The organism is Ruegeria sp. AF5, from assembly GCF_056541905.1.
In genome coordinates, this window is sequence record NZ_JBQFYZ010000005.1 from 1 (window position 1) to 57,202 (window position 57,202).

Here is a 57,202-nt window from a genome sequence, read left to right on the forward strand (position 1 = left end):
GCTTCGGCTTCGGCTTCGGCTTCGGCTTCGGCTTCGGCTTCGGCTTCGGCTTCGGCTTCGGCTTCGGCTTCGGCTTCGGCTTCGGCTTCGGCTTCGGCTTCGGCTTCGGACAGGTCTTCTTCTACAGGTTCAGCCGGGTCAACAGGCGTATCGTCCTGCCGCAGATCAGTTTCGACTGCATCATCCGCTAGGAGGGGTTCCACCGGCTTTTGATCGGATTTCTTCTTACCAGCCACCGCAATATTCCCCTTATCGAATCCAAATTCAGATGAATAACAGCCCAGGTTAAGTTAATCGGGGACCTCGCCACCCTCAACCCGCAACACATGTTTCACAAGCTTTTTAACAGCTTTACGCATTTTCTTCGGTGTCGGATGTTTTGCAATCTTCAGGTGCTCATAGTCCAAAGAATAAAGGGGGTCAGCCGTAGCCTGGCTGATCGCAACCAGCCAAAGGGGGGCTGATCCGGCCCAAATATCGGCAAAATGTCGCGCCGTGCGCGGCGAGAAAAGCGGAGCAATTATCGGCAGATTTCCTTCGGCGGCCTCGGTGGCCTCGGGTGTTAGCGGCAACAACCGCTGCTGATAGACTGGCTGTTCCCGAACGGTCAGACCAGATTCGGTCAGGCTGCCAGCGACATTGCCCCGTGTATGCTCACCCCGCAGGTGCAAAAGGGGGCTTTTGGGCCGATGCTTGAGCAGATGCCCGACCAATTCTTCTGCCGTGGTTCCAACCATCTTGGCCTGCCACCCATGCCCTTTCGCGGTACCGGTTGTTGCGGGTCCCACGCAATAGGCCGGCAGAGTGCGGTCAACACCTTTCGAGACCGCCGCATTTACCGCATTGGCTGAAGTAAAGATCAACCCCTTTACACCTTTGGTATCCACCGCAACTGGCAGAGGCCGGATTTCCATGATCGGCGAATAGAGGACCTGAACCCGGGATCTGACGCGGGTTGGCAGCTGCTCGACAAACCTTTCCGAGGCGGAGCGGGGGCGGGTCATCAACAAAAACAACGTGTGGCGCCTTGACCCTTCAGGATTGTTTGCATCCGCGCAGGGTGATACCCCGCCGTATATACATGATGCAACGGATCAGGGTGATGGTGCAAACACTTACCGTATTGGGTTTGGAAAGCAGCTGTGACGACACAGCCGCAGCTGTCGTGCGCCAGACCGAAGGTGCCAAAGCCGAGATCCTGTCTTCTGTGGTGCACGGTCAAACCGATCTGCACAGCGCCTTTGGCGGTGTCGTACCCGAGATTGCGGCCCGTGCGCATGCCGAAAAGCTGGATGTCTGTGTCATGCAGGCGCTGGAGGCCGCCGGTCTGTCACTTCGCGACATGGACGCTATTGCCGTCACCTCCGGGCCCGGTCTGATCGGAGGGGTCATGTCCGGTGTCATGTGCGCCAAAGGGCTGAGCGTCGCCACGGGCTTGCCGCTGATTGGCGTCAATCATCTTGCCGGTCACGCCTTGACACCCCGCCTGACGGACGGCATCGCCTTCCCTTACCTCATGCTTCTGGTGTCGGGCGGCCATTGCCAATACCTGATCGCCCATAGTCCCGAGCAGTTTGCCCGCCTGGGCGGTACAATCGACGACGCACCTGGGGAAGCCTTTGACAAGACCGCTCGCCTGCTGGGCCTGTCGCAACCCGGCGGCCCGTCTGTCGAGGCTGAGTCCCGTGATGGTAATCCCCAGCGGTTCCGCTTTCCCAGGCCACTGCTCGACCGGCCCGGCTGTGACCTGTCTTTTTCGGGGCTGAAAACAGCGTTGATGCGGATGCGCGACCAGATCGTGGCCGACAAGGGTGGGTTGACCCGTCGGGACCGTGCTGATCTGTGCGCAGGATTCCAGCAGGCCATAGTGGACACATTGGCCGAGAAAACCCGCCGCGCGATTGATCTGTATCTTGATCACAACCCTGCTGATCCCGTTGTCGCGGTCGCAGGTGGGGTGGCAGCGAATTCGGCCATTCGGACAGCGTTAGAGTCTGTTTGCGCCCAGCAAGGCGCTCGGTTTACGGCACCTCCGCTGGCTTTGTGCACGGACAATGCCGCGATGATTGCCTATGCGGGTCTTGAACGCTTTCGCACCGGCGCGCGCGACGGTCTGGACCTGATTGCCCGCCCCCGCTGGCCGCTGGATCAACGCAGCCCGGCCATGCTGGGCAGCGGTAAGAAAGGGGCCAAGGCATGAACATATCTGTCCTGGGATCCGGCGCGTTTGGTACCGCTTTGGCGATCTCGCTATCAGGCAACGGGCCAGTAACGCTGTGGTCCAGAAACGCCGATCAGGCGCGGCAGATGTACGAGACGCGCGAAAACTCCACCCGGCTGCCTGGGGTTTCCTTACCCACGAACATCGCCGTAACCGCAAATATCGCTGAGGCGTCGAAGGCTGACATTCTGCTTTTGGCCGTTCCCATGCAGCAATTGCGAAGCGCCTTGCAGGATCACGCCCCGGTGCTGCGCGGCAAGACACTGGTCGCTTGCTGTAAGGGGATAGAGTTGGATTCTGGCCTCGGGCCCGTTGCGGTCATCAGGGATGTTGTCCCCGACGCCCCGATCGCTTTGCTGACAGGGCCCAGTTTTGCTGATGACATAGCGCGCGGTTTGCCCACTGCGTTAACGCTGGCTTGCGGTCATACGAATCTTGGCAAAGCATTGCAGACCAAACTGGCCACTGCAAACCTGCGCCTCTATCGGACCACTGACACCATAGGTGCTGAACTTGGTGGGGCGCTGAAGAACATCATGGCCATCGGTTGCGGCGCAGCAATCGGCGCGGGGATGGGGGACAGCGCCCGGGCCGCGTTGATGACTCGCGGTTTTGCGGAAATGCAGCGCTTTGCCACCCTGCGTGGCGCGCGCTCTGACACCCTGATGGGTTTGTCCGGGCTTGGGGATCTGGTGTTGACCTGCTCCTCAGAACTGTCCCGAAACTACCGTTTTGGCCTTAGTTTGGGTCTGAGCCAACCATTTGACCAACATACTACCGTCGAAGGCGTCGCCACCGCGCGCGCCATGTCAGAGATTGCCGTCAAGGAAGGGCTGGACATGCCCATCAGTACAACTGTGGCGGATCTGAGCCATGGTGCCTACAGTGTGACCGAGGCCATCCAAAACCTGCTCAATCGCCCACTCAAGGAGGAATAACATGCTGATCGCACTCATCGCCCGTGACAAAGCCGGGGCACTGCAGACCCGGTTGGACAATCGCGCGGCCCATCTGGCCTATATCGAAGAAACGGGTGTTGTATCGCAGGCAGGGCCGCTGTTGGATGGCGACGCCATGATCGGTTCGCTGGTTGTGCTCGACGTCGAAGATCTGGCTGCTGCGCAAAACTGGGCAGATAATGACCCCTATGCGAAGGCTGGATTGTTCCAGTCGGTTGAACTGATTCCCTGGAAAAAGGTGATCGGCTGATGGCATATTGGCTTTTCAAGTCCGAACCTTCGACCTGGAGCTGGGAACAGCAAATGGCCAAGGGGGACACGGGCGAGGAATGGGACGGTGTGCGCAACTATCAGGCGCGCAATTTCATGCGTCAGATGGCCATTGGGGATTGGGGGTTCTTCTACCACTCTCAAAAGGACAAATCGGTTGTGGGTATTGTCGAAGTATGCGCCGAGGCACATCCCGACAGTTCCACCGATGATGAGCGCTGGGAATGCGTGGATATCAAGGCCGTCCGACCCTTTTCCAAACCCGTGACACTGGACCAGATCAAGGCCGACGAACGGCTTTCCGACATGGCGCTGGTGAAAAACTCTCGTTTGTCGGTTCAGCCGGTAACAGACGATCAATGGAAAGTGGTTTGCGCCTTGGGTGAAACGCAGCCGGATTAACCTGCCGTCCTGTATCAGGTGCAAAACTTCTCAAACGTCCGGCAAGGTGTTATGTTTCCAAGGGCTACGCCGGGTAGGGATCTGAAGGTTATGATTGCTCTGGTCGTAACCGCTTGGTGTTGTTCGGATAAATTCGATATGTTTTGAAAGTTTGAACCCCGTGTCTGACACTGAAAACGGCAACGGGACACTCGATAACACCGTTGCTGCGAAAAGCACGAAAACCTGGGAAGCGCGCCTGAAAGAGGCGCGGGAAAAGCGCGCGTCGGTGCTTGCGAAGGCGCAAGAAGAGACGTCGGAAGAACCTGTTTCGACATCTGTCCAGACAGACGAACCACCCCCGCCGGATGATACAGATACAGAGCAGATCGTTACCGAGCGGGTCCGCTCGCTAAATCTGGACAAACCGCGCGTCAGAAAAAAACGGAAAACTTGGGTCGCGTTAGTACTGTTTGCCCTTTTGTGTGGGGCGGCCTTGCAATGGGTCGCTGCAAATCTTTTAAATGACTGGCCATCCGCAGACGCAGAAGACCAGGCCGTTCTGAATGTGCTTTCTGAAGCCTTCTTGGTCCCCGAAGAACCGCCTGAGGCTGCAACCACCAGCCTGCCGGACCCGAAAGACACCCCTACGCCAGAGGATCTGTTGGTTTCAGGGCCCCCTGAGCCTGAGCCTCTCTCAATACCCGCTGACGTCAGCAAACCCTTGGACGAGCCAAATAGCCGGTCAGTCGATCCGGTTATTTTGGATCAATCCAGTGCAACCCCTTCCCAGGAACCGGAAAACGCTGTCTTGCCGGAAAGCGAGTTTGCAACCGGCCCGAATCCTGAAGCGGCAACAGCGAAGCCGGAGGTTTCCTTAACGCCGCCCAAGATTTTCATTCCTGCCCAGATGGAACCCATGTTGGCCGTCGCAACTGCTTCAGACATTCAAGCCGCGATTCCAGCCTGGTATGATCCACGATTTCGCAATCTCAATCCGCTGAACAAGGACGGGTTATCGCAAATGTCGCAGATAGCCCATAATCCCGTTCCGCAAGAGATCGACACACCCGCCAATCGACCCTACACCGAGGTGAAACCGCTTCTTTTGGCGCCAGCCATTGGTCTGGAGGTCTCGCTTTTTGTACCGTCGAGAGTTTCGCAAGAGACCAGCAACCGGGCATTGGAACTGCTTGCCCGAGGTCAGGCAACGGTGGTGGCAACAGCTCGGGTGGGATACCGGGTCCGAGAAACCCAGGTCCGGTTTTACCATCCCGATGACGCCGAAAACGCCGCGATGGCCGCCGATGCCCTTGGGGGTATCGCACGGGACTTCACAAGCTCGGGCAGCAAGACGCGCCCGGGGCGGATCGAGGTTTATCTGGAAGGCAGCGGCGGAAATGCGGACGACAATTCAACCGTTCAGCCTGACAGCGCAGAAAACCTTATCGCGCGTATCCTAAAAGAGTTCAGATGAATAATGAGGGAAGGTTCTGACGATACAGAACCTTCCCTACCCCCGCGTGCTCCCTACTCACCACACGCGTATGGAAATGTCTGGTTCTGACCGTCCTGGTCACGGTTTGACCTTAGCCCAACCGCACCCGGCGTTTCAAACGCCAAGTCCTTAAAAAACAATTCAAATACAAAACGCCTGCCGGGTAGACGACAGGCGTTTCAGGAATGCGCGGTTAGATCAGCCGTAAACGGCTTCTTTTCCGAAATGCTTGGTCAGCATGTAATAAACCACGGCGCGGTATTTGTTGCGCTCGGACATGCCATAGGTTTCCATGGCTTTGTTGATCGCTGCCATCAGCTCGGGACCATCTGACAGGCCCAGTTTCTTGATCAGGAAGTTATTCTTGACGGTTTCCAACTCGGACTCCTGGCTGGCTGCAACAGTTGCCGCATCTGCGTCATAAATCGCCGGGCCGCAACCGATTGTGACCTTGGTCAGCAGGTCCATATCGGGGTTCATCCCACACTTGTTTTTCAGATCTTCAGCGTATTTGGCGATCAGCTCGTCGCGCTTGCCCATGTCCCAATCTCCTTTATCCGTTAATCCGGCACCAATCACCGATAGCCGAGATTAGACGTGTCACAGGTCTGCCAAAAAGGATAAAAAACTGCGTTTCCTCCCCCTTAACGGGGGCTGGAAGGCACAGAATGCAAGACCTATCTGCAGTACCCCCAGCCATTACCTTGCAGGTGGAAATGATCCGCGTGCAAGCGATTGAAGTCCGGGCCCAGAACCACACGAAACCAGTCGCACGCGCCCCGCCAGATCTGTCGCAGGAACGCGGGTTCGGCGCCAGAGCCCTGCCAGTCATTTAACAGGGTCAGCACGCGGCCATCGCTCGTCTCTACACCGATGATATCGATCGAGTCCGCACGGGCATGGCTGCTCCATCCGTTGTTTTCACCCTTCAGGGTGCGCATACGCCTGCAGTTGTAACTTCCAACATGGCGCAATCGGGCAATACCGGTTCCAAGCAGTTCGTGCGCGGCCGGCAGCACGACATGGTGTTCCCACATCGCCAGCCGCAATGTTGTGGCGCAACTGGTTTCAACGGCTTCGATATGCGAGGTGGCCAGGCGGGTCAGAAGGCCGCGTGCGGCAATGCCACAGTTCTGATCAACGACCAGATCCTCCATCGCCTCGAAATGAACGCCCGCTTCGGCCAACGTAGCCCGACACTGGATTTCATCCGCCACGGCGCGGTTCAGTTGATATCGGGTGACCGGCGTGACCGGTGCGCTGACCTTCAGGTCGCGCAACGGGTTCCAGTGCGATGGCACAGGTGTCTTTGGATGCGCCAACAGCACCCAGCCGCCGCAGCCCAGCACGATCATCACAACCAAAATCCTGAAAACGAAGAACGCCGCCAAGTAAAGAAACCGGCGGCGTCCGTTATTCTGTGTCATCGTCAGACGACAATCAGTAGCGATAGTGTTCCGGCTTGTACGGACCTTCTGGCTTGACGCCAATATAAGCGGCCTGATCCGCATCCATCTGGGTCAGCTTCACACCGATGCGATCCAGATGCAGGCGAGCTACTTTTTCGTCCAGATGCTTGGGCAGGATGTAGACCTTGTTCTCGTACTGGTCACCTTTGGTGAACAGTTCAATCTGTGCCAGAACCTGGTTGGTGAACGAAGCCGACATCACGAAAGACGGGTGACCTGTGGCATTGCCAAGGTTCAGCAGACGGCCTTCGGACAGCAGGATCAGACGGTTGCCCGAAGGCATCTCGATCATGTCCACCTGCTCCTTGATGTTGGTCCACTTGTGGTTCTTCAGGCTAGCCACCTGAATCTCGTTGTCGAAGTGACCGATATTGCCAACGATGGCCATGTCCTTCATCTCGCGCATATGCTCGATGCGGATCACGTCCTTGTTGCCGGTGGTGGTGATGAAGATATCCGCGCTGGCAACTTCGTCTTCCAGCAAGGTCACTTCGAACCCATCCATCGCAGCCTGCAGCGCGCAAATCGGGTCAACTTCGGTCACCTTCACGCGCGCACCCGCGCCGCGCAGGCTGGCGGCCGAGCCCTTGCCCACGTCGCCATAGCCGCAAACCACGGCAACCTTACCGGCCATCATGGTGTCGGTGGCGCGGCGAATACCGTCAACCAGCGATTCCTTGCATCCGTATTTATTGTCGAATTTCGATTTTGTGACCGAGTCATTCACGTTGATCGCCGGGAACGGCAGATGGCCGTCTTTCACCAGCTGATACAGACGGTTCACGCCGGTGGTGGTTTCCTCGGACACGCCTTGGATCTGGTCGCGCATCTTGGTGAACCAACCGGGACTGGCCGCCATGCGCTTGGCGATCTGCTTCTTGATCACCTCTTCCTCTTCCGAACCCGGAACTGGGATGATGTCTTCGCCCGCTTCGGCACGTGCGCCCAGCAGGATGTACAGGGTCGCGTCGCCACCATCGTCGAGGATCATGTTCGGACCGTCTTCAAACAGGAAGGATTTATCCAGATAGTCCCAATGCTCTTCCAGCGTCTGACCCTTGATGGCGAAGACGGGAATGCCCGCCTCGGCAATCGCGGCGGCGGCATGGTCCTGAGTCGAGAAGATGTTGCACGACGCCCAGCGCACATCCGCACCCAGCGCAACCAGCGTTTCAATCAGAACGCCGGTCTGGATGGTCATGTGCAGCGACCCAACGATACGCGCACCTGTCAGAGGCTTGCTGTCCCCATATTCCGCACGCAGGGACATCAGCCCCGGCATCTCGGTTTCGGCAATGTCCAATTCCTTGCGGCCGAACCCGGCCAGCGAAATGTCTTTAACGATATAGTCCACGGCCATCAGGCGCTCCATTTTCGGTAAATCACAGTCCCGGCTGCCCCTAGCACTCCTTGGGGCAGGTGGCAACTTTGAAGACTGTTACCGGAAGCCTGCTGGCCGCTTTCAGCTTGGCGTGCCTTCGATTTTTATCTTTGGTATCGCTTCAAAAAAATCGGTGCCAACGGCAACAATACAACTGATCCCGTTCGCATTGGTTACCAAAACGGTATAACTGCCCGTTTCCTTCGAGGCCCAGACCTCCATCACAGATTGCGCGTCGCGCGTCTTTTGCAAACCGCCAAAGGCCAATTCCTCGGCGTAGTTTTCCTGCAATTTGGCGACAATATCGTCGCGATCTGCGCAACTTCGGGCAAAAGCTGGTGGGGCGGTCGCGGCCATTCCAAAGGTCAGGGCAATGGCGAATAAACGCTTGAACATGACAAACTCCTATCGTTTCGCGTTTCACGGTCGAGAGGAGCACACCGGGAGAAGCATGTGCCCCCCTCGGTTTTGATGTCGGGATCATGGCGCGCCGTTTCAAAGCACAAATGCTCAAGAAACTGTTGGCAGCAAGTGATCCAGACAGGTACATCATAACACAAAAATATGGCGCAATCGCGTCCGGTCAGGCGAGGCATAGCAAAATGGCAACACAACCCAGAGCATGGCAGCGCATGTTGTCGGGGCGTCGGCTGGACCTCCTGGACCCGACCCCGGTGGATATCGAGATAGAAGATATCGCCCATGGGCTTGCTTTTGTGGCGCGCTGGAACGGGCAGACACGCGGCGATTTCGCCTATTCCGTGGCCGAACACTCCCTGTTGGTTGAGGAACTCTTCGGAAGAATAGCCCCCAAGGCACCCGTCAAGTGGCGGTTGGCAGCCCTGTTACATGACGCGCCGGAATACGTGATCGGCGACATGATTTCGCCGGTCAAATCCGCTGTGGGCCCCGGTTACGGCGCCTTGGACGACCGGCTGGCGGCGGCGATCCACATTCGGTTCGGCCTGCCCGCTGAGGTGCCAAAAGCGGTGAAACGGCAGATCAAGAAGGCCGACAAGATCAGCGCCTGGATGGAGGCCACCCAAATCGCAGGGTTTTCTGACGCTGAGGCAACGAAATTCTTTGGTCGCCCGGATAAAGCGGTGATGGAGGGATTGGAGATTACGCTGAGACCACCGGTCGAAGTAAGGAAAGCCTACACAGATCGGCACACAGTGCTTCTCGCGCTACTTTAGCGACGTGCAACCTGAACAGCTAAAGGTAATGGTGAAATGAGCGCGAAACGACCGATTGGGAACCGGATCTTGCTTGCAACAAATTTGGTGCTGATCCTGGCGCTAGCAGCCGTGTTGATCAGAACTGGGTATCTGGCGAAGACAGTACGCAAGCTTACCGGAGCGCATACTCCCGTCACAGAAACTAAACACTATCAGACAATGGTGTGGCTGCACAAACGACCGATTTCCCAAGCTCTAGCGTCACCGAATATTCAAATCGCATTTATTGGTGATTCCATCATCGAGGGATGGCTAACCAGCAACATCGTTTCAAACGCATTGAATCTGGGAATCAGTCGGGACACAACCCAAGGCTTAATAGCAAGGGTACACCCGGAGCTCATCACTCATGTTCCGGTCTGGTACTTGGGTGTTGGGGTTAATGACGCCCTGAACGACACACCTCTGGAGGAGGTTCCGAAATATGTTAAGCAGTTAGCGGATGTGTTCACCTCCGTAGACAGATTGATCTGGCGTGCCGTTCTGCCTGTCGCAAGCGAAACTTGGACTATCGAAAACGAAACGTTTCGAACCACCTACAACATTGCAGCACAACAAGCTTGCTTGGAGATGGGAAACTGCACGTTTCTCAACTCCCCTCCCGGGTATAGTGATAACATCGACAAGTGGACATCGGACGGCCTACACCCCAATCCAATCGGTTATCGTCACCTGACACAGCAGCTTTGCGCTGAAATAAAGTGTTCCCTTCAGTGACGCTGAGTGGGGTTTTTTGCGGTGATTAGGTTATAGTCTCAACGCGGACTGCGCTTCGCCAGTATCCGCTGCAAGGTCCGGCGGTGCATGTTCAACCGCCGTGCGGTTTCGCTGACATTCCGGTCGCACAGCTCATAAACCCGCTGGATGTGCTCCCAACGCACGCGGTCCGCGCTCATGGGGTTTTCCGGCGGCGGGGGCAGTTCGTCGCCCTTGGCCAGCAGCGCATTGGTGATGTCGGTGGCGTCGGCGGGTTTCGACAGATAATCGGTTGCGCCGATTTTTACCGCGGCGACTGCGGTCGCAATCGCCCCGTACCCGGTCAGAACCACAACCCGGCTGTCAGGGCGCTTTTCGCGCAGAACCTCAACCACATCCAGACCGTTGCCATCCTCCAGTCGCAAGTCAACAACTGCGTAAGCCGGTGGGCGGGCGGTGGAAATTGCGCGACCTGCGGCGACGGATCCTGCGGTTTCAACCTCGAACCCACGCTTTTCCATGGCCTTGGCCAAACGTCTCAGGAACGGCTCGTCATCATCCACCAAAAGCAAGGATTTGTCAGGGCCGATATCAAGCTGAGAACTGTCTGCCATATGTTAGGTCTTTCCGCTATTTCATGCCTTTGGCTTAAACATGAGTAATAGCAGCGCAGAAACAAAGGTCAAACAACCTTGTTAAGGCGCGGCCTGGTCCAGAAAGCACCCGACCTTGTCCGCCATCTGTTCGGCGGTGTCATCGCGCTTGAAGAATTCAAGGAAACCATGTTCGGGCGTCACCAGATAGGTGAAGGTGGAATGGTCAACAAGGTAGAATTCGTCGCTTTTATCCTGTGCCTTGTAATAGGTCTTGTAAGCCTTGCTCGCCGCCCTGACCTGTTCGGGCGAACCGGTCAACGCAATCGTCTTGCCGCCAAGATTGAAGGCATAATCATCCACAACCTCGGGCGTGTCCCGTTCGGGATCGATCGAGATGAACAGCGCCGTTGCCGACTGCCCGCGCTGGTTCAGGATATCCACGGCCTCAACATTGCGGGACATGTCAAACGGGCAGACATCGGGGCAGAATGTATAGCCGAAATAGACAAGTGTGGGTTCGGTGATCACGTCTTTGTCGGTCACCGTCTCACCCTTGCCATTCACCAGTTCAAATGGCCCGCCGATAGCAGCGGTCCCCCCGGCGATCTGCCCGGATCGGCACTGTGCAAACTGGTCACCGGAACCGCCCCCACGCGTCAAAAGCCACATCGCACCTAGGCCAATAGCCAGAACGAGAGTTGCAAGAATTGCGTATAGGCGGGTCATTTCGGTTTTCCGGTCGCAAGGAGTTGTTGATCGTTCCGGCCGGGACACCTAACAAGATGACCAGCCTTTGCAACAGGACATAAGCGACCGATGGCAGATTCCAATCAGACTTTTTGGCGCGGCCAGGAACGCAGCAGCTGGATCCGCCTGCGTACCCTGATCCTGTTGCGATGGGTTGCCATTTTTGGTCAGATCACCGCCATCACCGTGGCCCAGCAATACTATCACGTGCAGCTGGAACTGGGCCTGTGCTATCTGGCCATCGGGATCTCGGTCATGGGTAACCTGACTGCCATTCTGTTGTTTCCACAGAACAAGCGGATGTCCGAGTTCGAAAACTTCCTGATGGTTCTGTTCGATCTGCTGCAACTGTCGATCTTGTTGTATCTGACGGGCGGTCTGAACAACCCCTTTGCCCTTCTGCTTTTGGGGCCGGTCACGATTTCCGCCAATGTGATGAGCACACGGTCGACCTTGATTGTCGGGGCTGTTGCGATTGTTCTGACCACTCTGCTGGCGGAATTCCACCTGCCGCTGCGGACCAACATCGGAGTGTTTCTGGACATTCCGGAAATCCTGCTGTTTGGCAACTGGGCGGCTATTATTATCGCCATCGTCTTTATCGGTGCTTATTCTCACCGCGTCAGTTCCGAGGTTCAATCCATGTCCGAAGCGCTGGCTGCCACCCATATGGCGCTGGCCCGCGAGCAAAAATTGACCGATCTGGGTGGCGTGGTCGCCGCTGCCGCGCACGAGTTGGGCACCCCCTTGGCCACGATCAAACTGACAAGTGCGGAACTGATCGAAGAGCTGGACGACCGCCCCGACCTCAAGGAAGACGCCGCCTTGATCCGCGAGCAGGCTGATCGGTGCCGCGACATTTTGCGCGACATGGGTCGTGCCGGAAAAGATGACCTGCATTTGCGGCAGGCTCCGCTTTCGACGGTGGTGAACGAAGCCGCCGAACCGCATGTTGACCGGGGCAAGGTCGTTCATTTTTCCGAAGGCCCGACGCAGGGCGGAGACGTGCTGCAACCCTCGATCCTGCGAAAGCCCGAGATCATTCACGGGCTCCGCAACCTGATCCAGAATGCCGTGGATTTCGCCCGCGCCAATGTCTGGGTCGAAGCCGAATGGACAGACAGCAGGATCACCGTCAGCATCATGGATGACGGGCGCGGCTACCCGTCGCACATGATTGGACGCATAGGTGATCCCTTCATGCGCCGCAGACGGGCCGAAGCCGACCTGCGAACCCGGCCGGAATACGAAGGCATGGGACTGGGACTGTTCATCGCAAAAACGTTGCTGGAACGCAGCGGTGCCGAGCTGAAATTCGCAAATGGCACGGATCCGTATCAGCATCTGACTGATCACAAGGACCGGACAGGCGCGATCGTCAAAGTCTCGTGGCCGCGCAACCTGATTGACGCGCAAAAGGGTGACACGCCGGTTCCATCCGGTTCCAACAAACGCATTCAGGTGTGAGTTAAGGAGCCGTTAACCTATCCTGCCCATAGTCAGCCGGGGTTTGTTCTACCTTGGGGATATTCATGGCCGATTGGATCATTCTGGCCGCGATCAGCCTGGTATCGGGATGCTTTGCCGTGCAGTGGTTATTGCCACGCCAGACGCGACGCGACGATGTCTTTGGTTTGTTTTCGACAACATCCCTGTTCGATGCGGTATTCCTGTTTGATGGTGATCACCTGATCAGCCACTCCGATATCGCGCTTGCCGGGTTCGAACATGTTGGAAGCTGGCAGGACTTGCGCCGCCTGCTGCAAAGGGATTTCCCCACCTTCCCCGAAACACCCGAAAAGGTTCGCGATCAAAATGTACTGGTAATCTCGGCCATTGATTGCACAGTCGAACGCGAAATCGTGTGTGAATGGATCGACGGGATTGTCCGCGTGCGTCTGCACGAACCGGCCAGAATTTCTCCGACTGGGTCAAGCACGCTGAGTGAACCGAGCCGTCTGGCCATGGAACAGGCCCCCTATCCGGTATGGTTGCTGGATCACTACAGCCAGGTGCAATGGTGCAATGCGACTTATGTCACGCTTGTTCGCCGGGCGCGTGGTCAGGATGCCGATCTGACTGCCCCGCTGTTTCCGGGCACCTCTGATGCGCCGTCGCTTGGAAAATCAAGGGTTTCGGTAGATGTGACTGGGTCCAACAGCAAGTTGTGGTTCGATCTGACGCAGATCGAACAGGAAGACGGGCGGTTATGTTACGCCACAGACATCAACGCCATTGTCGAAGCGGAAACCGCGCAACGCAAGTTCGTGCAGACCATGACCAAGACGTTTGCTCAACTTTCGATCGGCCTGGCCATTTTCGATCGCAACCGGCAACTGGCGCTGTTCAACCCGGCCCTGATTGATCTGACCACGTTGCCGCCGGATTTCCTCAGTTGCCGCCCGAATATCAGCAGTTTCTTCGACCGGCTAAGGGATCAGCACATGATGCCAGAGCCCAAGAACTACCGTACATGGCGGCGTCAGATGAACGACCTGCTCGAAGCGGCCGAGGGCGGCAATTACCACGAAACATGGTCGCTTCCCTCTGGCTCGGTTTATTCTGTAAGCGGCAGGCCGCACCCCGACGGGGCTGTTGCGTTTCTGTTCGAAGATATTACGGCAGAAATCACGTTGACGCGCCGCTTCCGGTCCGAGATGGATCTTATGCAATCTATATTGGACAAGCTGGCCGATGCAATCGCTGTATTTGCCGATGATGGCACCCTGGCCCTTACCAACTACGCCTACGAAAAACTTTGGGGCGACGCACAGGAAATCGGCTTTCAGAACGACACGGTCACCGATGTCACGCGGCGGTGGCAGGAGCATTGTGTTGCTACGCCGATTCTGGGAGAGATCCGGGATTTCGTCGAAATGCGGGATAACCGGGCGGAGTGGACGGCTGAAATCCGGATGCGGTCGGGCATCACTTTGGACTGCACGGTTTCACCGGTTCATAACGGTGCGACGATCGTGCGGTTTGCACCCGTGGATCTTCTGACAAAAACCGCCCCGTTGGAACAGATCAGCGCCTGAACCGGGGTTGCAGCCGATTGGGCAGAACGTCATTGTGGCGCCATGACGACGCCCCCCCAAACCCTGACCTTCAGATCGCCCGATGAAACCGCAGATTTTGCGACCCGTGTCGGGTATTCGCTCAGTGATGGGGATGTCCTGTTGCTTAGTGGTGCAATCGGCAGCGGCAAGACGCATTTCGCACGCAGCCTCATTCAATCACTTATGCCTGAACCGGAAGATGTGCCGTCACCCACATTCACTTTGGTTCAGACCTACGACACCCCGGCCGGTGAGATCTGGCACTGCGATCTTTATCGGCTGAACGCGTTAGAGGAAGTGGATGAACTGGGTTTGGTCGATGCCTTTGACACAGCAATCTGCCTTGTGGAATGGCCGGAAAAGCTGGGCGCACTAGCCCCTGCCGCTGCGTTAAAGCTGGCCTTCGAAACAGACCCTGACACAGAAGATACCCGCCACGTGTCCTTGTCATGGGCCGATCCGAAATGGGTAAAAAAGCTGGAGAATGCCGGATGACAAACAGGACAGTCCTGGCAGAAGCCCTTATTGCACAAACTCCTTGGGCCGGGGCAACGCGTGCACCACTGGCCGGCGACGCATCGAACCGCCGGTACGAACGTGTGACCGATCCGGTCAGTGGGCGAACGGCTGTCCTGATGGATGCGCCACCTGACAAGGGCGAAAGCGTCGAATCGTTTGTGCGCATTGCCGACTATCTGCGTTCGATTGGACTGAGTGCGCCCGAGATTTACGCAGAAGACGCTGAATATGGATTTCTGCTGCTGGAAGATCTGGGTGATGATCTGTTTGCACGTGTTCTGAAAAAAGACCCGTCCAAAGAACGCCTTTTGTACGAGGCCGCAACAGACGTGTTGCTTCACCTGCATCAGGCCCCATTATTGTCGCTACCGTCCTACGACCCGGCCCTGATGACGGACCTGGCGGCGCTGGCGCTTACGAAATATGCCGCTGGAATTCAGGGCAATGTTGATCAGGACGTTCTGGACCGGTTCGAACTTCGGTTTGCCGATATTCTGCACCGTGAAACCTCTGGGGGCAAAGTTGTCATTCAAAGGGACTATCACGCGGAAAACCTTCTTTGGCTGCCCGAGCGCGACGGCATAAGGCGCGTCGGATTGCTGGATTTCCAATTGGCCATGCTGGGGCACCCCGCCTATGATCTGGTGTCCTTGCTTCAGGACATTCGCCGCGATGTTTCGGTCGGGACAGAAATGCAGATGATCAACCGCTATATTGCAGGGTCAGGTATGGATGATCACGAGTTTCGGACCGCGTACAGCGTATTGGGCGCGCAGCGAAATCTTCGCATCCTTGGCGGTTTTTCGCGGCTGGCAACCGATTACGGCAAGCCGCAATATCTGGACATGATCCCGGCGGTCTGGTCGCACCTCATGCGGGATCTGGAACACCCTGCCCTTGTTTCGGTGGCCTCGCTGCTGCACGACGCTCTGCCCCGACCAACACCTCAGAATTTGGCCAGGCTGAGGCCGCAATGACCGGATCACCCTTTGCCGTAATGTTGTTTGCCGCCGGATTTGGCACCCGTATGGGCGCGTTGACCAAGGACCGACCCAAACCGCTGATCGAAGTGTCCGGGCGCCCCCTGATCGACCATGCGCTGGATCTTGTCGACAACCTTGGCCCTGTTCGCACAGCGGCAAATGTGCATTACCACGCCGATCAGCTCGACGCGCATCTCGGGCCTAAAGGCATTCTGATATCGCGGGAGGAGCCGGAGATCCTGGAAACCGGCGGCGGGTTGCGCGCAGCCCTGCCATTGCTGGGAACCGACCCAGTGTTCACCCTGAATACCGACGCAATCTGGTCCGGCCCAAATCCATTGAAACTGCTGCAAAACGCATGGGATCCGGCCCGCATGGATGCGCTTTTGATGTGTGTTCCAACTGCGCAGGCCATAGGTCACGACGGGCCCGGTGATTTTACCGCTGATCAGGCGGGGCGGATCACGCGTGGGCCCGGCTTGGTTTACGGGGGCGCGCAGATCCTCAAGACACAAGGATTGCACGCCATCTCGCAGCCGGCGTTTTCGTTGAATCTGCTTTGGAACCAGATGCACGGCCAGGGGCGTTTGTTCGGCATCGAGTATCCCGGGCGCTGGTGTGATGTGGGTCACCCCGATGGGATTGCTCTGGCCGAGGATTTGCTTGCCGATGTTTGACCCCGAACCTCTTCCCCGCGTCTTCGCTGTTCCGCCCGGTACGGATTTCCCCAAGGCGTTGGTCGACGGTCTGAAGCGGCGTTGTTCAGGCCCGCCCGAGGCTTTGGCGCGGGTGGAACTGGTGTTGAACACGCGACGCATGGAGCGGCGCGTACGTGATCTGTTCAATCAGGGGCCACCTTGCCTGCTGCCCCGCATCTCGCTGTTAACCGATCTGGGGGACAGCGCTGATCTGGCGCATATTCCACCTGCCATTCCGCCCCTTCGGCGGCGTCTGGAACTGACGCAGCTGGTGGCCAAATTGTTGGAACAACAACCGGATCTGGCCGCGCGGTCGTCGGTTTTTGACCTGTCCGACAGTCTGGCGGCGCTGATCGACGAAATGCAGGGCGAAGGTGTGTCACCGGACACGATCCGGGGGCTGGATGTCAGCGACATGTCCGGCCATTGGGCGCGGGCTCAGAGCTTTATCGGTATCGCAGATCATTTCATTGACACGGGCTCGCAGGTGATGGACGCGCAGGCCCGCCAACGTCGCGTGGTCGAAAACCTGATCGCCCGCTGGCAAACCGATCCCCCCCTGCATCCGGTTATTCTGGCCGGGTCAACCGGTTCGCGCGGCACCACGCTGATGCTGATGGACGCCGTCGCGCGCTTGCCGCAAGGGGCGCTGGTACTGCCCGGATACGATTTCGACCAGCCGGATCACGTTTGGGAAGGGTTGGATGATGCGTTGACTTCGGAAGATCACCCGCAATACCGGTTTCGCAAGCTGATGCACGGGCTGGGCCTGTCACCCGGTCAGATCACCCCCTGGACAGACCTGAACGCCCCCTCGCCTGCCCGTAACCGTCTGGTTTCCCTGGCTTTGCGCCCGGCCCCGATCACCAATGCCTGGATGAGCGAAGGCCCGAAACTGGCTGATCTACTCGGCGCAACCAAAGACCTGACACTGGTCGAGGCGCAATCACCGCGGGACGAGGCTTTGGCCATTGCCCTGCGCCTGCGAAAGGCTGCTGAAACCGGTCAGACCGCCGCCCTGATCACGCCCGATCGCATGTTGACCCGTCAGGTCAGCGCCGCGCTGGATCGGTGGAACATTCTGGCGGATGACAGCGCCGGTTTGCCGCTGCAACTCTCTCCTCCGGGCCGGTTTCTGCGACATGTGGCTGGTCTGTTCACGCGCCGTCTGGAGGGCGAGGCGCTGCTTACCTTGCTAAAACACCCTTTGTGCCATGACGGCAGTGAACGCGGTAACCATTTGCTGCACACGCGTGATCTGGAACTGGACCTGCGCCGCAATGGCCCGCCATTTCCGGATGGCACCAGCCTCACCGCATTTGCAGTACGCAAAGAAGCCCCCGAGGCCTGGGTTCAATGGGTTGTTCACCACTTCTGCGATCAACAGATCGGTGGCGAGTTGGCGCTTTCCGACTGGGTAGATCGGGTCACAACACTGGCCGAGGCGATCTCGGCTGGCAGTGCAGGTGAAACCGGCACGTTGTGGGACAAGAACGCGGGTCAAAAGGCACTGGCAGTGCTGAATTCCCTCAGGGAAGAGGCGCAACATGGCGGGCCTATGATGGCCCATGATTTTGCCGATCTTCTGGGCGCGTTGCTTGCAGGGGAAGAGGTCCGCGACCGCGACGCACCACATCCGCATATCATGATCTGGGGCACACTCGAAGCGCGGGTACAAGGTGCGGACCTGTTGATCCTTGGCGGATTGAACGAAGGCAGTTGGCCAGAAGCTCCGGCGCCCGACCCCTGGCTGAACCGGCAGATGCGGGACAGGGCGGGCCTGTTGTTGCCCGAACGGCGGATTGGCCTGTCGGCGCATGATTTTCAACAGGCCATCGGCGCGCCCGAGGTCTGGCTAACCCGCGCAACCCGCTCGGACGATGCGGAAACGGTGCCGTCCCGTTGGGTGAACCGGCTGACAAACCTGTTGCAAGGCCTGCCTGAGCAGGGTGGCCTCCAAGCGCTGGCCGAAATGCGCGCCCGTGGCCAAAACTGGCTGAATTGGTCCGACGCTCTGGAAGACGCGCCGCGCATTGACCCCGCGCCACGTCCATCCCCGCGCCCGCCAGTTGCCGCGCGTCCACGTCACCTGTCAGTAACGGAAATCAAGCGGCTAATCCGCGATCCTTATGCCATCTATGCCAAACATGTGCTGCGTTTGAAACCTCTCGACCCGCTTGTCCAGGCACCCGACGCGTTGCTGCGGGGGATCGTAATCCACGAAATCCTCGAGCATTTCGTCAAGGATAGCGTGCTCGACAACGCCTTGTTGACGCGTGAGAATTTCCTGAAGCGCGCGCACGCATTGCTGGAGCAGCATGTCGCATGGCCCACGGCGCGACACCTGTGGCTGGCGCGACTGGAACGGATCGCAGACGGCTTTATCAGCGCCGAACTTTCGCGCCGGGGCGATGGAGGGCCAGTGGCCTTTGAAGCGGCGATGAAGCTGGTGCTGAACCCGCTGGATTTCACCATCACAGGGCGCGCTGACCGGATCGATCACAACAGCCGGGGGGCCTTGCGGATCGTCGACTATAAAACCGGCGCGCCTCCGACAGAAAGCCAGCAGTCCAAATTCGACAAGCAATTGCTGATCGAGGCCGCAATGGCCGAGCAGGGCGGTATCGAAGGGCTTGACCCGATGGCTGTGGCAGAGGCGATCTTCATCGGGATGGGCGGTACCTATAAAGAGGTGCCCGCGCCGCTGCTGAAAGAACCCGCCGACAAGGTTCTGGCCGAGCTGAAAGAGCTGATTTCAGCTTATTTAGAACCTGATCAGGGGTATTCGTCCCGCCGAATGCTACACAAGGATACGGATATCGGTGACTATGATCATCTGGCCCGGTTCGGCGAGTGGGACCGGACAGCCGAAACGCGCCCCGAGGACCTGACATGAGCGCGCGCAACGAAGCAACCGAACGGCAGGTGCAGGCCGCGCGACCAGATGCCTCGACCTGGCTGGCCGCCAATGCGGGGTCTGGAAAGACACGGGTTCTGACCGATCGGGTGGCGCGCCTGCTGCTGGGTGGCGTCCAACCGCAGCACATTCTTTGCCTGACCTATACCAAAGCCGCTGCCAGCGAGATGCAGAACCGGTTGTTTGACCGTCTTGGCAAATGGGCCATGCTGGAAGATGTCAGGCTGCAAAAGGACCTGGCCGAACTGGGCGTGACTGGCGCCATCAATTCAGACCGGTTGGCCCAAGCGCGCACCCTGTTTGCCCGCGCCATTGAGACTCCAGGTGGCTTGAAGATTCAGACAATTCACTCGTTCTGCGCCTCGTTGCTGCGTCGGTTCCCGCTCGAGGCCGGGGTCAGCCCGCAGTTTTCGGAAATGGAAGACCGTGCGGCAGCTTTGCTAAGAGAAGAAATTGTTGAAGATTTCGCAGAAGGCCCGCAGGCCAGGCTGGTCGAAGACGTGGCCCGGTTTGTCACCGATACAGGCTTTGACAAGCTGACTGCGGCGATCACCCAGAAACGCAACCTGTTCGCGCAGCAACTGGATTGGTCTGATCTGTTGCAACGCTTCGAACTGCCCTCGCATTTCGACGATAATGCGTTGTTTCAAAGCGTTTTCCTGGGTGGTGAGGTTGAGCTGATCCAGTCAATTTTGCCCCTATTGCTCGAAAGTGGCGGCAATAATGCCAAGGCAGCGGCAAAGCTGGCAGGGTTCACCGAAGCACGATTGGCTCACTTGCCCATGCTGGAAGACGTGCTGCTGACCGGAAAAGACGCAAAAGAACCGTTCACCGCCAAGATCAACGGCTTTCCCACCAAACCCCTTCGCGAAGGTGCGCTGGCGGACCGGATGCCTCAACTCGAAGCTCTCATGCTGCGGGTTGAAGCTGCACGCGAACGCCGGCTGGCGCTGGTTGCAGCCCTGAAAACCGCTGTATTGCACCGCTTTGCCGCTGCATTCCTACCGGAATATGAACGCCGCAAGCAGTTGCGGGGGTGGCTGGATTTCGACGATCTGATTCTGCGCGCACGTCAGGTTCTGAATGACCCGGCGGTGGCCGAATGGGTGTTGTACCGTCTGGACGGGGGTATCGACCACATACTTGTCGACGAAGCGCAGGACACCAGCCCCGATCAATGGGATGTGGTCGAAAAACTGGCTCAGGAATTCACCAGTGGGGAGGGGGCCCGATCAGGGGTCGAGCGCACGATTTTTGTGGTCGGCGACAAAAAACAATCGATCTATTCCTTTCAGGGTGCCGATCCGCAGGCTTTTGACCGGATGCAGGAGGAGTTTGACCGAAAACTCACTGAATCAGGCTCTAAACTGTGGGGTTCGACGCTGGAATATTCCTTCCGATCCTCCAGCGCGATCTTGTCTCTGGTCGACACGCTTTTTGAGAACCGAACCGATGCAGGATTTCAGAAGGAAAGCCAGCACCGCGCCTTTAAATCCGATTTGCCCGGTCGGGTTGATCTTTGGCCCGTTGTCGAAAAAGTCGAAGACGCGGAGGAGGGGGACTGGACTGATCCGGTGGACCGACCCGGATCACGGCATCATACCGTTATTCTGGCCGAACGGGTGGCTGCGTCGATCAAAAAAATGATCGATGGCGGCGAAACGATCCCTGAAGACGGGGACACACAGGGCCAGTTTGTTCGACGCAAAGTGCAACCCGGTGATTTTCTGATCCTTGTGCAACGCCGGTCCGACTTGTTTGCCGAAATCATTCGCGCCTGCAAGGTTGCCGGGCTTCCCATCGCCGGGGCGGACCGGCTGAAAGTGGGTGCCGAACTTGCGGTCAAGGATCTGGCTGCGCTGCTTAGCTTTCTGGCCACGCCCGAAGACAGCCTGTCTCTGGCAACGGTTCTGAAATCCCCACTGTTCGGATGGTCCGAGCAGCAGCTTTTCGATCTGGCCCATCGGCGGGAGGAGCAATTCCTGTGGGCTGCTTTGCGCAGACGTGCCGACGATTTCCCCAAAACCCTGGCCGTGCTGAACGATCTGCGCAGTCAGATCGACTTTCTGCGCCCCTATGACCTGATCGAACGCATTCTGACCCGACATGACGGGCGGCGAAACCTGTTGGGCCGACTGGGACCCGAGGCAGAAGACGGTATCAATGCCCTGCTGTCGCAGGCGTTGGCCTACGAGCGGACGGATATCCCCAGCCTGACGGGATTTCTGGTCTGGATGCAGACCGACGATCTGGAAATCAAACGACAGATGAGCGGGGTCGGCAATATGATCCGGGTGATGACGGTGCACGGCTCGAAAGGTCTGGAGGCTCCGATCGTCATTCTGCCGGATACCGGCAAACGTCAGCCGCCACGCGACGCCGAAATCATGGTGGCAGACGGGACACCGCTGTGGAAGGTTTCGGCAGACCAATCGCCAAACCTGATCACTCACGCCCGGTCAGAGGCGCGCACCCGCGAGGAAAACGAACGGCTTCGCCTGCTATATGTGGCTCTAACACGGGCCGAAAAGTGGCTGATCGTGGCGGCGGCGGGTGATTTGGGTAAAGATGGCAACAGCTGGTACCAGATGGTAGAAGCGGCGATGGAAAAGGCCGGGGCAACGCAACTGCCTGGTTCAGATAAACGTCGGCTGTCCCATGGCGACTGGGATGGGTTGCCATTGGTCGAGCAGTCAGTTGCATTGGCCAAACATTCAGAACTGCCCGACATGTTCCTGCACCCCGCACCAGAACCAGTTGTACCGGCGGCCTCTATCAGCCCTTCGGATCTGGGTGGTGCCAAGGCGTTGCCGGGTGACGCTGGTCTGGATGAAGACGCTGCCAAACTGCGCGGAACCCGCGTGCACCTGCTGCTTGAGCATCTGCCCAAAGTCACGCAGAACCACTGGCCAGAGCTTTGTGCCCGCCTGCTGCCCGAGGTGAGGCAAGAGGATCAGGGCGCATTGCTGACCGAAGTCACAGGCGTGCTGACATCCGAAAGCCTGCGACACATTTTCACGCCGGACACATTGGCCGAAATACCTGTTACTGCCGACCTGAACGGGCAGCGAATGTATGGGATTGTCGACCGCCTGATCGTGACAGACACCGAAGTCCATGTGATTGATTTCAAATCAAATGCCACCGTTCCGAACCGGGTCAAAGATTGCCCCGAAGGGTTGCTTCGCCAAATGGGCGCGTATGCGCAGGCCCTGTCGCAGATCTATCCAAACCATAAGATACGCACCGCAATCCTCTGGACAAGAACGGCAAATCTTATGTGGCTGCCACACGATCTTGTGACGGATGCCGTGGCCTGCACCCAGATATCTTGACCTTACCTACTGCCGCCCCTACCTTCACAGCCCAAGCGCATTTCATTCAGGAGACATAATATGTCGACCGTAGCCGTCACCGACGAAACCTTTGACGCCGAAGTCAAGAACTCGGACGTTCCAGTTGTAGTGGATTTCTGGGCCGAATGGTGCGGACCCTGTAAGCAGATTGGTCCCGCACTGGAAGAGCTGGCCGCTGAATATGGCGGCAAGGTCAAGATCGCCAAGGTGGACGTGGACAACAACCCGAACTCTGCCGCCGCCATGGGCGTGCGCGGCATCCCGGCGCTGTTCATCTTCAAGGACGGTCAGGTTGTATCGAATCGCGCAGGCGCTGCCCCCAAAGCCGCGCTGCAAAGCTGGATCGACGAATCCATCTGATCTGGCGATAACAGATTGTTCAAAAGGCGTCTCAGATCGGGGCGCCTTTTTTGTTGAAGCAGCGGGGAAGCCAATGGCAAAAACGCGCGTTCTTGTAGAGTTCGGGATGGGCACATCCCTGCGCCGGATGGACTATACCGAGGCGTCGCTGCGGGCGATCAGAGACGCGCTGTGGCACAACTCGGTCAATATGGCCGAGCTGTTTGGTTTCCCGAAAGAGGTGATGATCATCGATGCCGAGATCGGCGTGCAGCAGCCGGATCAAGTGGATACAGACGCCCTCAAAGCCGTTTTCCCTTATGGCCAGCCCAACATTACTGTCACAAAGGGTGGGCTGGACATCGAAAAACCGCATGGCGACGGCCACACGGTCATCGCCAACGCCGCACTGATCGTTTCTTTCGACATGGACCCTGCGCAATGAGTGAAAAGCGGATCATCCTGGAAATGGGCACCGGCAATGACCTTTATGGTCAGGATTATACCAAAGCAGCCCGCCGCGCGGTACAGGACGCGTTGCATCATTCATCCATCACGTTGTTTTCAAAGCTGGGGATCGATCACAACGAAATGCGCGTGCGTGTGACAATCGGCGTTCAGAATCCGGAACAGGTGAACTGCGAGCTGGTTGCTGCCGACTTGCCGCGAGGCCGGGCCGAGGTTCGCGCGATCAAAGGTGGTCTGGATGTCGCCGATGAAGAGACTGGCACTCTGCACGTCATTTCAACTGCCGCGGTCGAGGCCTTTTTGCCCGATCTTGCTGGGAAATATGTCCAGGGCTAAGCAACGAAAAGCCGCTCGGAAATCCGGGCGGCTGGTTCGGTTTGGCGATCTGTCGGTTGGATCAGATTTTTGCGATATCCGCGCGGCTCAGACCGATATCGTCCAGCTGCGTGTCGCTGAGTTCCGACAGAAGGTTCCGTGTTTTACGGGCTTCATTCCATGCGACAACATTGTCGAATGCATTGATGAAAACGTCCGCCACGTGCAGGATGGTAGCTGCTCCGAGCGGCGCATGAATATTAGCTGTAGTTGCCATGTGCGCAGTCCTTATTGAAGAAACAGCCGACCCGTCGTCGGTTGTGAGCCTCATCTAGTACCGCTTGGCCGGACTCACAATTGCTGGTCCGGTAACCCCGATTTGCATTTTTTGCATATCTTTTGGGCAGTTTGGCAATGGGTTGCGCCAACAACCGGTCCGGCCCATATATACCGCCAGAAAAAGCGGAGACGATCATGGCAGATAGCGACTTTCCCGGTTGGCACGGCACAACGATTATTGGCGTCAAGAAGGACGGTCATGTCGTCATTGCCGGCGACGGTCAGGTGAGTCTGGGTCAGACGGTGATCAAGGGCACTGCGCGCAAGGTGCGCCGCCTGTCTCCCGGAGGGTTCGAGGTCGTGGCAGGTTTTGCCGGATCGACAGCGGATGCCTTCACATTGCTGGAACGGCTCGAAGCCAAGCTTGAGGCTACGCCCGGTCAACTGGCCCGCGCCTCGGTTGAACTCGCCAAGGACTGGCGCACCGACAAGTATCTGCAAAAGCTTGAGGCGATGCTGATCGTGACAGACGGCAGGGATCTGCTGGTCATCACCGGGGCAGGGGACGTTCTGGAACCCGAACACAATGTGGCGGCCATCGGTTCGGGAGGCAATTTCGCTCTGGCCGCCGCGCGTGCCATGATGGACAGCGACAAATCCGCAGAAGACATCGCCCGGCAATCCATGGCCATCGCAGCAGATATCTGCGTCTACACCAATGGCAACCTGACGGTTGAGACGATCTCAGGCTAAAAGCGCCTTGATCTCTTTGCCTTTCCATCGGCGGTGCATGCCGACCAGCCCCAGGATCGCTGCAACGATCACGATGTAATAGGGCACGCGGATATCGATGCTCATCAACCCGCCACCGATCAATGACATGATCCCCCCCGCAAGACAGAACACGGCGGTGGCCACGCCCATGGCCCAGCCCTGATCCGCCTCGCTCACGCTTGAGGAGAACAGGCCCAACAGCGTTGGATAGGCGATGCCGAACAGGAAATAGAAGAAAAACACGGGGACATAGCTGAATACACCGCTTGGGCTGAAGGCAAAGGCAAACCCGCAAATGACCATCACCACAAGCGACGTGTAAATGATCGCGTGTTTGCTGAACCTTTCCTGGGCAGGCTTCACCAGGAACGTACTGGAAAAGGCCAACGCCACACCGATGACAACCATCGCCACGCTGCCCCCGATGACCCCATACCCGAATGCGCTGGTCAGGAAATTGTCGACAAACACGTAGAATGTGACATTGGCGATCATGAAAAACGAATAGACTGGCAAGATTTTCAGAACCAAAGGGTGTTCGCCAACTGCGATCAGACTGTCGGTAATATCGCGGGGACGAAACACAAAGGGCTCGCGCTTGGTTCGGGTGTCCTTGAAAAACAGAAGCACCAGAAGAATCGCGATCAACACCAACACGAACGCGCCATAGAACGGGGTTTTCAGCGTGGCAAAGCCGCCAAACAGCGCCGAATCCGACAAAACCGCGCCGATGATCGGCCCGCCGACAAGGCCAAAGCTGACACCTGTCACGATGTAGCCCATGTTTCGGTCCCGGTCAGACGCGTCAGTGCTGCCATCGATCATCGCTGCCTGCGCGATGGGCTGATTGCCCGCAGTGAACCCGGTAATCGAACGGCCGACGATCAGCAGAAGCAGGTTATTGAGATAAAGCGCCACAATGGTCAGCGCATATCCGGCCAACGCCCCCCCAAGGCAGACCAGCAGCGCATTCTTTCGCCCGATCGAGTCAGACACTTTCGAGACATAAACAACACCCAGAAACCACGACAGGAAAAAGCATCCGATCACCAGACCATAGTAAAAATGCCTACGGCCCACTGGCGTGCTTTCCGGCAGAAAACCCGAGCTCGTTTCCATGATCAACGAATTGATGATGGGAAAGACCAGACCTTGCCCAATCAGATCCACAAACACCACAAACAACAGGGTAATCTTGGCAATCTTCGTCATTCTGTATGCTCCTGACGCTCGTAACCCTGACGCAACCGTAACAGAGGGTTCGTGTTTTCCCCAAGCAAAGGATTTGCAAACCGCATGAGGCATTGTTAACCAACGCGGCCAAGACCCGCGGTTTGCTTGTTTTCATCAAAGCCATGATTACCTAGACCGCATCACGCAAATACGACCGAGAGGATTGCCCTTTGACCGACCTGACCCCGCGCGAGATTGTCTCGGAACTGGATCGATTCATTATCGGGCAAAAGGATGCCAAGCGCGCTGTGGCCGTTGCCCTGCGCAACCGCTGGCGCCGCAAGCAGTTGCCGGACGATATTCGCGAAGAGGTGTATCCAAAAAATATCCTGATGATCGGCCCCACCGGTGTCGGCAAAACCGAGATCAGCCGCCGTCTGGCCAAGCTGGCGCGCGCGCCCTTTATCAAGGTCGAAGCCACGAAGTTCACCGAGGTAGGCTATGTCGGTCGCGACGTGGAACAAATCATCCGCGATCTGGCCGATGCCGCCATTCTGCAAACACGGGAATTCATGCGCGAAGACGTCAAGGCCAAAGCCTATCAGGCCGCCGAAGACCGCGTGATTGACGCCATCGCTGGTACGGATGCCCGTGAAGGCACACGAGAGATGTTCCGTAAAAAGCTCAAGGCGGGTGAACTGGATGAGACGGTCATCGAACTGGACGTCGCGGACAGTTCAAACCCAATGCCGATGTTCGATATCCCTGGACAACCTGGCAGTCAGATGGGGATGATGAATCTGGGCGATATCTTTGGCAAGGCGTTTGCCGGGCGCACTGTCAGGAAACGTCTGACTGTCGCCGAAAGCTATGACGTACTGATCGGAGAAGAGGCAGACAAGCTGCTGGACGATGAGACGGTCACCCGCACCGCATTGGAATCGGTGGAACAGAATGGCATCGTTTTTCTGGACGAGATTGACAAGGTCTGTGCCCGCACAGAAGCGCGTGGCGGTGATGTAAGTCGCGAAGGGGTGCAGCGCGACCTGCTGCCCCTGATCGAAGGTACAACCGTCTCGACAAAACACGGTCCGGTGAAAACCGACCACATCCTGTTCATCGCGTCCGGTGCGTTCCATATCGCCAAACCGTCAGACCTTTTGCCCGAGCTGCAAGGCCGTCTGCCCATCCGGGTAGAGCTGCGCGCGCTGACCGAGGAAGACTTCGTGCGCATCCTGACTGAAACCGACAACGCACTGACCCGGCAGTATACAGCCCTCATGGCCACCGAAGAGGTCACGGTTGGCTTTACCGAAGATGGTATTGCCGCCTTGGCACGGATCGCAGCCGAGGTGAACCAGAGCATTGAAAACATTGGTGCGCGGCGACTTTACACAGTCATGGAGCGGGTCTTTGAAGAGCTGTCATTCACCGCACCAGACCGGGCCGGAACAGAAATAACTGTCGACGCACAATTCGTGGACGACAATCTGGGCGAATTGACCAAATCTGCAGATTTGAGCCGTTACGTTTTGTAGCAGCTCGAATCCGATACCGCCGCTTTTCCCTTTTGCCAACTGGAAGCGTGGCGGTTTGTCTGAGGCACGCCACGTTGGAGGCATGTGGCGATCGAACCTCAACTGGGAAATTGAGGCGGAAATGCCTGGGCAATGCGGTCTCAGGGGGCAGGTGTTTAGCGTTTTTTCGCCAAAACGTACCCAGTGGTAGTGAAACAACCTTGAAATTGCGCCCTTAAGTTGACACTAGGCACTTGCATTTATTGGCAAAGGTTATCTGATCGTGTCCATCACTCCTGTTCTTCTTTGCGGTGGTTCTGGCACCCGTCTTTGGCCGCTGTCCCGGAAATCCTATCCCAAGCAGTTTACGGCGATCACCGGGGGCGAGACCCTGTTTCAATCCTCGGCCCGGCGCGTATCAGGGTCGGACTATGATGCACCAGTAGTGGTGACCGGATCTGATTTCCGGTTTATCGTGACTGAACAATTGCAGGTGGCTGGCATTGATCCAGGCACGATTCTGATTGAACCTGAGGGACGCAACACCGCGCCGGCGGTTCTGGCGGCAGCTCTCCATGTGGCAATGTCCGACCCCGAAGCCCTATTGCTGGTTCAGCCCTCCGACCATGTTGTACCTGATGCTGACGCCTTTCGTGCAGCCGTGGCTGCAGGTGTGCCAGCAGCCCAAGCCGGGCAGTTGGTAACCTTTGGGATAACACCGGATCGGCCCGAGACCGGCTATGGCTATCTTAAACTGGCTGGAGCACCGGAGGGCACCGCTCCTGTCAAACTCGACAGCTTTGTCGAGAAACCAGATGTTGAAACCGCCTCTGCTATGCTGGCCGACGGCAAGCATCTGTGGAATGGTGGCATTTTCCTTTTCAGGGCCTGTGACGTCATCGCCGCTTTTGAAACCCACGCCCCGACACTGATGGCTCCGGTCCGGGCCGCTTGCGAAGCTGCCAAAACGGATTTGGGTTTTCTACGGCTGGACCCAGAGGCCTGGAAGCAGGTCGAAGATATCTCGATCGACTATGCGGTGATGGAAAAGGCCGACAACCTGAGCGTTGTTCCATTTTCTGCTGGCTGGTCTGACCTGGGTGACTGGGGTTCGGTTTGGCGTGAGGCAGGACCGGATGACAACGGAGTTGTGGCCACAGGTAATGCGACCTCAATAGACTGTAATGACACGCTTTTGCGTTCTGAGGCCGGTAATTTGGAAGTGGTCGGCATCGGCCTGAAGGACATAATCGCTGTGGCTACATCCGACGCGGTTTTGGTGGCGGACAAATCCCGTGCGCAAGACGTGAAGAAGGCTGTCGAGGCGCTCAAAGTCAAGGGCGCAAGCCAGGCCACCATTTTTCCCAAGGATTTCCGCCCGTGGGGTTGGTTTGAAAGCCTGGTGGTTGGCGGACGTTTTCAGGTCAAGCGTATTCATGTACACCCCGGCGCAGCACTATCGCTACAAAGCCATCACCACCGGTCCGAACACTGGATTGTTGTTGAGGGAACCGCGAAGGTGACCGTCGATGACGACGTCAAGCTGGTCACTGAAAACCAGTCCGTATACATTCCGCTTGGCGCTGTGCATCGCATGGAAAACCCAGGCAAGGTTCCAATGGTGCTGATCGAAGTGCAGACCGGAAGCTATCTGGGCGAAGATGACATCATCCGCTATGAGGACGTCTATTCCAGGGTCTAGGACACGGTTGGATAACCGCTTTAGACTGACCGGGTGGCCGAAGGAAAACGGAAATGGAAAACGATCTCAATGCAGCCAAGAAGCGGCAGGTTGTCTATGACCTGACCGAGGTGCTTTTAGCCTCGACCGGTAAGCTGCGTTATTACGGGATCGCCAGGGTCGTTGCCGAGATTGGCACTGAGCTCAGAAAACAGGACGCGTCCGTCAGATTCGCCGTTTTCTCGCAGGGTCATAATGAACTTCTAGAAGTATTCCCAACCATACGAGCAGATGGTGGCGTTGACCTGAACGTTCCAATCGGTATCCGGCAATTGCGCGTGCGCAGTCACCACTACACCAAGTCAATTATGAGGGATCTGGTGCTGGCGGCCGTCAGACCGCTGGTCGGGCGCAGAAACCGCAAAGCCTGGGAGGCGATAGCCCCAGACATGACGCCCATCGACATGTCTGGAAAGACGTTGGTGAGTTGTGGGCGGCCCAAGTTGATCGTTGAAATCCTGTGCACTCTGGATCGTAAAGGGGTTTCTTGCGATATCATTCCATTGCTGCATGACATGATCCCCATGCACGATTTTGAACACCAGCTGGCAAGTTTCCCGCGCAACTTCATAGGGGATAACCAACTGCTGGTTTCCCGCGCCAAGGCGCTGTTAACAAACTCCGTATTTACGCGACAGGAAGTTCTGGACTTCTCCGAAAAAGGTGTTCTGCCGGAAGCGCCAGAGGTCTACGCAGTCCCCTTGGTTCATGAATGCCCCGAGGGAACCGAGCAATCCGAGCAAGATATTCCGGATAATCCATATATCATGACAGTTGGATCGATGCTGGGCCGCAAGAACCTGGATGTCGTATTCGAAGCATTGCGCATTCTGAAGCGTGACGGGAAAGACGTACCCACTTTGGTTCTGGCAGGGGCGTTGCGTCACAAAACAAGCACCTATCTGCAATCAGACGAATGCACAACGATCCGTGAGCACGTGGTCTTCCGCGAGAACCCCAATCAGACAGACCTTGTAAACCTGTACAAGAATGCTTTGGCACTTGTCATGCCTAGCCGAATGGAGGGCTGGGGTTTACCCGCCGGTGAAGCCTTGTGGTTCGGTACACCAGCGCTTTGCTCTACTGCGGCGGTTCTGAAAGAAGTGTGCGGAGATCTTGGTGTCTATTTCGATCCAGATCGGCCTGATCAACTTGCAAACCATATCACAAGGCTGCTGACAGATCCGGAGTTCGCTCAGAACCTTCGCGCACGCATTGCTGCGCATAAACCGCAGCTTCGCGCTTGGTCGAACGTTGCAGCGGACGTGCGAGCGGTATTGCAAAGACTGGACTAACGGGACCGTTACCCATCCCGGCAATAGAGCCCATAAACTTTGAAAGGACTGTCATGCCTGGCAATTCCCCTCTAAAATGTCACGTGGTTTTGGTCCAATCGACCTCGGCGCTGCGCGCAGGTCTCAGCATTACTCGGCATTCTGTCAGGCAGACGCCACACTCGCCGTCAAGAGTCAGCCCTTCTGTTGTGTGAACCTCAATTTTCCAGAAAAGCGCGATTACTTGCTCATGAAGTCGAGTTAGTCGCAAAAGCCCTTAAAATCAGTACACTTCGGTATTACTGCGAAACAATCCAAGAAGATGAGACCACTTCATCTGGCAGACTGCATGGAGAGTAAGCTATGAACGCCCCTACGTTTAACCAAGATGGCAAAAAAGTATTCTTCGATATCTCAGGACTAATCGACTATATCAAAAAAGTTGATCGCTACTCGGGCATTCAGCGTGTTGTTGTTGAGTTGATCTCAGAGTTTTCTAAACTAAGCGATCCAAAGCTTGTTTACCTTTGTTGGTGCGATGCAAACTCCGGTGTTCAGCGCTGTTTGCTTCTGGAGGAAATGGGTCGAGAAACCCTTACGTCGCCAGCTAAGCTGCGGCAGATTTTCTATCCTTGGAAATCCGCGCGCTCAAATCTTCCAATGTTGGACGGGTACCGGAACCGCCCTGCAAAGTATTTCTTCCACCGCACCAAATTGGATGTGATGAGCTTTCTCAGAAGAGAGTCCGTATTTCGAAAAAAGGACATGTCATCAGAGATGTGGCGCGCGGCCCGGCGGAAGAAAGCACCAGTCGAAACCTCGGGGTCTCGCCGAACCGAGCAACCTTTGTTCGATGTGGCAATAGAAGGTGACCATCTTGTGCTTCTGGACAGCAGTTGGCTGGCGCGCCACACTCAGGCGTTCAAAAAGGCGAAAGCGAGTGGGATGGAAGTACATTCGCTGGTGTACGATCTGATCCCTATCGTGGCACCACAGTTTACAGCTGGAAGCATGCCTTATGTATTTTATGACTGGCTTTTAGACAGTCGGGAGTACACAAGCCGCTACATGACAATCTCTGAGGCGACCCGGCAGGATCTTTTACGCTTTTTTCAAGCACACGATATCCAGAGAAATGCGACCGCTGTTCCCTTGGCGCAGGCGGGGTTGTCCAAGATTGGGCTCGAAGACGAGAATGCCCAGAAACAAGGGCCCGTGTCTTCGCGGATTTCGTTCGACGCTTTCCCCCATCTTGAAGACGCCAGCCAGCTAAGTGTCCACCTGCGGAAAATTATTGGTGAGCCTTATGCGCTTTGTGTTGGTACGGTCGAACCACGCAAGAATATCTGGCGCACCGCGATGGCGTGGAAGTACCTTGTTGATCAGGGCCATGTTGATCTGCCTAAGCTTGTGTTTGCCGGCCGCAAAGGCTGGCTTACAGACGAGTTCGATAACCTATTGGAGGGGACAGGCGATATATACGGCTATGTAAGCATGGTTGACGGACCAACAGATGAGGAGCTTGGCGTCCTTTACAAGAACTGCCAGTTCGTGCTGATGCCGAGTGTTTACGAGGGATGGGGCCTGCCCGTGGGCGAGGCGTTGGCCTACGGAAAAACGGCCGTAGTCGCCCAGAATAGCTCGCTCGTCGAAGTAGGAATGGATCTTGTTGAATATTGTGATGCAATGAGCGTCCAAAGCATCGGCGAGGCCGTCTTAAGGCTCAATAACGCTGCCCACCGTTCAGAACTGGAAGAAAAAATCAAAACCGCGCCACTGCGCAGTTGGTCAGATGTGGCTCGGGATATGGGGCGGGCAATGTACGCACCCAAAAAAACCGATGCATATTGACGTCTTTCACGACTTATCGCAGGCCCAATCTTTCATCAGAAAGTCCGCGCTCTTGGTTCTAAGCTTGGGTTCGCAGGTTTCAATTCCAATACAGAGCTTTGAATTGGCCAGTTTTGTAGCCCTTGCGCGTGAAATAATACTAAAGCGGTCTTGCACACACTACTAAGTTGACAAAAAAGCACTGCTCATGTCGGCCAGGATTTTCCGACAGGCAAAAGACAAAACAGAAAGGGATTAAGAGTGACAAAAACTGCTATCGTCACAGGTATCACAGGACAGGATGGTGCCTATCTCGCTCAGCTGTTGCTGAACAAGGGTTATAACGTCGTGGGGACCTTCCGTCGGGTTGTTTCCACGAATTTCTGGCGCATTGAAGAGCTTGGTATTCGTAACCATCCCAATCTGGATCTGTCGGAACTCGACCTGACTGACATGGGGACAATGATCCGGCTTATTCAGAAGGTGGAACCGGATGAGATCTATAACTTGGCGGCTCAAAGCTTTGTGGGCGTCTCGTTTGAACAACCGCACACAACCGCACAGATCACCGGCGTTGGCGCACTTTATTTGCTGGAAGCTATCAGAATAGTGAACCCCAAAATCCGGTTCTACCAGGCTTCCACTTCCGAAATGTTCGGCAAGGTTCAGGAAGTACCGCAGCGCGAGACGACTCCGTTCTGGCCGCGCAGCCCCTACGGTGTTGCCAAACTATACGCGCATTGGATGACCATCAATTATCGAGAAAGCTACGATATATTCGGCAGCTCAGGCATTCTGTTCAACCACGAAAGCCCTTTGCGAGGGTTGGAGTTCGTAACACGCAAAATCACTGACGCGGTTGCCAAAATCAAACTGGGTCAACTTGATTGCCTTGAGCTGGGCAATCTTGACGCAAAGCGCGATTGGGGGTTTGCCCGGGACTACGTGGATGGCATGTGGCGTATGCTGCAAGCTGATGAACCCGATACATTTGTACTGGCGACCGGTCGCACCGAGACAGTGCGGGATTTTGTCGCCATGGCTTTCAAGAGCGCGGGTATCGAGCTGCGTTTTGAAGGTGAAGGTGAGAAAGAAGTGGCGGTGGACGCCGAGGGCAGCCGTGTTCTTGTGAGGATTAGCCCCAAATTCTATCGCCCTGCTGAAGTGGATTTGCTGATTGGCGACGCGAGCAAGGCAAAACAAGAGCTTGGTTGGGAGGCGACAACATCTTTGGAGGAACTCTGCCAGATGATGGTTGAGGCGGATCTTGCACGTAACGAAAAGGGTGTGTCCTTTTGATGCCGGCACCCCGAGTTCTGATTACCGGACGCTATGGCTTTACCGGACACTATGCCGCAATAGAGCTTGCAGAAGCAGGGTGGGACGTTTGGGGCACCGGAACAAATCCGGCCCCCAAGCCTGATTCCCAATATCTGGAAGCAGATTTGACAGATTCATCGGGTCTAGAGCAGGTCATTACCCATGTCGCTCCGGACGCGGTGCTGCATTTGGCAGGGGTCGCATTTGTGGCACACGGAACCGCCGAGAGCTTTTATCAGGTCAATCTAATGGGGACGCGGTGCTTACTAGAAGCGCTTGCCAACACCGGACATGGCCGCAAAGCCGTCGTTCTGGCCAGTAGCGCGAATATCTATGGTAACGCCGCCGTGCCATCCATAGGGGAATCTACCCCCCCGGCACCTGTTAACGATTACGCGGTTTCAAAACTTGCAATGGAGCACATGGCCCGGCTGTATAACGACCGTCTTCCTGTCGTTATTGCCCGACCATTCAATTATACCGGTCTTGGCCAGGACCCCAAGTTTCTTGTTCCCAAGATCGTTTCTCATTTCCGTCGTAAGCAGCCACAGATAGAATTGGGAAACCTGGATGTCGCGCGGGACTTTTCCGATGTACGCGATGTTGCGCGAGTGTACAGGTTGCTTCTGGAAAACGCACCCGAAGGTGAAACCGTGAATATCTGCTCCGGTAAAGCAACCGCGCTGGCGGAGATTCTGGACATGTGTCGAACCATAACCGGCCATGAGATCGAGGTGGTGTCTAATCCTGCCTTTATGCGCGCACAAGAAATCAAGGTTCTGATGGGCGATCCCACACTTCTGGAAAACCTGATCCCGATCGGCATCCGTCACACTCTGGAAGAGACGCTGAAATGGATGCTGAAGGAGTGACCTGAAGCATCTCGATTGCCGCCGCCAGAGGTTCTTGGCAGAACAATCGGCCGTAGCATCCGGATACCATCGCCAACGGGATCGTATATGAACTGCAGGAAAAGGTGATTGGATCTCTGATTCACATCACCGTTTATGGCCGTCTATTTTCTGATCCAGAACGGCTTGGGGTCAGAGTGATATCAGATTACGGGTGTTTTGATCCTTCGCCGATCACACCTAAGCTGGCAGATCCTCTGACCTAATACGTAACGCGAAGGAACGCGTGATTTCCGAGCCAGAAACGGGATGACCTCTGTCCTGACTTGTACTAACAATCAGGTAAATATCCGAGAAAAGCGCGATCATCTCGGACAAAACTATGCAAATGTGAAAGTACGGAGTATGACTGACACCTTCTATCGCGATTTCGAGGCACGATTTCGTGGCGATCCTTCTCTTATTCGGGAGCGTTTGCGAGTATACCAGCCCTTCCTGTCGCCACTCGCCGCTCAGAAAGGGGACGCACAGGCGCTTGATCTGGGATGCGGTCGAGGTGAATGGCTGGAAATTCTGGAAGAGGCTGGCCTGAGTGCACGTGGCGTCGATATCGACAAGGGGATGCTTGATATCGCTCACCAAAAAGGTCTGGCGGTTGAACAGATGGAGGCGCTGCCGGCGTTGAAAGCGCTGCCAGACAACACGCTTGCCCTAGTGTCCGCATTTCATTTGATCGAGCATCTGCCTTTTGACGATATTCGCGAACTGGTAACAGAGGCGCACCGTGTTTTGCGCCCTGGTGGGCTTTTGATTTTGGAAACACCCAATCCGGAAAATCCACTTGTTAGCTTGGTCAATTTTCATCTTGACCCTACGCACTTGCGACCGCTGCCTCCGGGGTTAACCAGTTTTCTCACCGAGCATGTCGGGTTCGAGCGCAACGTGATTCTTCGTTTGCAGGGCAGTGAGCCAAGAGAGGAAACAGCTGCTCATTTGATCAGTCTTTTCACAGATGTTTCGCTTGATTATGCAGTGGTAGCACAAGTTGATGGACCAGAGATCGGTGCTCTGGATGAGGCGTTTTCGCTTCGAATTGGGATGGACCTGATCCAAGGTGTCTACCGGTTTGACAGAGCATTATCAGAGATTCACCGGGCGCTGGGCAACGTTCCACCTCTCGCCACGGAAGTGTCGAGCCTTCGCGATGATATCATGCAACTGCAAAGAACGCACACAATGACCCAAGTTCAACCCAAGCGCGGAGCGCTTGAAAAAAAGCTGTTCCGCACAACGAACGGGCGTCCAGTCCGGACATTGCGGAGGCTGCTCTTCCACGCGAGCGGTAAGCCGCGCGGGATATTTCGTAGGTGGGTATTGAATCACGACGGATCTCCTCGGCGCCAATTCCAGCAATGGATGGCAAGCCCGGAATATCTGGCGCTACACTGGCCGACGAGCCAACGCTTGAACGCAGCACCTAAATCCTCAGAAGACGATGGCAACTGGGCAACTTTCCTTTCAGGGGAGGCTGAAATCTCGACAACAAAATGGGCTTCACCCGAACCCTTCGTGCAAAACTCGGAACTCGTCATGTCGCGCGGTGCCGAAGGAGGGCACTGGATAACCCACCGAAATGATTCCGTGATTGGCGGGTCTCTTCGTCAGACTGGCCAGTTCCAGGAGCGCGCCATTGATGATGTAATGCAGATTCTTGCCCAAAATGGGCATGAAATCGCGACGTCATGTTTCGTGGATATCGGAGCGAATATCGGCTCCCATTCGATCCATGCGGCACGGCGTGGTTTTGACCGCGTTATCGCTTTTGAACCAGACCCGCAAAACTTTCGACTTTTGCGCGCTAACACTTTCCTGCATGACGTAGATCACAAGGTGTCCTGCCACCAAATGGCAGTATCGGACAGAAACGGCACGATGCAGATGGAGCTCTCGCCTTCCAATTTCGGAGACCATCGCCTTCGCGTCTCAGGCGACATCGCGAATAATCTACATGATGAGGGCGATTGGATCCTTCAGGATGTGCCGGTTCGGACCTTTGACAGTTTAGTCGAGGATGGCCTGCTGCCTGAAGACGGGCCCGATTTGATTTGGATCGATACGCAAGGGCATGAAGGTCACGTGCTGGCCTGTGCAAAAAGAATGGCCACAATGCGTTGCCCGGTTGTGCTTGAGTTTTGGCCCTATGGTCTTGAGCGTTCCGGGGGTTACAAAATGTTACGCGACGCAATCGCATCACGCTACGATATCCAGGTCATTGATCTTGGCACATCTAACCCGAATAGCCTAAACCAGCTATCACTTGATGCGCTTGATCAGATGTACGAGGCATTGCGACAAGGCGAGTCCAAGGCCGGTTCTCCGCATACTGATCTTTTGCTGATGCCAAATCTTACAGACTCTTGATACCATTGCTACAATTCAACTACGGAAACCTATCGTGAAACTGCGTCGGGTCTTATCGCGCTTCTTGCATTCTTCCGAAACGCTGCCTTTGTCTGCGCCGGCCCCGCAGATGACTGCAGCTCATCTCGCTGAAATTGCGGGGCGCCAGGAACGGTTACTGCTGGCCACTGGGCAGGTTGCTGCCCGGCAGGTTCAGGCAATGGTAAGGCTTGAATGTATCGCCGACGCAGAATTCCGCATCCATTCTCAATTCGGGGAAGATGGCATTATCGAATGGTTGGTCTCGCAACTGCCAAGCATACCACGCGTTTTTGTTGAGTTTGGAGTTGAAAACTATACCGAAGCGAATACGCGCTTTTTGGTGCGCCACAGGGGGTGGCGCGGTCTGATCATGGATGGGTCAGCCGCGAATATTGCGTATGTTCGGGCAGATCCAATCCACGTCTTTAATGACATAACGCCCGTTGAAGCCTTTATTACTGCGGAAAATATTGACACTCTGCTGATCGAACACGATCTGTCGGGCGAAATTGGCATTCTTAGTGTCGATATTGACGGCAACGACTATTGGGTGCTGGATGCGATTAGCTCCGTATCTCCGGCGATACTGATTGTTGAATACAACGCGATCTTTGGTGATTTGCATAACCTGACTGTCCCTTACGATCCGGGCTTCGAACGTTTCTCGGCACATTATTCAGGCCAGTATTATGGTGCATCTCTGGGTGCGTTCAAAATGCTGGCCGCTGCGAAAGGGTATCAATTTGTCGGAACAAACTCGGCCGGCGTGAACGCATTTTTCGTACGTGATGACCTCGCCTCACATATCACATCAAAACTTGATACATTTCGCGCATGGCCATCCCGGCACCGGGACTCGCGGGATGAGAATATGGCAATGTCCTTTTTTCGCGGGCTCGATCGTGCAGAACTTATTTTGGATAAGCCTGTTATCGATCTGTCGTCGGGCAAGACGCTGACCCTCCGAGACCTGGGCCCGCTTTACAGTGATCACTGGATAAGCGAAATGTAGAGACCTTAGCCAACCCTGGAACCGCTGACCTTAATTCAGATAGCTGGATCGCGTTACCTAGAAGTGTATTCCATAACAATTCATTAGGTAGATTTCAGTGTATTTACTGTTTGGAGTCGGTCTTCGGAATCACGGCTTTCGGCGGTCGCGGTTTTGCTCAGCTCCGAAATGCTGCTAAAGGCGGCACGATGCCCGGAAACTTGTTTACTGGATAAGTTAAATCTTTGTCTTCAAGTGTGTAGGGGCCGGGACGTCCACAGGAGCTCACTCTTGTTTTCGTCACAACCCTCTGGCCTTTGGGTGCGCCTGTTTGCGTGTAGCCAGCCTTTGCCTGCATGTTCTGAGAATCGAATCATGTTTCAAAATCCACATACTTTTGTGAAAGCGTGGATATTTGGGTTTTTTTGTTTGAGTATTTGTTGATTTGTAGGATTATTGTGGGATGTGTTGAGATGAGATCGAGGCGAGACCGCCAAATGGTCGTTCCTGATTTGTAACCGCTCCGGGATCGCAATCATCGTTAAACAGGATAGAAACAAATGCTGAATCCAAAGACGTCACAGACCGATGAAAGCACCGACCTGCTGTCTCATGCGGTAAAGATAGCCGACTTGGCCAGCGAAGCAGCGCGGGGGTATTTTCGTGGCGCGCTGGGGGTTGAGTTCAAATCGGATGAAAGCCCGGTGACACAGGCCGACAAGGGTGTTGAAGCGCAGGTTCGCGCCTATCTTGGACAGCATTTTCCCGATCACGGCGTCTTTGGCGAAGAACATGGGTTCGAGGGTCAGGATTGTCGCGAGGTTTGGATCATCGACCCGATCGATGGAACCCGGTCATTCCTGTCCGGCCATCCGCTGTTTGGATTTCTGTTGGGGCATCTGGTTGACGGTAAACCGGATATCGGCGTGATCGGAATGCCGGCGATAAATGAAATTTTCACCGGCGTTGTTGGCCGGGGCGCCACGTTGAATGGCCGTGAGATCACGACTTCGGCCCAAACGCGGCTGGATCAGTCCATTCTTTTTGTAAACGAAGGGGACAAGATCTATCGCGATCATCCGGCGTTGTTCGACAGGCTGATGCAGTCTGGACAGACCAGACGGTTCGCCTATGATTGCTACCCCCATGCCCTGCTGGCGGCGGGCCATGTGGATGCTGTGATCGACTATGACCTTCAGCCCTATGACTACCTGCCAGTGATGGCCGTGGTAGAAGCTGCGGGTGGGGTGATGACAGATTGGCAGGGTCGGCCGCTTGACCTGAACTCCGACGGCCGGGTGATTTCCGCGGCAACACCCGAGCTGCACGGGGAAATGCTGGATTTGGTGAACGGGTAGGATCATGGCGATAGTAAGCTTTCTCATCAGCCTGGCCGGAGCCACGATGCTGCTGCTTTACGCAGTGCGGATGGTCCGCACAGGGATCGAGCGCAGCTATGGGGCTTCGTTCCAGCGCCTCATGACGGGCCAAAGCCATTACGCGCAGGCGTCAATGGTCGGCATTGTAATGGCGGTGGTTCTGCAAAGCTCGGCAGCGGTTGCCCTTTTGACATCGGGTTTTGCTGCTGGGGGGTTCCTGACCTTTCCCACCGGCCTTGCAATCGTGCTGGGCGCTGATCTCGGTTCGGCGCTGATCATTCAGGTTTTGTCGTTCCAGCTGGGTTGGCTGATACCGTTGCTTCTGGCGGTTGGTGGGTATCTGTTTGTCAAGACCGAGGCCAAGAAGCCCCGGCAATTGGGGCGCATCCTGATGGGGATTGCGTTCATCCTGATCTCATTGCGCTTTTTGCGCGAAGCCATGGACCCGATCCGGGACAGTGCTTTTTTGCCTGCCGTCGCCGAGTATCTGGCGCGCGACTATATTACAGCGTTTCTGGTCGGCGGCGCGCTGGCCTTTGTTATGCATTCCTCGGTCGCGGCGATCCTGATGTGTGTGACGCTGGTCCAGATCGGCGCAATCCCGTTTGCTGCCGGGCTGTCGCTGGTATTGGGGGCCAATTTCGGTTCAGCTTTCATACCTGTTTGGCTGAGCAGGGGGATGGAAATGCCTGCCAGGCGCATACCCTTTGCCAACCTGGCCTTGCGCGGCAGCTGGGCGATAGTCACCCTTTTCGCAGCGACTGCGGCACTGCGTGCTGGTGTTCTGGGGGATTTGCAGGGCGGTCAGATGCTGGTCAATGCGCATCTGGCATTCAATGCCTCGTTGCTGTTGCTGGCGCTGCCGTTCTGCGGGCGATTGCGCGCGCCGTTCGAGCAGTTTTTTCCGGACCCGAAATCTGCGAACGCGCTGGCCCAGGCAGGTCGCCCGGCCAGCGCGCTGGATGTGCGCACCGCCGGCAGCCCCTCCCAGGCGCTGTCCAGCCTCAAGCGTGAACTGCTGCGGATGAGCGATCTGGTCGAGTCGATGTTCCGCCCGTCACTGGAATTGTACCGCAGCGGCGACAAGGACCAGATACGCGCCGTAAGGGACATGGACGAAAATGTGAACGACTGCCTGTCGGGTATTCGAAAATTCGTGGCCGCCATTCCCGAGGAGACATTCGGAAAGCAGAACGCAAAAGTGGCGCGCGACCTGATGGAATACGCAATCCGCCTGGAAACTGCGGGCGACGTTGTTGCCAAGCGGTTGACTGTTCTGGCGGGCGACATGCGGAAAAAGGGCGCTTCATTTTCAAAAGAGGGCTGGTCGGAACTGGTTGAGATGCACGAAGGCATCCTGGCCAACCTCAAACTGGCCTCAAACGTTCTGATCTCGGACGATCTGGAAAGCGCCCGTCTGCTGAGCCTTGAGAAAACCGAAATCAAACGGGCCGAGCGCGACAGCCGCAAACGCCACCTCAAACGCCTGCAGCACGGCAGTACGGAAAGCTTTGAGACCAGCGATATACACCTGGAAACCCTGCGCGCGTTCCGTGAATTCAACAGCCACATCGCTGCGGTGGCCTATCCGATCCTGTATCGGAACGGGCAATTGCTGGAAACCCGCCTGATCGAAGAAATGCCGCACAAGGAACAGGACGAGGATACGGAGGTCTAGGTCCAACAGCACCGGCAGAGATCGGTTCCGTACGAATACGGTCTGTTACAGATTGTAACCGCTCGGGCCAGTTTCTGCCGCTTTTTCGCGTCGCCGTGCTGGACGCGGGATTAGAATAAGATAGCGTGTCGGCAATTGGTTCCGGGGACTGTCCGTGCTGCGTTTTTTAATCTTCATTCTGTGTCCGGTCGTGCTGGCGGCATGTGTTGACCGGACTGTATCCGAAACGCTTCCATCTGCATTGGAAATCGGAACTCCCGAAACGGTTTTTGCGGCCACGACGCGTGCGCGCGAGCCCGATGGCACGTATGGATTCCGCCGCGCAGAACGCCTGCAATTTCTGGAAACCACCGTGTCGATACCACCGGGGCGTTCACCGGGAAGCCTTAAATTTTCATACGCAAACCCTGACCCGAGAAAACAGTTCGTGCTGGCAGAGGTAGATCAGCTAAGCGGGCCGCAACAGCTGAAAGACAGGCTGAGTGGGGCCGAGGAAGTTACGATTTTTGTGCACGGCTATAACTCCACTCAGACAGAGACATTGTTCCGGGCCGCTCAGCTGTCGCATGATATCGGCATTCCCGGTCAAATCCTTGTCTATTCATGGCCCAGCCGCGCGACAGGCTATGGTTATGCCTATGATCTGGACAGTATGTTGTTTGCCCGTGATGGGCTGGAAGAAACCATTCGTCTACTCAAGTCCATGGGGGTCAAGCGAGTAGCCCTTGTGGCGCATTCAATGGGCGGCGCGCTGGCAATGGAGATGATACGGCAAACCGAACTGAAACAGCCGGGCTGGGCAAAGCGAAATCTGGAAGGCCTTATTCTGATATCGCCCGATCTGGATGTGGATGTTTTTCGGTCGCAGATGAACAGTATCAAAAATCCTCCTGATCCTTTTGTCCTGATGGTGTCCAAGAAAGACAAGGTCCTGAACGTCTCCGGCCGGTTGAGGGGAACCGCCGATGGTGAAAGGCTTGGCAATATCGGATCGGCCGAGAAGCTGTCCGATTATCCGATTGAAATCCTGGATACGACTGCCTTCAACAGCGATGCGGAATCCTCCCACTTTGTGGCTGCTACTTCTCCGGCCTTATTGACTATCCTCCGCTCTGTGCGCCGGGTCAGCGAAACATTTGGGCGCGATGACCGGCGCGGGATCGACATTCTCGTGCCGCCAAGCCAGCGCAATCCTGCTGGCGCCACAGAAATCGTGCTGACTGAAACCGGCCAGGCCCAGGTAAGTAATCCGTGACGCGGGTTTCCCTGCACCGGTTTCTTGCGGACAACGCGACCTGGCTTGGGGCCGGCGTTCTGCTGACATTTCTGTCCAGTTTCGGGCAGACCTTTTTCATCTCGGTCTTTGCTGGTGAAATCCGCTCGGAATTTGGCCTCAGCCACGGCGCATGGGGTGGGCTGTACACGTTAGGCACGACCCTGTCCGCCGTCGTGATGATCTGGGCCGGAGGGTTGACGGATATCTTCCGCGTACGGGTTTTGGGCCCGGTTGTGCTGGCGGGACTGGCGTTGGCCGCGATTGCAATGGCGCTGAACACTTGGCTGCTGCTGTTGCCGTTGGTGATTTTTTTGTTGCGGTTATTTGGGCAGGGGATGAGCACGCATCTTGCCGTGGTCGCAATGGCCCGCTGGTTCACGGTTACGCGGGGCAAAGCGCTTTCCATAGCGTCCACCGGCTATGCGCTTGGCGAGGCGTTGCTGCCGCTGATCTTTGTTGGCGCCATGGTTTATCTGGATTGGCGTTGGCTGTGGATTGCCGCGGCGGGCATCACGGCGTTGGGTATTCCGATCCTGATGCGGCTGCTGCGAGAAGAGAGAACTCCACAAAGCCTCGCCAACGCGTTTTCAGCATCGGGAATGCAGGGAAAACACTGGACCCGCCGGGACGCTCTGTTCCATCCCCTGTTCTGGTTCATGGTGCCATCAGTGCTTGGGCCATCCGCATTTATCACCGCGTTTTTCTTTCATCAGGTTTATCTGGCTGATGTGAAGGGGTGGCAGCATATCCAGCTGGTGGCGCTATTTCCGATCTTTACCGGAATATCCCTGCTGTCCATGTTTGCATCTGGCTGGGCGCTGGATAAATGGGGAACCGCCCGGATCATGCCCTACTATCAGCTTCCGATCGCACTTGGGTTCGTCATTCTGGGCACAACCAATTCAATCGGCGGCGCAACCCTTGGGCTGGTTTTCCTGGCTTTGACCGTTGGGGCAAACAGCACGTTGCCCAGCGCATTCTGGGCCGAATTCTACGGAACCCGACATATCGGTGCGATCAAGGCGATGGCCGCGGCTGTCATGGTTCTGGGATCGGCCATCGGCCCCGGCCTGACCGGCGTTCTGATTGACCTTGGTATTTCGCTGAACACTCAGTTCATCTGGGTTGGGGTGTTTTTCGTGCTGGTTTGCGTTCTGGTCCGAACCGGAATTTCCCGCGCCCGTCGGGACTTTTAGCGCATTCGCCTGAGATAGACGTAATAAGCACCGTCGCCGCCATGGCTGATATGCGCTGGCGTGATCTGCATCACCGCCTGCGCCAACGGCGGTATGGACAGCCAATGTGGCACCTGATTGCGCAGAACGCCGCGCGGGGTGGGGATCGGGCCGGGTTCGTCGCGGTCCTTGCCTTTGCCGGTTACCACCAGAACCAGTCGCTTACCTTGTGCCTGTGCGCTCAGGATAAAGCGGATCAACGCAGGATGGGCCGTATCAACCCGCATACCGTGAAGATCCAGCTTGCCTTCGGGCTTTAGCTTACCGCGTTTCATCCGGCCAAAAGCTTTGATATCCATCTGAACAGGCGCGGCACGCAGCGCATCCGTCACCGATGGCTTCAGATCGTTTGGATTAGGTTTCGGCTGAAGGTTCTGACCAAGCTCAAACACCTCAAACCGGGGTTTTGGTGTTTTTCTGGGTCTGGGCTTCGGCAGGGTGGTCGGATGGACACTCTGCGGACTGTCCGGATGCAGTCGCTCGGCCTGTTTGGTGACCTTGCGCCATAGCTCGATCTCGTCGGTTGTCAGTTTGCGCCGTGTCATCAGAATTCATCCGGCAACAGGGCATAGGCGCGCTGAATAGGCAGCAACAGAACCATCCGACCCGGATCTTTCAGCCTGCCCGCAGCCTGCCCGGCCTCTTCACCGGTTCCGAAAAAGATGTCGGCGCGCTGCGCGCCTTTGATGGCCGCGCCCGTGTCCTGCGCGATCATAAGCCGTCGCAACGGGTTTTCACCGTCCTTTTCCACCCAAACAGGTGCGCCCAACGGCGTATAGGCGGGGTCTGCCGCAATCGAGCGCATTGTCGTGATCGACCGGTTCATCGCCCCCAAAGGTCCAAATTCGGGGGCAACGCGTGAGACTTCGCGAAAGAAAACGTATGACGGGTTGTGAAGCAGCAACTCGGCACCGGCCTCGGGGTTTTTGCGCACCCAAGCACGGATCATCTGGGCGCTGACCTCATGTGCACCCAGAACCCCGCGTCGCACCAGCTCAACACCAATCGACCGATAGGGGTGACCATTCGCACCACCATATCCAACCCGCAGCGCACCACCATCCGACAATCGAATGCGCCCTGAGCCCTGAATTTGCAGAAAGAACAGCTCGACAGGGTCGTCGACCCAGGCGATCTCTAGCCCGCGGCCCTGCATCACATCACCGGTCAGGATGTCACGACGGCTCAGCCATGGTCCTTCGGCACGGGCTTCGGGCGGCATCTTGTAGATCGGGTATTTGAAACGATCCGTCCGGGTGCGCGCGCCGCTAAGCTCGGGTTCAAAATAGCCGGTAAACAAGCCCTCTTTGTCATCCTCGACCAGAACAGGGCGGAAGAATAACTCGAAAAAGGCGCGGGCGGCATCCGGTTCATATGTTCTGGCCACACCACACAAGGCGCGCCAATCCGGATCATCCAGATCACCGCACGTGTTCAGAAAAACGGAAAGGGCCGCGCCGTGGTCGTCCTCGGCCCAGCCCTGCAGATCGTCAAACGACAGTATGGATCGCGTTGCCTCGGCTTCGGCAGCGCTGGCGATGGTCATTGCACCCACCAGTAAAAGCGACCGAAGCGCTGCAATCATGCGTCCGTGGCGACAAGCAGCCAGTTCGGATCGTCCTTGCCCATGACGCGGGCAAAGGTCCAGCTGTCCTTCTGGCGCTTCACAGTATTCGGGTTGCCTTCGACGATGTCGCCTCCGCGATCCCGAACGACAGAGGTCAGCTCTCCCACGAACTTCATCGTGATTTCAGCCTGGTTCGTATCCTTGTCGAATTTCACATCCGTCAGGGTGGTTTCCCGCACGCCGATGAATTCGGCCTCAATGGTCAGGCCCTGATCTTCGCGCGCTGCCACGACCGAAACAAAAGTCTCGAACACTTCTTCCGACAGGAAAGGCTGGATTTCATCCAGATTGCCCCTTTCAAACCCCATCACGATCATCTCATACGCACCGCGCGCACCCTGAACGAACTCGCCGACCGAGAAGCCGGGCTCGACACGTTTCATTGCAGCCAGGGTTTGCGCCTGTTCGCTGTCTTCGGCGACATGGTCGGTAATGTCATGATCCGGGCCGCCATCGATCACCTCGAAACCGCGGCGCGATTTATGGGCTTCGGGCTGTTGCTGCACAGGCGGTTTTTCAAAGCCTTCACGCGTGCCCAATACGCTTTTGAGGCGCAGGATCAGGAAAATGGCAATTCCGGCCAGGACCAGGAGCTGGATCATAGGGTTGTCGCTCATTTCATTCTCTTTTCAACGCCGCGACTTTGTATACACGGCCTCATGCCACTATGTAGGTGACAGTGAGTGGCAAGTCCACAGCCCGGCCTAAGGGAAAGGATAACGCAAATGTATCTGTTCTTGGCATTTTTGTTGGTGCCCATAATCGAAATCGCGCTGTTTATTCAGGTTGGTGGTTTGATTGGGTTGTGGCCGACACTTGCCATCGTAGTGCTGACCGCGGTTCTGGGCACGGTTTTGGTACGGACACAAGGTCGCATGGCGCTTGGACAGCTGCAACGGTCCTTTGCCGAATTGGACGATCCGACCGAACCGCTGGCTCATGGGGCAATGATCCTGTTGTCGGGCGCTTTGTTGCTGACACCGGGTTTTTTCACTGATGCCGTTGGTTTTGCGTTGTTAGTTCCCGGTGTCCGCATCGCCGTTTTCCGCTATCTGAAATCCAAGGTTACCGTGACCCAGTTCCAGATGGGGCCGGGCCCCGGATATCAAAACCGCGGGAACCCGTTCGATCAGGGCGATATCATCGATGGGGAATTCACCGAAGTTCGGCCAAAAAAAGACCCCTCGAAGCCTTCGAAATGGGTGGAAGGTCCCCACCAGCATTGAGGTGCCGCGCCCAACTTGCTAAGCAGTGGCGAATTTCATTTTTGGAGTAGATCCATGGCCGAAGAAAACGCTGCAGAAAACACTGCGGCCCAAGCCGCCCCGCAGGTTCAGATGCGTGTTCTGGGGCAGTTCATCCGCGATATGTCCTTTGAAAACGTGATGGCGCAAAAGGGCGTTTCCGGAGACGTACAGCCCGAAATCGCCGTTCAGGTGAATCTGGACGCCAAAAAACGTGCGGCGGACCATCAGTTCGAAGTTTCGATCAAGCTGAACCTGACATCCAAAGCCAAAGGCATGGATGACATTCTGTTCCTGTGCGAACTGGACTATTGCGGCATGTTCCATGTGGAAGGTGTGCCAGAAGATCAGCTGCACCCGTTCCTGATGATCGAATGCCCGCGCATGTTGTTCCCGTTCCTGCGCCGCATCGTCAGCGACATCACCCGCGATGGCGGCTTCCCGCCGGTCAACCTGGACAATATCGATTTCGTTGCGCTCTATCGCAATGAATTGATGCGCCGTCAGGCCGAACAGGCCCAAAAAGCCGACGCGTAAGGTTTTAACCCGCGCCTGTCCGGATCAGGCGCGGGTCCACAAGGCGTTCTCGCCCAGTTTTTCCACGAAAGCTTCATGTGCTGCGCGTTCATCCTCGGTGATCCGGGATGGCAATGGTGTGCTGCGCGGTGCAGCTCGCCAATCATCGCTGCCTCCGTCCGCAGAAGATGCGGATGTCGACAGACCAAAATCCGGCTGCCGCCCACCGATCAATTCCAGATATACCTCGGCCAGAATTTCCGAGTCGAGCAACGCGCCGTGCAGCACACGGTTCGAGTTGTCGATATTGAAGCGACGGCACAGCGCATCCAGTGACGCCGGAGAGCCGGGGAACCGTTTGCGGGCAATTGCCAGTGTATCCAATGCCTGCTCCATCGGGATAAGCGGGGCACCCATCCATTTCAGCTCGGCATTCAGGAACTTCATGTCGAATGAGGCGTTGTGGATCACCAACCGCGCATCGCCAACGAATTCGCGAAACCCATGGCCAACCTTTGCAAAGACCGGCTTGTCTTTCAGCGTCACTTCGCCCTTTTCCGGCGGGCGCGGAGTGTCCAGCAGATCGGGACCAATACCATGCACGCCAAACGCCTCTTCCGGCATCGAGCGTTCGGGGTTGATATAGACGTGATAGGTTTCACCGGTGGCAACGTGGTTCCACAGCTCAACGGCGCCGATTTCCACGATCCGATCCCCGCTTTCGGGGTCAAACCCGGTGGTTTCGGTATCCAGTACAATCTCACGCATGTGCCATCCCCGCCCGTATCTGCCTGACCACATCCTGCACCTGCGCGCGGGCGTGGTCCAGAGTATCGGTCACGATCACAAAATCCGACCGTGCGCATTTTTCATCGTTCGGCATCTGTTTGGCGCGGATCTGCTCGAACTGCGCCTCGGTCATCGTGCCCCGTTCCATAACGCGCCGCTTTTGGTCTTCGGCCGGGACCGAAACGCAGGCCACCGCATCCATTGCTGCATCACCGCCCGTTTCAAACAGAAGCGGAATATCGAACACCAGGATGTCGCTTGTAGCGCTTTCGCGAAATTCTGCGCGGTCAGCAGCGACCAGTGGATGCACAATCGCCTCAATCGTTTTCAACGTGGTCGGGTCATCCGCGATAATCCGTTTCAACGCGTCTCGGCTGACCACCCCATCAAGTATCGCATCGGGAAAGGCTGCCCGCATTGGCTCAACCGCTGCTCCACCAATGGCATACAGCCGATGCACTGCCGCATCCGCATCCCACAATGCGCACCCTTCTTCAACGAACATCTGCGCTGTGGTGCTTTTCCCCATACCGATTGAGCCTGTCAGGCCAAGCGCAAAACTCATGCCAGGGCCGCCGCGCGCGTATCCGCGTCTACTTCGGGGCGGACCCCAAACCAGCGTTCAAACCCGGGAACGGCCTGATGCAGCAACATCCCGAGACCATCGACCGTGGTGCATCCGGCCTCCTCGGCAGTTTGCAGCAGGCGGGTTTTCAACGGGGTATAGACCAGGTCCGTTACCACGGCACCGGGCTGCAACCCATCCAACGGCACGCGCAGCTCTGGCTGGCCCTGCATCCCCAGTGAGGTCGTATTGACCACCAGTTCGGCATTTTCGATGACATTCCCCGCCTGAACCCAATCGACCACGCGAATGCGTTGGCCGAATTCTTCCTTCAGATGATCTGCGCGGGCGCGGGTTCGGTTGGTCAGCAGGATTTCCGGCACCCCGGCATCAGACAAGGCCTGCAAAACGGCACGGGCAGCACCCCCGGCACCAAACACAACCGCCGGGCCATCTTTCGCATTCCAGTCAGGTGCGCCACTGCGCAGGTTTTCCATAAACCCGTACCCGTCGGTGTTATCTGCATGTATCGAACCATCAGTTCGGAACACCAGCGTATTTGCAGCACCGATCACGGTTGCACGGTCAGAAACGTGATCTGCGATCTTCAACGCCGCTTCTTTGTGCGGAACGGTCACGTTGGCTCCGACAAAGCCCGCTTTGGGCAGGGTTCGCAGCACAGTCTCCAGATCAGCAGAGGCGACGTCCATCGGGATATAATGCCCGGCAAGCCCATAGGTCTTTAACCAATGCCCGTGCAGCTTGGGAGAGCGCGAATGCCCGATGGGATGCCCAATCACTCCGGCCAAAGGAACCCGATTGTCCGTCATTGCTCGATCATCCCTTTGACAGCCAGAAAATTGAGAAGCTCTAACAGGGGCATACCCAAAACGTTAAAATAGTCGCCGTCAATGGTGGCGAACAGGCGAACGCCTTCTTCTTCCAGCTTGTAGGCTCCGACGGCATGGCGAATGCTGTCCCAGTTCCGCGCAACATAGTCTTTCAGATAGGCATCGGAACTGGCCCGCATCCGCAAACGCACTTGCCCTACATGCCTCCAGATCGGCTCACCGTCCTGATAGATCACAACTGCGGACAAAAGCATGTGCCGCTTGCCGCGCATGGCTTTCAGTTGGGCCAGCGCCTGTTCCGGGGTTTCGGGCTTTGACAGCAGCTGCCCTTCGAAATCCAGCACCTGATCACACCCGATCACCATGGCGCCGGGGTTCTTGTCGCTGACCTTACGCGCTTTGATCTCGGCCAGCGTGTCGGCAATATCGCGTGGCGAAGCATTTTCCGCCAGCAACGCCCTTTTGACCGCCTCTTCATCCACGCGCGCCGTTTGCACCGCAAACGGCACACCTGCGTTCCTTAGCAACTGCGCGCGAATAACGGATCCCGAAGCCAGAAGAATGGGGACAGACATGTGGAAAACCCCGTGTGCAAATCGATGAGAGTTCTGGGGTGTTTTGTATGGTTTTCCGGTTGACACGCAACCCCGGGAATTTTGTGGCAAAGATCCCCGAGTCGCTCAAATCTCATCCTGTTGGGACAAGGATAACTCCAACTCTTGGGATAACAGATCTATCCAGCGATACCCATCGGGTTATCCACAGATCAAGTATGGCAGAACCATTGTAAATATTTGATTTTTATATTAATTTCCCACTGTCAACAGAATCACTGGCGATCTCAGATATTCTGTCCCCTTGGGGAAAACGCTAGGGTAAGAAAGTAATCCACGGATTTTTGGCATCCTACAAAACCATCATCCTTTTTCTTTTCTTATTTTTTTATTAGGGAGAGTTCCGAACAACGTTCGGAGCCGGCATGACAGACCTTCTTTTCACGATTTACCCGTGGGTGAAGTCATTACATATCATGGCCGTGATCTCATGGATGGCCGGCTTGTTCTACTTACCCAGACTGTTTGTTTATCACGTCGAAAAAGCGCAGACCGTAGAGGGCGCGCAAGACATCTTCTTTGAAATGGAAGACAAGCTGCTGCGGGTGATCATGCGCCCCGCGATGGTTGTAACCTGGGTATGCGGGCTGATCATGGTGTTCACACCGGGGATCGTCGGATGGGATTTTGCATGGCCCTGGGTCAAAGGTGCGGGCGTGATCGCGATGACCTGGTTCCACCATTGGCTTATGGCCCGAAGGAAGGATTTCCTGGCAGGCCAGAATAAGCTCACTGGGCGGCAGTATCGCATGATGAACGAGGTTCCTACCATTCTGATGGTTGCCATCGTTCTGGCGGTCATTCTGAAGTTCTGAACGCCTGTTTGACTCCGAACGGCGCTGCGCTTATGTAGATCACAACACGCCCGTCCGGGCGGCGTATTTTCCGTACTGAAATTCCACTTCAAGCCGCGTTCTTAGCGGTGAAGGTATATATCATGTCCAATGAATCCCTGAATCTGGCCGACCTGAAAGCCAAAAGCCCCAAAGACCTTCTGGCCATGGCCGAAGAACTGGAGATCGAAAACGCCTCGACCATGCGCAAGGGCGAAATGATGTTCCAGATTCTGCGCGAACGTGCCGATGATGGCTGGACCGTCGGCGGTGATGGCGTACTGGAAGTGCTACAGGACGGGTTCGGCTTTCTGCGCTCACCCGAGGCGAACTATCTGCCGGGTCCTGACGATATCTATGTCTCGCCCGATATGATCCGTCTGCACTCGCTGCGGACCGGGGACACGGTCGAGGGCGAGATCAAGGCGCCGGATGAGAATGAGCGTTATTTCGCGCTAACCAAAGTCACCATGATCAACTTTGAAGATCCCGAAAAGGCCAAGCACAAGATCCTGTTCGACAACCTGACGCCTCTGTACCCGGATGAGCGTCTGAAGATGGAAATCGAAGATCCCACCATAAAAGATAAGTCGGCGCGCGTGATCGATCTGGTTGCGCCGATCGGTAAAGGTCAGCGTTCGCTGATCGTGGCACCGCCGCGGACCGGTAAAACCGTGATCCTGCAGAACATCGCGCATTCGATCGAACAGAACCATCCGGAGTGTTATCTGATCGTCCTGCTGATCGACGAACGCCCGGAAGAAGTGACCGACATGCAGCGCTCGGTTAAGGGTGAGGTTGTGTCGTCAACCTTCGATGAGCCCGCAACGCGTCACGTGGCCGTGTCGGAGATGGTCATTGAAAAGGCCAAGCGTTTGGTCGAACATAAACGAGATGTTGTTATTCTTCTCGACTCGATCACAAGACTTGGCAGGGCGTTTAACACCGTTGTTCCGTCCTCGGGTAAAGTTCTGACCGGTGGTGTGGATGCGAATGCGTTGCAGCGGCCCAAGCGTTTCTTCGGTGCGGCCCGGAATATTGAAGAGGGCGGATCGCTGACCATTATCGCCACCGCACTGATCGATACCGGCAGCCGGATGGACGAGGTGATCTTTGAAGAATTCAAAGGTACTGGTAACTCGGAAATCGTTCTGGACCGCAAGATTGCAGACAAACGCGTGTTCCCGGCGATCGACATCCTCAAATCCGGTACTCGGAAAGAGGACCTGCTGGTCGACAAGGGCGATCTGGCCAAGACCTTCGTTCTGCGCCGTATCCTCAACCCGATGGGCACCACCGACGCAATCGAGTTCTTGTTGTCGAAGTTGAAACAGACGAAGACAAACGGCGAGTTCTTCGATTCGATGAACACCTGACACAGGTCTTAGACCCCAGCGAGGCCTTCGAATGGATACGATATTCGCCTTGGCCAGCGCGCAAGGCAAAGCAGGGGTGGCGGTCATTCGCCTCTCTGGCCCCGAAGCGCACTCCGCAGCCGCATATCTGTGCGGCGCGGAACTGCCCAAGCGGGGAATGGTCTTGCGCACCCTGCGGGATCAGGATGGATCACGACTGGATGATGGTCTGGTTCTGACCTTTCAGGCACCGGCAAGTTTCACCGGTGAAGACGTGGCAGAACTTCAGATCCATGGCAGCACGGCCTCGGTCAATGCGGTTCTGCGCTGTTTGTCGAACACCGATGGGCTGCGACTGGCGGACCCGGGTGAGTTTACACGCCGGGCCCTTGAAAATGGCAAGATGGATCTGACACAGGTCGAAGGCCTGGCAGATCTGATTGACGCGGAAACCGAGGCACAGCGTAAGCAGGCCCAGACCATTCTGGCCGGTGAGCTTGGCACGCTGGCCGAACGCTGGCGGCGCGATTTGATCCGCGCGGCATCGTTGCTGGAAGCTGTCATAGATTTCGCTGATGAAGACGTCCCCACCGACGTCACACCGGAAGTCCGCGATTTGACAAGCGGAGTTCTGGCAGATCTTCGTCGAGAAGCTGATGGGGTAAAGATCGCCGAGCGTATACGTACCGGATTTGAAGTGGCTATTGTCGGTCTTCCCAATGCAGGAAAATCAACCCTGCTGAACGCGCTTGCGGGGCGCGAGGCTGCGATTACTTCGGAATACGCAGGCACGACCCGGGACGTGATTGAGGTTCGAATGGATCTGGCTGGTTTGCCGGTGACATTGCTGGATACGGCCGGGTTGCGGGAAACCGAAGATCACGTCGAAAATCTTGGGATCGAGCTGGCTCGAAAACGGGCAGATTCGGCGGACCTGCGTGTTTTTCTGGCCGAAGCACCCGAAGATCTGGGTGTGGCCATGCAGGATGGCGATATCCATGTTCTGCCTAAAGCAGACCTGAGGGAAGGTACGACTGAGGGTGTTTCGGGAAAGACAGGGCAGGGGATTGATGCGCTTGTCGACCAGATTTCGTGGGTATTGAGCGATAGAACCACTACACATGGTATAGCCACGCGTGAGCGCCATCGCGTTGCGATGAACAAGGCGTCGGTTTCACTTGCTGCTGCGATCACGGTTCTGGAATCAGGCCCGGACCTGTATGATATCGCTGCGGAGGAGTTAAGAACCGCCATACGGGCACTTGAATCTCTGGTTGGCAGAATAGATGTCGAAACACTGTTGGATGAAATCTTCTCCAGCTTTTGTTTGGGAAAATAAGGATTGTTTCACGTGAAACATTCAAACTTTGATGTCATCGTGGTTGGGGCTGGTCATGCCGGTACGGAGGCTGCGCACGCCGCTGCCAGGATGGGTGCGAAAACCGCTTTGGTGACATTATCCGCGACCGATATCGGTGTCATGTCCTGCAACCCGGCCATCGGCGGGTTGGGGAAGGGACATCTGGTACGAGAGATTGACTCGCTAGATGGTGTAATGGGTCGTGTCGCTGACCAGGCTGGCATCCAGTTCCGACTGCTGAACCGGCGAAAAGGTCCGGCTGTTCAGGGTCCCAGAACGCAGGCTGATCGCGCCTTGTACCGGGCGGCGATGCAAAACGAAATCAACAATCAGGAAAACCTGTCCGTTATCGTTGGGGAGGTTGTAGATTTTCTGATGGACGGACACCGTGTCGCCGGTGTCGTGCTCGGAGAAGGGTCGGAAGTGTACGCCAAAGCCGTTGTTCTGACTTCCGGAACCTTCCTGCGCGGCGTCATCCATATCGGCGACGTGTCACGGGCTGGTGGGCGGATGGGAGATCGCCCGTCAATAAAACTGGCCGAGAGGTTGGATAGCTATAACCTTCCGCTGGGACGCTTGAAAACCGGCACACCGCCGCGTCTGGATGGGCGCACGATCAACTGGTCGGGTTTGGAAAAACAAGACGGGGATGAGGACCCGACCTTGTTTTCTTTCCTGTCAACATCGGTTGTCGCGCCTCAGATTTCCTGTGGTATTACACACACCAATGCAAAGACGCATGAAATTATCGAAGCAAACCTCTCAAAATCGGCGATGTATGGTGGCCATATCGATGGCATAGGTCCAAGATACTGCCCTTCGATCGAAGACAAGATTGTCCGCTTTGCAGATAAGGACTCGCATCAGGTTTTTCTTGAACCCGAAGGCGTTAATGACCACACGATTTATCCCAACGGTATTTCAACGTCACTGCCTCAGGACGTGCAGTTGGAATATGTTCGGTCGATCAAAGGGCTTGAAAAGGCGAATATTCTGCAACCGGGCTATGCGATTGAATATGATTATGTGGACCCTCGTATCTTAACCGCGTCCTTGTCGCTACCCGACGTTCCGGGACTATATCTGGCAGGGCAGATCAACGGAACCACAGGATATGAGGAAGCCGCAGCACAAGGGATGGTCGCCGGCCTCAATGCGGCGCTGGATGTACTGGGCCGCGAACCGGTCATTTTCACCAGATCAGACAGCTATATCGGCGTGATGATAGACGACCTGACGACCCGTGGTGTGGCTGAGCCGTATCGAATGTTTACCTCCAGGGCTGAATTCCGTCTGTCTTTGCGGGCAGACAATGCCGATCAACGGTTGACACCGATTGGGTTGGAACTTGGTTGTGTCGGAGAGAAGCGACAGGCACATTTTGAAAAGAAAATGAGCCAGCTTGATGCGGCAAAATCCAAGTTGACCGCACGCTCATACACACCCAAGGAAGTTCTTTCGGCTGGGATCAACGTCAACCAGGATGGAAACCGCCGAGATGGAATGGCGATTCTGGCATTTCCGGATACATCCTTCGAGGACTTGTTCCCTCTGATACCTGATCTACAAGATGTTGACGTGGCGATCCGGCTTCAAATCGAACGCGACGCGCTTTACGCAAACTATATCGATCGGCAAAAGCGCGATGTTGAGGCCATGAAGCGGGATGAATCCTATGTTATCCCACGTGGGTTTGACTACTTTGGCTTGGATGGGCTGTCTTCTGAGATGAAGCAAAAACTGTCGCAGGCCAAGCCGTCGAACATAGCGCAAGCAAGCCGTGTCGAAGGTGTTACTCCGGCTGCCTTGACCCTTGTCCTGGCGAAATTGCGCCGCGATCAACGAGCACGCCAGGCATGACGGTCGATTATTCCAAGTTTGATGGCTTGAATGTTTCACGTGAAACATTTGAGCGTCTGAAAACCTATGTTGATCTGGTGAACCGCTGGAACCCCAGGATAAATCTTGTTTCGCGCAATAGCCTGGAATTCATTTGGGATCGGCATATTCTGGATTCTGTCCAGGTTTTTCGATGCGCTGAAACGTTTGACACCTGGGTGGACCTTGGCAGTGGCGGCGGGTTCCCCGGAATGGTGTGCGCCATTATTGCGGCCGAGGAAGTTCCGGCCGCCAGTTTCTCTCTTGTGGAAAGCGACCAGCGAAAATCGGCATTTCTGCGTAACGTTGCCCGTGAATGTGGCGTGTCGTGTAAAGTGATTTCCAAGCGGATTGAGGTGGTTGAACCCCTGGGCGCAAACTTCGTTTCGGCGCGTGCGCTGGCGGATCTGCGTACACTGTTATCATTTTGTGACAGGCATATAGGTGAAAACGGGACCGCGCTGTTGCCCAAAGGTGCAAGCTGGAAAAAAGAGCTAGAAGAGGCGCGTGAGGAATGGAATTTCGATGCTGAGGCCATTACAAGTTTAACTGAACCTCAGGCCGTTATCCTTAAGATCAAAGGAGTATCACGTGGTTGATCTGTCTCGACCGTCCGGACCCCGGATCATTGCGGTTGCCAATCAGAAGGGCGGAGTAGGGAAAACAACCACAGCGATCAACCTGGCGGCAGGGTTAGCCGAAGCTGGTTGCAGGGTATTGGTGGTTGACCTCGATCCACAAGGGAACGCATCCACCGGATTAGGGGTCGAAGATCGGGATTGGACCACTTATGACCTCATTCTGGACGACGCGCCTTTGGAGGCAGTGGTTCAAGAGACGGAGATCGAGAACCTTTTGGTTGTCCCTGCAACGGTCGACCTGAGCTCGGCGGATATCGAGCTGATTTCCAACGAAAAACGCAGTTATCTTTTGCATGATGCGCTGCGTCAGACGGCGGTGGACGCGTTTGAGCTGGATTTCATCCTGATAGATTGCCCGCCGTCACTGAACCTCTTGACGGTAAACGCGATGGTTGCCGCCCATTCTGTCCTAGTACCGCTGCAAAGTGAGTTCTTTGCGCTGGAGGGTCTTTCGCAATTGATGCTGACAATTCGGGAGGTCCGGCAAACCGCGAATCCAGACCTGAGAATCGAAGGTGTTGTGTTAACTATGTATGACAACCGCAACAACTTGTCCCGCCAGGTCGAAAAGGATGCGCGTGACAATTTGGGCGAGATGGTTTTTAAAACAAAGATACCCAGGAATGTGCGGGTCAGCGAGGCGCCATCCTATGCGCTGCCGGTATTGCAGTATGACTCGGGATCACTTGGTGCGATGGCGTATCGGCATCTGGCCCGTGAGATCATGCATAAGAACAACAAGACCGCAGCATGAGCGGTGGAGAGGAGGCCGACATGAGCACCAGGAAAGCGAAATCCAGAGGGTTGGGCCGCGGATTATCCGCACTCATGGCGGACGTTAATCCAGAGGCGGGCAACCGAGTACCATCTGACGTGCGCAGACCTGATCTGAAGGTTCCGATTGAAAAGCTGAAGGCAAACCCAAATCAGCCGCGACGCACATTTCAGCCCGAACAATTGGATGAGCTTGCCGCGTCGGTTCGGGAAAAAGGTATCATCCAACCCTTGATCGTACGTCCAACAGGGGTTGGAGAATACGAAATCGTCGCTGGTGAACGC

Annotated in this window: 56 protein-coding genes (1 of these 56 cut by a window edge); 39 read left to right on the forward strand and 17 right to left on the reverse strand. The window is 56.2% G+C overall.

Annotated elements, in window-relative coordinates; all coding sequences use genetic code 11:
- Positions 1 to 236: hypothetical protein (locus tag ACR0DS_RS09540; protein WP_480522014.1), on the reverse strand; the 236-nt coding region annotated here is incomplete at its 3' end.
- Positions 237 to 290: 54 nt separating this feature from the next.
- Entirely contained in the window at positions 291 to 1,004 is a 714-nt protein-coding gene (locus ACR0DS_RS09545; RefSeq protein ID WP_480482621.1) for a uroporphyrinogen-III synthase, read from the reverse strand.
- A gap of 98 nt (positions 1,005 to 1,102) precedes the next feature.
- Between ACR0DS_RS09545 and tsaD the strand changes: the two genes are divergently transcribed.
- The 5 genes from tsaD (at position 1,103) to ACR0DS_RS09570 (ending at position 5,308) form a co-directional block, all read left to right on the forward strand.
- The gene (gene tsaD, locus ACR0DS_RS09550) at positions 1,103 to 2,200 is read left to right on the forward strand and encodes a tRNA (adenosine(37)-N6)-threonylcarbamoyltransferase complex transferase subunit TsaD (protein ID WP_480559318.1); all 1,098 of its coding nucleotides are present in this window, start codon (positions 1,103 to 1,105) and stop codon (positions 2,198 to 2,200) included.
- Positions 2,197 to 3,159, forward strand: a complete 963-nt coding sequence (locus ACR0DS_RS09555) for an NAD(P)H-dependent glycerol-3-phosphate dehydrogenase (protein WP_480559126.1) — start codon at positions 2,197 to 2,199, stop codon at positions 3,157 to 3,159. Before tsaD ends, ACR0DS_RS09555 begins: the two co-directional genes overlap by 4 nt.
- Before the next feature lies 1 nt (position 3,160).
- Complete coding sequence (locus ACR0DS_RS09560) at positions 3,161 to 3,430, forward strand: YciI family protein (RefSeq protein WP_480482615.1); 270 nt, start codon at positions 3,161 to 3,163, stop codon at positions 3,428 to 3,430.
- Positions 3,430 to 3,852: an EVE domain-containing protein gene (locus ACR0DS_RS09565; RefSeq protein WP_480559128.1), complete on the forward strand. Its 423-nt coding sequence runs from the start codon at positions 3,430 to 3,432 to the stop codon at positions 3,850 to 3,852. Before ACR0DS_RS09560 ends, ACR0DS_RS09565 begins: the two co-directional genes overlap by 1 nt.
- A 160-nt stretch (positions 3,853 to 4,012) precedes the next feature.
- Positions 4,013 to 5,308 (forward strand): hypothetical protein, encoded by a 1,296-nt coding sequence (locus tag ACR0DS_RS09570; RefSeq protein WP_480559130.1) that lies wholly within the window; start codon positions 4,013 to 4,015, stop codon positions 5,306 to 5,308.
- Positions 5,309 to 5,527: 219 nt separating this feature from the next.
- Here ACR0DS_RS09570 and ACR0DS_RS09575 read toward each other — a convergent pair whose 3' ends face one another.
- The 4 genes from ACR0DS_RS09575 to ACR0DS_RS09590 all read right to left on the reverse strand — a co-directional run bounded on the left by ACR0DS_RS09575 (position 5,528) and on the right by ACR0DS_RS09590 (position 8,575).
- Positions 5,528 to 5,869, reverse strand: a complete 342-nt coding sequence (locus ACR0DS_RS09575) for a DUF2853 family protein (RefSeq protein ID WP_267366309.1) — start codon at positions 5,867 to 5,869, stop codon at positions 5,528 to 5,530.
- A gap of 137 nt (positions 5,870 to 6,006) precedes the next feature.
- The gene (locus tag ACR0DS_RS09580) at positions 6,007 to 6,756 is read right to left on the reverse strand and encodes an extensin-like domain-containing protein (protein WP_480559132.1); all 750 of its coding nucleotides are present in this window, start codon (positions 6,754 to 6,756) and stop codon (positions 6,007 to 6,009) included.
- A gap of 13 nt (positions 6,757 to 6,769) precedes the next feature.
- Positions 6,770 to 8,158 carry an adenosylhomocysteinase gene (ahcY, locus tag ACR0DS_RS09585; protein ID WP_480506831.1) on the reverse strand — a complete coding sequence of 463 codons (1,389 nt, stop codon included), beginning with the start codon at positions 8,156 to 8,158 and terminating at the stop codon, positions 6,770 to 6,772.
- Positions 8,159 to 8,260: 102 nt separating this feature from the next.
- The gene (locus ACR0DS_RS09590; RefSeq protein ID WP_480486861.1) at positions 8,261 to 8,575 is read right to left on the reverse strand and encodes a hypothetical protein; all 315 of its coding nucleotides are present in this window, start codon (positions 8,573 to 8,575) and stop codon (positions 8,261 to 8,263) included.
- Positions 8,576 to 8,781: 206 nt separating this feature from the next.
- Between ACR0DS_RS09590 and ACR0DS_RS09595 the strand changes: the two genes are divergently transcribed.
- Both ACR0DS_RS09595 and ACR0DS_RS09600 read left to right on the forward strand, forming a co-directional pair.
- Positions 8,782 to 9,375, forward strand: a complete 594-nt coding sequence (locus ACR0DS_RS09595) for an HD domain-containing protein (protein WP_480559134.1) — start codon at positions 8,782 to 8,784, stop codon at positions 9,373 to 9,375.
- Between the two features lie 36 nt (positions 9,376 to 9,411).
- Positions 9,412 to 10,134: an SGNH/GDSL hydrolase family protein gene (locus ACR0DS_RS09600; RefSeq protein WP_480559136.1), complete on the forward strand. Its 723-nt coding sequence runs from the start codon at positions 9,412 to 9,414 to the stop codon at positions 10,132 to 10,134.
- A 38-nt stretch (positions 10,135 to 10,172) separates the two neighbouring features.
- On the opposite strand, the gene ACR0DS_RS09605 is transcribed toward ACR0DS_RS09600, so the two are convergent.
- Both ACR0DS_RS09605 and ACR0DS_RS09610 read right to left on the reverse strand, forming a co-directional pair.
- Positions 10,173 to 10,727 (reverse strand): ActR/PrrA/RegA family redox response regulator transcription factor, encoded by a 555-nt coding sequence (locus ACR0DS_RS09605; RefSeq protein ID WP_050604676.1) that lies wholly within the window; start codon positions 10,725 to 10,727, stop codon positions 10,173 to 10,175.
- A gap of 81 nt (positions 10,728 to 10,808) precedes the next feature.
- Positions 10,809 to 11,435 (reverse strand): SCO family protein, encoded by a 627-nt coding sequence (locus tag ACR0DS_RS09610; protein ID WP_209598516.1) that lies wholly within the window; start codon positions 11,433 to 11,435, stop codon positions 10,809 to 10,811.
- A 90-nt stretch (positions 11,436 to 11,525) separates the two neighbouring features.
- On the opposite strand from ACR0DS_RS09610, the gene regB reads away from it, so the two are divergent.
- From regB to ACR0DS_RS09660, 10 genes are all read left to right on the forward strand, one after another.
- Positions 11,526 to 12,923 carry a sensor histidine kinase RegB gene (gene regB / locus ACR0DS_RS09615; protein ID WP_480496378.1) on the forward strand — a complete coding sequence of 466 codons (1,398 nt, stop codon included), beginning with the start codon at positions 11,526 to 11,528 and terminating at the stop codon, positions 12,921 to 12,923.
- Between the two features lie 65 nt (positions 12,924 to 12,988).
- The gene (locus ACR0DS_RS09620) at positions 12,989 to 14,494 is read left to right on the forward strand and encodes a PAS-domain containing protein (protein ID WP_480559138.1); all 1,506 of its coding nucleotides are present in this window, start codon (positions 12,989 to 12,991) and stop codon (positions 14,492 to 14,494) included.
- A 42-nt stretch (positions 14,495 to 14,536) separates the two neighbouring features.
- Positions 14,537 to 15,010 carry a tRNA (adenosine(37)-N6)-threonylcarbamoyltransferase complex ATPase subunit type 1 TsaE gene (gene tsaE, locus ACR0DS_RS09625; protein WP_480559140.1) on the forward strand — a complete coding sequence of 158 codons (474 nt, stop codon included), beginning with the start codon at positions 14,537 to 14,539 and terminating at the stop codon, positions 15,008 to 15,010.
- Positions 15,007 to 16,011 carry an aminoglycoside phosphotransferase family protein gene (locus tag ACR0DS_RS09630; protein WP_480538416.1) on the forward strand — a complete coding sequence of 335 codons (1,005 nt, stop codon included), beginning with the start codon at positions 15,007 to 15,009 and terminating at the stop codon, positions 16,009 to 16,011. The genes tsaE and ACR0DS_RS09630 overlap by 4 nt, the downstream gene beginning before the upstream one ends.
- The gene (locus ACR0DS_RS09635; protein WP_480559142.1) at positions 16,008 to 16,694 is read left to right on the forward strand and encodes a nucleotidyltransferase family protein; all 687 of its coding nucleotides are present in this window, start codon (positions 16,008 to 16,010) and stop codon (positions 16,692 to 16,694) included. The genes ACR0DS_RS09630 and ACR0DS_RS09635 overlap by 4 nt, the downstream gene beginning before the upstream one ends.
- The gene (gene addB, locus ACR0DS_RS09640; protein ID WP_480559144.1) at positions 16,687 to 19,611 is read left to right on the forward strand and encodes a double-strand break repair protein AddB; all 2,925 of its coding nucleotides are present in this window, start codon (positions 16,687 to 16,689) and stop codon (positions 19,609 to 19,611) included. Before ACR0DS_RS09635 ends, addB begins: the two co-directional genes overlap by 8 nt.
- A complete protein-coding gene (addA, locus tag ACR0DS_RS09645; protein WP_480559146.1) occupies positions 19,608 to 22,967 on the forward strand; it encodes a double-strand break repair helicase AddA in 3,360 nt (1,119 codons plus the stop codon). Before addB ends, addA begins: the two co-directional genes overlap by 4 nt.
- Before the next feature lie 60 nt (positions 22,968 to 23,027).
- A complete protein-coding gene (trxA, locus tag ACR0DS_RS09650; RefSeq protein ID WP_209505247.1) occupies positions 23,028 to 23,348 on the forward strand; it encodes a thioredoxin in 321 nt (106 codons plus the stop codon).
- Positions 23,349 to 23,421: 73 nt separating this feature from the next.
- Entirely contained in the window at positions 23,422 to 23,772 is a 351-nt protein-coding gene (locus ACR0DS_RS09655) for a Lin0512 family protein (protein WP_480506841.1), read from the forward strand.
- Positions 23,769 to 24,131 carry a Lin0512 family protein gene (locus ACR0DS_RS09660; RefSeq protein ID WP_480559148.1) on the forward strand — a complete coding sequence of 121 codons (363 nt, stop codon included), beginning with the start codon at positions 23,769 to 23,771 and terminating at the stop codon, positions 24,129 to 24,131. Before ACR0DS_RS09655 ends, ACR0DS_RS09660 begins: the two co-directional genes overlap by 4 nt.
- A 61-nt stretch (positions 24,132 to 24,192) precedes the next feature.
- Here ACR0DS_RS09660 and ACR0DS_RS09665 read toward each other — a convergent pair whose 3' ends face one another.
- Positions 24,193 to 24,387: a DUF1127 domain-containing protein gene (locus tag ACR0DS_RS09665; protein WP_209505251.1), complete on the reverse strand. Its 195-nt coding sequence runs from the start codon at positions 24,385 to 24,387 to the stop codon at positions 24,193 to 24,195.
- A 197-nt stretch (positions 24,388 to 24,584) separates the two neighbouring features.
- Between ACR0DS_RS09665 and hslV the strand changes: the two genes are divergently transcribed.
- Positions 24,585 to 25,142 (forward strand): ATP-dependent protease subunit HslV, encoded by a 558-nt coding sequence (hslV, locus tag ACR0DS_RS09670; protein WP_480482584.1) that lies wholly within the window; start codon positions 24,585 to 24,587, stop codon positions 25,140 to 25,142.
- Here hslV and ACR0DS_RS09675 read toward each other — a convergent pair.
- On the reverse strand, positions 25,134 to 26,375 hold the full coding sequence (locus tag ACR0DS_RS09675) for an MFS transporter (RefSeq protein WP_480486882.1): 1,242 nt from the start codon (positions 26,373 to 26,375) through the stop codon (positions 25,134 to 25,136). The genes hslV and ACR0DS_RS09675 overlap by 9 nt on opposite strands.
- 191 nt (positions 26,376 to 26,566) lie before the next feature.
- Between ACR0DS_RS09675 and hslU the strand changes: the two genes are divergently transcribed.
- From hslU to ACR0DS_RS09735, 12 genes are all read left to right on the forward strand, one after another.
- Positions 26,567 to 27,874, forward strand: coding sequence for an ATP-dependent protease ATPase subunit HslU (hslU, locus tag ACR0DS_RS09680; protein ID WP_480559150.1), 1,308 nt, complete (start codon positions 26,567 to 26,569; stop codon positions 27,872 to 27,874).
- Positions 27,875 to 28,136: 262 nt separating this feature from the next.
- Positions 28,137 to 29,555, forward strand: a complete 1,419-nt coding sequence (locus ACR0DS_RS09685) for a mannose-1-phosphate guanylyltransferase/mannose-6-phosphate isomerase (RefSeq protein ID WP_480559152.1) — start codon at positions 28,137 to 28,139, stop codon at positions 29,553 to 29,555.
- 53 nt (positions 29,556 to 29,608) lie between these two features.
- Complete coding sequence (locus tag ACR0DS_RS09690) at positions 29,609 to 30,889, forward strand: glycosyltransferase family 4 protein (protein ID WP_480559154.1); 1,281 nt, start codon at positions 29,609 to 29,611, stop codon at positions 30,887 to 30,889.
- Positions 30,890 to 31,231: 342 nt separating this feature from the next.
- The gene (locus ACR0DS_RS09695) at positions 31,232 to 32,719 is read left to right on the forward strand and encodes a glycosyltransferase family 4 protein (RefSeq protein ID WP_480482572.1); all 1,488 of its coding nucleotides are present in this window, start codon (positions 31,232 to 31,234) and stop codon (positions 32,717 to 32,719) included.
- Between the two features lie 240 nt (positions 32,720 to 32,959).
- Positions 32,960 to 33,997, forward strand: coding sequence for a GDP-mannose 4,6-dehydratase (gmd, locus tag ACR0DS_RS09700; RefSeq protein WP_480486890.1), 1,038 nt, complete (start codon positions 32,960 to 32,962; stop codon positions 33,995 to 33,997).
- Positions 33,997 to 34,890: an NAD-dependent epimerase/dehydratase family protein gene (locus tag ACR0DS_RS09705; protein WP_480482568.1), complete on the forward strand. Its 894-nt coding sequence runs from the start codon at positions 33,997 to 33,999 to the stop codon at positions 34,888 to 34,890. The genes gmd and ACR0DS_RS09705 overlap by 1 nt, the downstream gene beginning before the upstream one ends.
- 384 nt (positions 34,891 to 35,274) lie before the next feature.
- Positions 35,275 to 37,290: an FkbM family methyltransferase gene (locus ACR0DS_RS09710; protein ID WP_480559156.1), complete on the forward strand. Its 2,016-nt coding sequence runs from the start codon at positions 35,275 to 35,277 to the stop codon at positions 37,288 to 37,290.
- A 34-nt stretch (positions 37,291 to 37,324) separates the two neighbouring features.
- A complete protein-coding gene (locus ACR0DS_RS09715; protein WP_480559158.1) occupies positions 37,325 to 38,323 on the forward strand; it encodes a hypothetical protein in 999 nt (332 codons plus the stop codon).
- Positions 38,324 to 38,862: 539 nt separating this feature from the next.
- A complete protein-coding gene (locus ACR0DS_RS09720; RefSeq protein WP_480482562.1) occupies positions 38,863 to 39,660 on the forward strand; it encodes an inositol monophosphatase family protein in 798 nt (265 codons plus the stop codon).
- Between the two features lie 4 nt (positions 39,661 to 39,664).
- Entirely contained in the window at positions 39,665 to 41,359 is a 1,695-nt protein-coding gene (locus ACR0DS_RS09725) for a Na/Pi cotransporter family protein (protein WP_480559160.1), read from the forward strand.
- 154 nt (positions 41,360 to 41,513) lie between these two features.
- A complete protein-coding gene (locus ACR0DS_RS09730; protein ID WP_480482558.1) occupies positions 41,514 to 42,614 on the forward strand; it encodes an alpha/beta hydrolase in 1,101 nt (366 codons plus the stop codon).
- Complete coding sequence (locus ACR0DS_RS09735; RefSeq protein ID WP_480538400.1) at positions 42,611 to 43,831, forward strand: MFS transporter; 1,221 nt, start codon at positions 42,611 to 42,613, stop codon at positions 43,829 to 43,831. Before ACR0DS_RS09730 ends, ACR0DS_RS09735 begins: the two co-directional genes overlap by 4 nt.
- Here ACR0DS_RS09735 and ACR0DS_RS09740 read toward each other — a convergent pair.
- From ACR0DS_RS09740 to ACR0DS_RS09750, 3 genes are read right to left on the reverse strand one after another with little or no spacing between them, the layout of a single operon-like run.
- Positions 43,828 to 44,415, reverse strand: a complete 588-nt coding sequence (locus ACR0DS_RS09740) for a Smr/MutS family protein (RefSeq protein WP_480538398.1) — start codon at positions 44,413 to 44,415, stop codon at positions 43,828 to 43,830. The genes ACR0DS_RS09735 and ACR0DS_RS09740 overlap by 4 nt on opposite strands.
- Positions 44,415 to 45,455: a murein transglycosylase A gene (gene mltA / locus ACR0DS_RS09745; RefSeq protein WP_480559163.1), complete on the reverse strand. Its 1,041-nt coding sequence runs from the start codon at positions 45,453 to 45,455 to the stop codon at positions 44,415 to 44,417. The genes ACR0DS_RS09740 and mltA overlap by 1 nt, the downstream gene beginning before the upstream one ends.
- Entirely contained in the window at positions 45,452 to 46,114 is a 663-nt protein-coding gene (locus tag ACR0DS_RS09750; protein ID WP_480559165.1) for a Tim44/TimA family putative adaptor protein, read from the reverse strand. The genes mltA and ACR0DS_RS09750 overlap by 4 nt, the downstream gene beginning before the upstream one ends.
- A gap of 108 nt (positions 46,115 to 46,222) precedes the next feature.
- On the opposite strand from ACR0DS_RS09750, the gene ACR0DS_RS09755 reads away from it, so the two are divergent.
- Both ACR0DS_RS09755 and secB read left to right on the forward strand, forming a co-directional pair.
- Positions 46,223 to 46,723, forward strand: coding sequence for an FxsA family protein (locus ACR0DS_RS09755; protein WP_480559166.1), 501 nt, complete (start codon positions 46,223 to 46,225; stop codon positions 46,721 to 46,723).
- Positions 46,724 to 46,777: 54 nt separating this feature from the next.
- Positions 46,778 to 47,278: a protein-export chaperone SecB gene (gene secB, locus ACR0DS_RS09760; protein ID WP_209506872.1), complete on the forward strand. Its 501-nt coding sequence runs from the start codon at positions 46,778 to 46,780 to the stop codon at positions 47,276 to 47,278.
- Positions 47,279 to 47,302: 24 nt separating this feature from the next.
- Here secB and dnaQ read toward each other — a convergent pair whose 3' ends face one another.
- From dnaQ to ACR0DS_RS09780, 4 genes are read right to left on the reverse strand one after another with little or no spacing between them, the layout of a single operon-like run.
- On the reverse strand, positions 47,303 to 48,025 hold the full coding sequence (dnaQ, locus tag ACR0DS_RS09765; protein WP_480559168.1) for a DNA polymerase III subunit epsilon: 723 nt from the start codon (positions 48,023 to 48,025) through the stop codon (positions 47,303 to 47,305).
- Entirely contained in the window at positions 48,018 to 48,611 is a 594-nt protein-coding gene (gene coaE / locus ACR0DS_RS09770) for a dephospho-CoA kinase (RefSeq protein ID WP_480474397.1), read from the reverse strand. The genes dnaQ and coaE overlap by 8 nt, the downstream gene beginning before the upstream one ends.
- Complete coding sequence (locus tag ACR0DS_RS09775) at positions 48,608 to 49,441, reverse strand: shikimate dehydrogenase (protein ID WP_480559170.1); 834 nt, start codon at positions 49,439 to 49,441, stop codon at positions 48,608 to 48,610. The genes coaE and ACR0DS_RS09775 overlap by 4 nt, the downstream gene beginning before the upstream one ends.
- Entirely contained in the window at positions 49,438 to 50,037 is a 600-nt protein-coding gene (locus ACR0DS_RS09780) for a Maf family protein (RefSeq protein ID WP_480559172.1), read from the reverse strand. Before ACR0DS_RS09780 ends, ACR0DS_RS09775 begins: the two co-directional genes overlap by 4 nt.
- A gap of 404 nt (positions 50,038 to 50,441) precedes the next feature.
- On the opposite strand from ACR0DS_RS09780, the gene ACR0DS_RS09785 reads away from it, so the two are divergent.
- The 7 genes from ACR0DS_RS09785 to ACR0DS_RS09815 all read left to right on the forward strand — a co-directional run.
- Complete coding sequence (locus ACR0DS_RS09785; protein ID WP_480486911.1) at positions 50,442 to 50,891, forward strand: CopD family protein; 450 nt, start codon at positions 50,442 to 50,444, stop codon at positions 50,889 to 50,891.
- 122 nt (positions 50,892 to 51,013) lie between these two features.
- Positions 51,014 to 52,285 carry a transcription termination factor Rho gene (rho, locus tag ACR0DS_RS09790; RefSeq protein ID WP_267364726.1) on the forward strand — a complete coding sequence of 424 codons (1,272 nt, stop codon included), beginning with the start codon at positions 51,014 to 51,016 and terminating at the stop codon, positions 52,283 to 52,285.
- Between the two features lie 31 nt (positions 52,286 to 52,316).
- Entirely contained in the window at positions 52,317 to 53,603 is a 1,287-nt protein-coding gene (gene mnmE, locus ACR0DS_RS09795; RefSeq protein WP_480559174.1) for a tRNA uridine-5-carboxymethylaminomethyl(34) synthesis GTPase MnmE, read from the forward strand.
- Positions 53,604 to 53,606: 3 nt separating this feature from the next.
- A complete protein-coding gene (gene mnmG / locus ACR0DS_RS09800; RefSeq protein WP_480559176.1) occupies positions 53,607 to 55,484 on the forward strand; it encodes a tRNA uridine-5-carboxymethylaminomethyl(34) synthesis enzyme MnmG in 1,878 nt (625 codons plus the stop codon).
- Positions 55,481 to 56,101 (forward strand): 16S rRNA (guanine(527)-N(7))-methyltransferase RsmG, encoded by a 621-nt coding sequence (rsmG, locus tag ACR0DS_RS09805; RefSeq protein WP_480559178.1) that lies wholly within the window; start codon positions 55,481 to 55,483, stop codon positions 56,099 to 56,101. Before mnmG ends, rsmG begins: the two co-directional genes overlap by 4 nt.
- Positions 56,094 to 56,897 carry a ParA family protein gene (locus ACR0DS_RS09810; protein ID WP_209506882.1) on the forward strand — a complete coding sequence of 268 codons (804 nt, stop codon included), beginning with the start codon at positions 56,094 to 56,096 and terminating at the stop codon, positions 56,895 to 56,897. The genes rsmG and ACR0DS_RS09810 overlap by 8 nt, the downstream gene beginning before the upstream one ends.
- 20 nt (positions 56,898 to 56,917) lie before the next feature.
- On the forward strand, positions 56,918 to 57,202 hold the beginning of the coding sequence (locus ACR0DS_RS09815) for a ParB/RepB/Spo0J family partition protein (RefSeq protein WP_480486918.1). Its footprint extends 612 nt past the window's final position; 285 of the gene's 897 nt are visible here — the first part of the coding sequence; its start codon is at positions 56,918 to 56,920; its stop codon lies off the right edge, out of view.

Coding starts and splice junctions, on each gene's coding strand:
- ACR0DS_RS09635 (WP_480559142.1), top strand. CDS start 16,008: ATGACCGGATCACCCTTTGCCGTAATGTTGTTTGCCGCCGGATTTGGC.
- secB (WP_209506872.1), top strand. CDS start 46,778: ATGGCCGAAGAAAACGCTGCAGAAAACACTGCGGCCCAAGCCGCCCCG.
- dnaQ (WP_480559168.1), bottom strand. CDS start 48,025: ATGCGTGAGATTGTACTGGATACCGAAACCACCGGGTTTGACCCCGAA.
- rsmG (WP_480559178.1), top strand. CDS start 55,481: ATGACGGTCGATTATTCCAAGTTTGATGGCTTGAATGTTTCACGTGAA.
- ACR0DS_RS09720 (WP_480482562.1), top strand. CDS start 38,863: ATGCTGAATCCAAAGACGTCACAGACCGATGAAAGCACCGACCTGCTG.
- ACR0DS_RS09590 (WP_480486861.1), bottom strand. CDS start 8,575: ATGTTCAAGCGTTTATTCGCCATTGCCCTGACCTTTGGAATGGCCGCG.
- ACR0DS_RS09660 (WP_480559148.1), top strand. CDS start 23,769: ATGAGTGAAAAGCGGATCATCCTGGAAATGGGCACCGGCAATGACCTT.
- ACR0DS_RS09630 (WP_480538416.1), top strand. CDS start 15,007: ATGACAAACAGGACAGTCCTGGCAGAAGCCCTTATTGCACAAACTCCT.
- ACR0DS_RS09695 (WP_480482572.1), top strand. CDS start 31,232: ATGAACGCCCCTACGTTTAACCAAGATGGCAAAAAAGTATTCTTCGAT.
- ACR0DS_RS09705 (WP_480482568.1), top strand. CDS start 33,997: ATGCCGGCACCCCGAGTTCTGATTACCGGACGCTATGGCTTTACCGGA.
- ACR0DS_RS09710 (WP_480559156.1), top strand. CDS start 35,275: ATGACTGACACCTTCTATCGCGATTTCGAGGCACGATTTCGTGGCGAT.
- ACR0DS_RS09780 (WP_480559172.1), bottom strand. CDS start 50,037: ATGTCTGTCCCCATTCTTCTGGCTTCGGGATCCGTTATTCGCGCGCAG.
- mnmE (WP_480559174.1), top strand. CDS start 52,317: ATGGATACGATATTCGCCTTGGCCAGCGCGCAAGGCAAAGCAGGGGTG.
- ACR0DS_RS09620 (WP_480559138.1), top strand. CDS start 12,989: ATGGCCGATTGGATCATTCTGGCCGCGATCAGCCTGGTATCGGGATGC.
- trxA (WP_209505247.1), top strand. CDS start 23,028: ATGTCGACCGTAGCCGTCACCGACGAAACCTTTGACGCCGAAGTCAAG.
- ACR0DS_RS09600 (WP_480559136.1), top strand. CDS start 9,412: ATGAGCGCGAAACGACCGATTGGGAACCGGATCTTGCTTGCAACAAAT.
- ACR0DS_RS09750 (WP_480559165.1), bottom strand. CDS start 46,114: ATGAGCGACAACCCTATGATCCAGCTCCTGGTCCTGGCCGGAATTGCC.
- ACR0DS_RS09575 (WP_267366309.1), bottom strand. CDS start 5,869: ATGGGCAAGCGCGACGAGCTGATCGCCAAATACGCTGAAGATCTGAAA.
- ACR0DS_RS09565 (WP_480559128.1), top strand. CDS start 3,430: ATGGCATATTGGCTTTTCAAGTCCGAACCTTCGACCTGGAGCTGGGAA.
- addA (WP_480559146.1), top strand. CDS start 19,608: ATGAGCGCGCGCAACGAAGCAACCGAACGGCAGGTGCAGGCCGCGCGA.
- ACR0DS_RS09560 (WP_480482615.1), top strand. CDS start 3,161: ATGCTGATCGCACTCATCGCCCGTGACAAAGCCGGGGCACTGCAGACC.
- ACR0DS_RS09690 (WP_480559154.1), top strand. CDS start 29,609: ATGGAAAACGATCTCAATGCAGCCAAGAAGCGGCAGGTTGTCTATGAC.
- ACR0DS_RS09655 (WP_480506841.1), top strand. CDS start 23,422: ATGGCAAAAACGCGCGTTCTTGTAGAGTTCGGGATGGGCACATCCCTG.
- regB (WP_480496378.1), top strand. CDS start 11,526: ATGGCAGATTCCAATCAGACTTTTTGGCGCGGCCAGGAACGCAGCAGC.
- coaE (WP_480474397.1), bottom strand. CDS start 48,611: ATGAGTTTTGCGCTTGGCCTGACAGGCTCAATCGGTATGGGGAAAAGC.
- ACR0DS_RS09595 (WP_480559134.1), top strand. CDS start 8,782: ATGGCAACACAACCCAGAGCATGGCAGCGCATGTTGTCGGGGCGTCGG.
- tsaE (WP_480559140.1), top strand. CDS start 14,537: ATGACGACGCCCCCCCAAACCCTGACCTTCAGATCGCCCGATGAAACC.
- addB (WP_480559144.1), top strand. CDS start 16,687: ATGTTTGACCCCGAACCTCTTCCCCGCGTCTTCGCTGTTCCGCCCGGT.
- mltA (WP_480559163.1), bottom strand. CDS start 45,455: ATGATTGCAGCGCTTCGGTCGCTTTTACTGGTGGGTGCAATGACCATC.
- ACR0DS_RS09675 (WP_480486882.1), bottom strand. CDS start 26,375: ATGACGAAGATTGCCAAGATTACCCTGTTGTTTGTGGTGTTTGTGGAT.
- ACR0DS_RS09555 (WP_480559126.1), top strand. CDS start 2,197: ATGAACATATCTGTCCTGGGATCCGGCGCGTTTGGTACCGCTTTGGCG.
- ACR0DS_RS09605 (WP_050604676.1), bottom strand. CDS start 10,727: ATGGCAGACAGTTCTCAGCTTGATATCGGCCCTGACAAATCCTTGCTT.
- ACR0DS_RS09580 (WP_480559132.1), bottom strand. CDS start 6,756: ATGACACAGAATAACGGACGCCGCCGGTTTCTTTACTTGGCGGCGTTC.
- ACR0DS_RS09755 (WP_480559166.1), top strand. CDS start 46,223: ATGTATCTGTTCTTGGCATTTTTGTTGGTGCCCATAATCGAAATCGCG.
- ACR0DS_RS09665 (WP_209505251.1), bottom strand. CDS start 24,387: ATGGCAACTACAGCTAATATTCATGCGCCGCTCGGAGCAGCTACCATC.
- ACR0DS_RS09740 (WP_480538398.1), bottom strand. CDS start 44,415: ATGACACGGCGCAAACTGACAACCGACGAGATCGAGCTATGGCGCAAG.
- rho (WP_267364726.1), top strand. CDS start 51,014: ATGTCCAATGAATCCCTGAATCTGGCCGACCTGAAAGCCAAAAGCCCC.
- ACR0DS_RS09545 (WP_480482621.1), bottom strand. CDS start 1,004: ATGACCCGCCCCCGCTCCGCCTCGGAAAGGTTTGTCGAGCAGCTGCCA.
- tsaD (WP_480559318.1), top strand. CDS start 1,103: ATGGTGCAAACACTTACCGTATTGGGTTTGGAAAGCAGCTGTGACGAC.
- hslV (WP_480482584.1), top strand. CDS start 24,585: ATGGCAGATAGCGACTTTCCCGGTTGGCACGGCACAACGATTATTGGC.
- ACR0DS_RS09725 (WP_480559160.1), top strand. CDS start 39,665: ATGGCGATAGTAAGCTTTCTCATCAGCCTGGCCGGAGCCACGATGCTG.
- ahcY (WP_480506831.1), bottom strand. CDS start 8,158: ATGGCCGTGGACTATATCGTTAAAGACATTTCGCTGGCCGGGTTCGGC.
- ACR0DS_RS09785 (WP_480486911.1), top strand. CDS start 50,442: ATGACAGACCTTCTTTTCACGATTTACCCGTGGGTGAAGTCATTACAT.
- ACR0DS_RS09610 (WP_209598516.1), bottom strand. CDS start 11,435: ATGACCCGCCTATACGCAATTCTTGCAACTCTCGTTCTGGCTATTGGC.
- ACR0DS_RS09775 (WP_480559170.1), bottom strand. CDS start 49,441: ATGACGGACAATCGGGTTCCTTTGGCCGGAGTGATTGGGCATCCCATC.